This window comes from Streptomyces sp. NPDC005752 (assembly GCF_040630715.1).
Lineage (GTDB): Bacteria > Actinomycetota > Actinomycetes > Streptomycetales > Streptomycetaceae > Streptomyces.
In genome coordinates, this window is the sequence record NZ_JBEXYB010000009.1 from 1 (window position 1) to 57,671 (window position 57,671).

The 57,671-nt window shown below is 72.7% G+C and carries 32 protein-coding genes and 3 pseudogenes (1 of these 35 running past the window's edge); 13 read left to right on the top strand and 22 right to left on the bottom strand.

Annotated elements, in window-relative coordinates:
• Window positions 1-107 precede the first annotated feature (107 nt).
• From ABZ441_RS09725 to ABZ441_RS09735, 3 genes are all read right to left on the bottom strand, one after another.
• Entirely contained in the window at window positions 108-299 is a 192-nt protein-coding gene (locus ABZ441_RS09725; RefSeq protein WP_358970243.1) for a ferredoxin, read from the bottom strand.
• Between the two features lie 51 nt (window positions 300-350).
• Entirely contained in the window at window positions 351-1,574 is a 1,224-nt protein-coding gene (locus tag ABZ441_RS09730; protein WP_358970246.1) for a cytochrome P450, read from the bottom strand.
• A gap of 226 nt (window positions 1,575-1,800) precedes the next feature.
• Entirely contained in the window at window positions 1,801-2,448 is a 648-nt protein-coding gene (locus tag ABZ441_RS09735; protein WP_358970249.1) for a helix-turn-helix domain-containing protein, read from the bottom strand.
• Window positions 2,449-2,822: 374 nt separating this feature from the next.
• On the opposite strand from ABZ441_RS09735, the gene ABZ441_RS09740 reads away from it, so the two are divergent.
• From ABZ441_RS09740 to ABZ441_RS09750, 3 genes are read left to right on the top strand one after another with little or no spacing between them, the layout of a single operon-like run.
• Window positions 2,823-3,218, top strand: coding sequence for a helix-turn-helix transcriptional regulator (locus ABZ441_RS09740; RefSeq protein WP_358970252.1), 396 nt, complete (start codon window positions 2,823-2,825; stop codon window positions 3,216-3,218).
• A 47-nt stretch (window positions 3,219-3,265) separates the two neighbouring features.
• Window positions 3,266-4,039 (top strand): molybdate ABC transporter substrate-binding protein, encoded by a 774-nt coding sequence (gene modA / locus ABZ441_RS09745; RefSeq protein ID WP_358970255.1) that lies wholly within the window; start codon window positions 3,266-3,268, stop codon window positions 4,037-4,039.
• A 28-nt stretch (window positions 4,040-4,067) separates the two neighbouring features.
• Window positions 4,068-6,002 (top strand): ABC transporter permease, encoded by a 1,935-nt coding sequence (locus ABZ441_RS09750; protein WP_358970258.1) that lies wholly within the window; start codon window positions 4,068-4,070, stop codon window positions 6,000-6,002.
• Window positions 6,003-6,087: 85 nt separating this feature from the next.
• On the opposite strand, the gene ABZ441_RS09755 is transcribed toward ABZ441_RS09750, so the two are convergent.
• Window positions 6,088-6,540 (bottom strand): flavodoxin family protein, encoded by a 453-nt coding sequence (locus ABZ441_RS09755; protein WP_358970261.1) that lies wholly within the window; start codon window positions 6,538-6,540, stop codon window positions 6,088-6,090.
• Window positions 6,541-6,611: 71 nt separating this feature from the next.
• Window positions 6,612-8,885: a heavy metal translocating P-type ATPase gene (locus ABZ441_RS09760; RefSeq protein WP_358970264.1), complete on the bottom strand. Its 2,274-nt coding sequence runs from the start codon at window positions 8,883-8,885 to the stop codon at window positions 6,612-6,614.
• Window positions 8,886-9,071: 186 nt separating this feature from the next.
• On the opposite strand from ABZ441_RS09760, the gene ABZ441_RS09765 reads away from it, so the two are divergent.
• A complete protein-coding gene (locus ABZ441_RS09765; RefSeq protein WP_358970267.1) occupies window positions 9,072-10,052 on the top strand; it encodes a hypothetical protein in 981 nt (326 codons plus the stop codon).
• Between the two features lie 394 nt (window positions 10,053-10,446).
• Here the strand turns inward: ABZ441_RS09765 and ABZ441_RS09770 are convergent, their stop codons facing one another.
• The 4 genes from ABZ441_RS09770 to ABZ441_RS09785 form a co-directional block, all read right to left on the bottom strand.
• Window positions 10,447-10,842: a hypothetical protein gene (locus tag ABZ441_RS09770; protein WP_358970269.1), complete on the bottom strand. Its 396-nt coding sequence runs from the start codon at window positions 10,840-10,842 to the stop codon at window positions 10,447-10,449.
• 140 nt (window positions 10,843-10,982) lie between these two features.
• Window positions 10,983-12,311 (bottom strand): enolase C-terminal domain-like protein, encoded by a 1,329-nt coding sequence (locus ABZ441_RS09775; RefSeq protein WP_358970272.1) that lies wholly within the window; start codon window positions 12,309-12,311, stop codon window positions 10,983-10,985.
• A 50-nt stretch (window positions 12,312-12,361) separates the two neighbouring features.
• Window positions 12,362-13,699 carry a gluconate:H+ symporter gene (locus tag ABZ441_RS09780; protein WP_358970274.1) on the bottom strand — a complete coding sequence of 446 codons (1,338 nt, stop codon included), beginning with the start codon at window positions 13,697-13,699 and terminating at the stop codon, window positions 12,362-12,364.
• A 92-nt stretch (window positions 13,700-13,791) separates the two neighbouring features.
• Window positions 13,792-14,763, bottom strand: coding sequence for a 5-dehydro-4-deoxyglucarate dehydratase (locus ABZ441_RS09785; RefSeq protein ID WP_358970276.1), 972 nt, complete (start codon window positions 14,761-14,763; stop codon window positions 13,792-13,794).
• 97 nt (window positions 14,764-14,860) lie between these two features.
• Here ABZ441_RS09785 and ABZ441_RS09790 point away from each other — a divergent pair, with 97 nt between their 5' ends.
• Window positions 14,861-15,649 (top strand): IclR family transcriptional regulator, encoded by a 789-nt coding sequence (locus ABZ441_RS09790; protein WP_358970279.1) that lies wholly within the window; start codon window positions 14,861-14,863, stop codon window positions 15,647-15,649.
• Between the two features lie 263 nt (window positions 15,650-15,912).
• Here the strand turns inward: ABZ441_RS09790 and ABZ441_RS09795 are convergent, their stop codons facing one another.
• The 3 genes from ABZ441_RS09795 to ABZ441_RS09805 all read right to left on the bottom strand — a co-directional run bounded on the left by ABZ441_RS09795 (window position 15,913) and on the right by ABZ441_RS09805 (window position 19,195).
• Entirely contained in the window at window positions 15,913-17,481 is a 1,569-nt protein-coding gene (locus ABZ441_RS09795; RefSeq protein WP_358970282.1) for a pectate lyase, read from the bottom strand.
• Window positions 17,482-17,745: 264 nt separating this feature from the next.
• Window positions 17,746-18,087 (bottom strand): acyl-CoA dehydrogenase family protein, encoded by a 342-nt coding sequence (locus ABZ441_RS09800; protein WP_358970285.1) that lies wholly within the window; start codon window positions 18,085-18,087, stop codon window positions 17,746-17,748.
• The gene (locus ABZ441_RS09805; protein WP_358970288.1) at window positions 17,987-19,195 is read right to left on the bottom strand and encodes a CaiB/BaiF CoA-transferase family protein; all 1,209 of its coding nucleotides are present in this window, start codon (window positions 19,193-19,195) and stop codon (window positions 17,987-17,989) included. The genes ABZ441_RS09800 and ABZ441_RS09805 overlap by 101 nt, the downstream gene beginning before the upstream one ends.
• 467 nt (window positions 19,196-19,662) lie before the next feature.
• Between ABZ441_RS09805 and ABZ441_RS09810 the strand changes: the two genes are divergently transcribed.
• From ABZ441_RS09810 to ABZ441_RS09825, 4 genes and pseudogenes are all read left to right on the top strand, one after another.
• Window positions 19,663-20,733: a glycoside hydrolase family 43 protein gene (locus ABZ441_RS09810; RefSeq protein ID WP_358970291.1), complete on the top strand. Its 1,071-nt coding sequence runs from the start codon at window positions 19,663-19,665 to the stop codon at window positions 20,731-20,733.
• 266 nt (window positions 20,734-20,999) lie between these two features.
• Window positions 21,000-22,411: pseudogene (locus ABZ441_RS09815) on the top strand (hypothetical protein).
• A 136-nt stretch (window positions 22,412-22,547) separates the two neighbouring features.
• Window positions 22,548-23,846: a MoxR family ATPase gene (locus ABZ441_RS09820; protein ID WP_358970294.1), complete on the top strand. Its 1,299-nt coding sequence runs from the start codon at window positions 22,548-22,550 to the stop codon at window positions 23,844-23,846.
• Window positions 23,843-25,129 carry a VWA-like domain-containing protein gene (locus ABZ441_RS09825; RefSeq protein WP_358970296.1) on the top strand — a complete coding sequence of 429 codons (1,287 nt, stop codon included), beginning with the start codon at window positions 23,843-23,845 and terminating at the stop codon, window positions 25,127-25,129. Before ABZ441_RS09820 ends, ABZ441_RS09825 begins: the two co-directional genes overlap by 4 nt.
• Before the next feature lie 37 nt (window positions 25,130-25,166).
• Here ABZ441_RS09825 and ABZ441_RS09830 read toward each other — a convergent pair whose 3' ends face one another.
• Entirely contained in the window at window positions 25,167-25,841 is a 675-nt protein-coding gene (locus ABZ441_RS09830) for a TOPRIM nucleotidyl transferase/hydrolase domain-containing protein (RefSeq protein ID WP_358970299.1), read from the bottom strand.
• 187 nt (window positions 25,842-26,028) lie between these two features.
• Entirely contained in the window at window positions 26,029-26,598 is a 570-nt protein-coding gene (locus ABZ441_RS09835; protein ID WP_358970301.1) for a DUF3291 domain-containing protein, read from the bottom strand.
• 410 nt (window positions 26,599-27,008) lie between these two features.
• Between ABZ441_RS09835 and ABZ441_RS09840 the strand changes: the two genes are divergently transcribed.
• Window positions 27,009-27,926 (top strand): universal stress protein, encoded by a 918-nt coding sequence (locus ABZ441_RS09840; RefSeq protein ID WP_358970304.1) that lies wholly within the window; start codon window positions 27,009-27,011, stop codon window positions 27,924-27,926.
• A gap of 73 nt (window positions 27,927-27,999) precedes the next feature.
• Here ABZ441_RS09840 and ABZ441_RS09845 read toward each other — a convergent pair whose 3' ends face one another.
• The 3 genes from ABZ441_RS09845 to ABZ441_RS09855 form a co-directional block, all read right to left on the bottom strand.
• The gene (locus tag ABZ441_RS09845; RefSeq protein ID WP_358970307.1) at window positions 28,000-29,175 is read right to left on the bottom strand and encodes a spore photoproduct lyase family protein; all 1,176 of its coding nucleotides are present in this window, start codon (window positions 29,173-29,175) and stop codon (window positions 28,000-28,002) included.
• A gap of 141 nt (window positions 29,176-29,316) precedes the next feature.
• Window positions 29,317-30,828, bottom strand: a complete 1,512-nt coding sequence (locus ABZ441_RS09850; RefSeq protein WP_358970310.1) for a cryptochrome/photolyase family protein — start codon at window positions 30,826-30,828, stop codon at window positions 29,317-29,319.
• 170 nt (window positions 30,829-30,998) lie between these two features.
• Window positions 30,999-31,229 (bottom strand): DUF2945 domain-containing protein, encoded by a 231-nt coding sequence (locus tag ABZ441_RS09855; protein ID WP_358970313.1) that lies wholly within the window; start codon window positions 31,227-31,229, stop codon window positions 30,999-31,001.
• 202 nt (window positions 31,230-31,431) lie between these two features.
• Between ABZ441_RS09855 and ABZ441_RS09860 the strand changes: the two genes are divergently transcribed.
• Window positions 31,432-32,076, top strand: coding sequence for a dihydrofolate reductase family protein (locus ABZ441_RS09860; RefSeq protein WP_358970316.1), 645 nt, complete (start codon window positions 31,432-31,434; stop codon window positions 32,074-32,076).
• A gap of 81 nt (window positions 32,077-32,157) precedes the next feature.
• Here ABZ441_RS09860 and ABZ441_RS09865 read toward each other — a convergent pair.
• Window positions 32,158-32,529 (bottom strand): annotated as a pseudogene (locus ABZ441_RS09865) (X-Pro dipeptidyl-peptidase); the annotation flags it as partial.
• Between the two features lie 15 nt (window positions 32,530-32,544).
• The gene (locus ABZ441_RS09870) at window positions 32,545-34,044 is read right to left on the bottom strand and encodes a SulP family inorganic anion transporter (protein WP_358970319.1); all 1,500 of its coding nucleotides are present in this window, start codon (window positions 34,042-34,044) and stop codon (window positions 32,545-32,547) included.
• Between the two features lie 416 nt (window positions 34,045-34,460).
• On the opposite strand from ABZ441_RS09870, the gene ABZ441_RS09875 reads away from it, so the two are divergent.
• Together ABZ441_RS09875 and ABZ441_RS09880 are read left to right on the top strand one after the other, a co-directional pair.
• Window positions 34,461-34,850, top strand: coding sequence for a MerR family transcriptional regulator (locus tag ABZ441_RS09875; protein ID WP_358970614.1), 390 nt, complete (start codon window positions 34,461-34,463; stop codon window positions 34,848-34,850).
• A 29-nt stretch (window positions 34,851-34,879) separates the two neighbouring features.
• Window positions 34,880-35,037: pseudogene (locus ABZ441_RS09880) on the top strand (tRNA-dihydrouridine synthase); the annotation flags it as partial.
• Window positions 35,038-35,139: 102 nt separating this feature from the next.
• Here ABZ441_RS09880 and ABZ441_RS09885 read toward each other — a convergent pair.
• From ABZ441_RS09885 to ABZ441_RS09895, 3 genes are all read right to left on the bottom strand, one after another.
• Window positions 35,140-35,859, bottom strand: coding sequence for a type VII secretion system-associated protein (locus ABZ441_RS09885; protein WP_358970321.1), 720 nt, complete (start codon window positions 35,857-35,859; stop codon window positions 35,140-35,142).
• On the bottom strand, window positions 35,852-36,652 hold the full coding sequence (locus tag ABZ441_RS09890; RefSeq protein ID WP_358970324.1) for a type VII secretion system-associated protein: 801 nt from the start codon (window positions 36,650-36,652) through the stop codon (window positions 35,852-35,854). Before ABZ441_RS09890 ends, ABZ441_RS09885 begins: the two co-directional genes overlap by 8 nt.
• A gap of 67 nt (window positions 36,653-36,719) precedes the next feature.
• Window positions 36,720-57,671: part of a lonely Cys domain-containing protein coding region (locus ABZ441_RS09895; RefSeq protein ID WP_358970327.1), annotated on the bottom strand (this coding region is incomplete at its 5' end). The annotated region continues 9,999 nt past the right edge of the window; the window shows 20,952 of its 30,951 annotated nt.

Consider the following 57,671-nt stretch of genomic DNA (forward strand, 5'->3'; position numbering starts at 1 on the left):
TTTCAACTACAAATCCGCGCCCCCCAGGGGGGGGGGGGCCGGGCGGGGCGCCGGCCGCGTCGCCCCCCGCCCCCCCCGCGGCGCGGTCCGGGCGCGACGCTTCCGCGTCAGTCCTGGATACGGATGGCGAGTGCCGGGCAGACGGCCGCGGCCTGCTGGACGTCGTCGGCCCGGGCCGCGGGCGGCGCGGGGTCGAGCAGTACGGCGATGCCGTCGTCGTCCTGGTCGAACACGTCGTCGGCTGCGACCACACACTGCCCGGACGCCACGCACTTGTCCTGGTCGAGGATCACCTTCATATGCACTCCTTGGTCGGTGGTGTCACGGTGGGTCGGGTGCGTGAGAAGCGATCACCAGGCCACGGGCAGTTCGTGAACGCCGTAGACGGACCCGTCGTGCTTGAACGACAGTTCCTCCACGGCCGCGTCCAGCCGCAGGGTCGGGATGCGACGGTAGAGGGTGCTGTAGACGACCTGCAGCTCCATACGTGCCAGCGGCTGTCCGAGGCACTGGTGCACGCCGAATCCGAACGCGACATGGCGCCGCGCGTCGCGCCGGAGGTCGAGCCGGTCCGGGTCGGCGAAGACCGCTGGGTCACGGTTGCCGATGTCATTGGGCACGATGATTCCCTCGCCCGCCCGGATGACCTCGCCCGCGATCTCGATGTCCTCGAGAGCGACGCGACGGCGCCCGCTGTGGGTGATGTTGAGGTAGCGCAGCAGTTCCTCGACGGCGCCGGAGACCTCCTTGGGGTCCTCGGTCCCCCGCAGCAGGGCGAGCTGGTCGGGGTGTTCGAGCAGGGCAAGGGTGCCCAGCGCGATCATGTTCGCGGTTGTCTCGTGTCCGGCGAGCAGCAGGAGCACGCCCATCTCGGCCGCCTCCCGGCGGGACAGCTCGCCCGCCTCGACCCGGGTGCCGAGCCCCGACAGGAGGTCGCCCGCATGCCGGGCCATCTTGTGGCCCATGAGTTCGTCCAGATAGCCGATCAGATTGCCGTGGGCCCCGGCGCGTACCTCAGGAGCCGCGCTGCGGCTGATCAGGGTCCTGCTGTTCTCCTGGAAGAAGTCGTGGTCGGTGTACGGCACCCCGAGCAGTTCGCAGATCACGAGCGAGGGAACAGGGAGGGCGAACGCCGGGACGAGGTCGGCCCGCGGCGGCCCGGACAGCATCTCGTCGATCAGCCCGTCCACGATCTTCTTGACGGCCGGGCGCATCGCCTCGACCCGCTTGATCGTGAAGGGGGCGGTGACCATCCTTCGCTGGCGGGCGTGTTCGGGGTCGTCCATGAGGATGAAGCTGAAGCTCGTTCCCCTCAAGGGCGCGGGGCTGGGGTAGCCGGCCCGTGTGACGTCGGCGCTGATCCTCGGGTCGGCGAGGAGGGTGCGCTGATCGGCGTATCGGGTCACCAGCCAGGGGGTGCTCCCGTCCCACAGGCCGACCTTCCTCAGGGCCCCCTGTTCCTGTTCGGTCCTCAGCGCGGGCGGCGGGTCGAACGGGCAGCCTTTCGCGCGGGACATCGGGAACTCCGGGGCCGGAGGCGTGTGCGCTTCTTCCGGACGTACGGTGCTGGTCATCGCTTCCTCACTTCGTCGTGCGGGTGCCCTGCCGTCTTCGTCGTGCGGGTGACCTGCCGTCGGCCGCTGTCCCGGCGCGGACGGTTCGAGTGACCGGACCGCCGGAGTCCTGGCGGCTCGGGCACGTCGGCTCGGGAGCACTCCGGCCGAGGCCATGGCTGTGCCGTCGCGCTCGCGACAGGACACGAACCGTGGGCGCCGCAGGAGCACAGGGGGACGGACGCCGTCAGCGGCAGGACGTGACCGGCGCCGTCCAGAGGCCGACGACGGCGTCGATCAGCCCGGTGGCCGTCTCGTGCCAGTTGCTGCGGGGCGTGGAGGTGTTCCCGGCGAGCGCGCGTTCACGCTCGGCACAGGTGTGAAGGATCAGGATGCGTGACATGGCGGCCCGCTCGACGTGGACGTCGGCCGGCAGGTCCGGCAGGCAGCGGTTCAGCCCTTCGAGGGTTCTCAGCGTCGGCGGACAGGCGAGCGACTCCTCGGTCACGATGTCCTGCAGGGCCGGATCGGTCATGGCCTGGGCGCAGAACCGCGCGAACCAGGTGGGGCTCCCCAGCGCGGCCAGGTGCTCGGTGGTGGGGCGCACCAGACAGGCCACCCACTCCCCTATGTCCGTGGGGTCCTGGATACCGGCGAGCAGACGGGCACGGGCTTCCTCGATCTGTCTGCTGTGCTTCCGGGTGATCGCCCGCACCAGGTCTGCCTTCGTCCCGAAGTGATAGCCGACCGCGGCGTTGTTGCCCTGCTGCGCGGCTTCGCTGACCCGGCGGTTGGACACCGCGTAGACACCGCGCTCGGCGAACAGCCGCTCCGCGGCGTGCAGGATCCGCTCCCTGGTCTCGCTGACCTGCCCGGCCCGCACCGTCCGTTCCATGCGCCGTCTCCTCGGTCGAGGGCGTCTCGGAGTGTCCAGGCAATCCGGGACCGCCTCACCGGTCAAGCGACTGATTTAAAAATGGCCGAGATGGTCACGCGCCCGGCACCGGAGGGTCTGTGGCAGCCTTCGGTACCCCCGCCACCTGCGGCGACGAGCGCATGAATGGGGTGGTTCCGCTTCTGGCCCCGGCGAGCCGAGCTCGGCCGGTGGCCTGCGTGGGGCCGGGAGCGCACAGCTCGGCGGGCCCCGTGATTGGCGCAAAGCGACCGCGGCGCCGACGCGACTTTCGCAACCCCGAGGAACACGCATCTGCAAGGGCTGAACGGTATGTGCTTTGTAAATGCGAGCATGCTCGACATATTGTTTCGCACATGCAGTCCTACACCATCGGGCAGGCGGCACGCCTTCTCGGCGTGAGCCCGGACACCGCCCGCCGCTGGGCGGACGCCGGCCGGGTCGCGACCCATCGCGACGAGAGCGGGCGTCGCCTCATCGACGGCCGTGATCTGGCCGCGTTCTCCGTCGAGGTCGCCCAGGCGGGCCCCGGCGAGGAAGAGGTCCCCTACACCTCGGCGCGCAATGCCTTCCCCGGCATCGTCACCGCGGTGAAGCTCGGTGACGTCGCGGCCCAGGTCGAGATCCAGGCCGGTCCGCACCGCCTCGTCTCGCTCCTGACCCGGGAAGCCGTGGAGGAGCTGGGACTCGAGGTCGGCATGCAGGCCACGGCCCGCGTGAAGTCGACCAGCGTGCACATCGACCGCACCTGACGCGGCACCAGCCGCCGCGCGGTGGCCCTGACCGAGGAGTTCTCCCTATGTCCTTCACCCTCACCGGCCGCCGGGGCGGCGCCGTGGTCCTGTCCTCGGTGCTGCTCACCACCCTCAGCGCGTGCGGCAGCGACGACGACAGCGCCTCCGGCGAGGCGAGGACCAGGCTGACCGTGCTGGCCGCCTCGTCCCTGACCGACGTCTTCGCGACCGCCGGCGCCGCGTACGAGAAGGAGCACCCCGGTACGGAGGTGACGTTCTCCTTCGCGGGGTCGCAGGAGCTCGCCGCCCAGGTCGGGCAGGGCGCGCCCGCGGACGCGCTGGTCACCGCCGACACCAGGACGATGGACAGCCTGACGGCGGACACCGGCAGATCCACGGTCATCGCGAAGAACCGTCTGGTCATCGCCACCGGCGAAGGGAACCCCGGCAGAGTCGAGAGTCTCGCGGACCTCGCGGATCCCGCACTGAAGGTGGTCCTGGCCGCACCCGAGGTACCGGTCGGCCGCTACGGCCGGCAGATCCTCGACGCCCAGAAGATCGACGTGAAGCCGGTCTCCGAGGAACCCAATGTCCGCGCCGTCCTCAGCAAGGTCGAGCTCGGTGAGGCGGACGCCGGTCTCGTCTACCGGACGGACGCCGCCGCCACCGACAAGGTCGACGCGATCGACATCCCCGACGCGCAGAACGCCATCGCCTCCTACCCGGCGGCGACACTCAAGTCGTCCGGGAACAGCGAGGCCGCGGCCGCGTTCGTGTCCTGGCTGTCCACGCCCGAGGCGCAGAAGATCCTCCGGGACGCGGGATTCCAGAAGCCGTGACGACCGGACGGACCCGTGGGGCAAGGCGATGAAACAGTTCCGCGGCCGCTCTTCGGGGCCCCGTACCCCGTTGACCCTGGCTATTCCCGCACTGCTCGCGGTCGTGTTCCTGATGCTGCCGCTGGCCGGCATCCTGGCGCGCACGGACTGGGGAGAGCTCGGCACGCATCTGACCGGTCCCGGCACCACCCAGGCCCTGAGGCTGTCGCTTCTCGTCTCGGGCTGGGCGCTCGGGCTCTCCCTCGTGCTGGGCGTGCCCCTGGCCTGGCTGCTGGCCCGCGTCGACTTCCCGGGCAAGGCCCTCGTGCGCTCGCTCGTCCTCCTGCCGATGGTGCTTCCGCCGACCGTCGGCGGTGTGGCCCTGCTGCTCGCGTTCGGGCGACGGGGGCTGCTCGGGCCCTGGCTGGAGGACACGTTCGGCGTCACGCTGCCGTTCCACACCTCCGGGGCGGTCCTCGCCGCGGCCTTCGTCGCGATGCCGTTCCTCGTGATCAGCCTCGAAGGGGCCCTGAGCGGCCTGCATCCGCGCTACGAGGAGACGGCCGCGTCCCTGGGCGCCTCACCGGTGCGCGTGTTCTTCACGGTGACCCTGCCCATGGTGGCTCCGGGCCTCGCCGCGGGCGCGGCACTGACCTGGGCACGGGCGCTGGGTGAGTTCGGCGCGACCATCACCTTCGCGGGCAATCTGCCGGGTACCACGCAGACCCTGCCCCTGCAGGTGTATCTGCTGCTCCAGGACTCCCCGGAGGCGGCCACCTCCGTCTCGCTGCTCCTGCTGGTCATCGCGATGGCGGTGCTCTTCGCCCTGCGCGGACGATGGGCCGGGACGCCCCGCGCCGCAGCGCCGCCGCGCCGCCCCTCGGAGCCGGATCCGGGGCAGCCCGCGAACGAACCGGCTCCCCCCATCGCTCCCCCGGGGTCCCGCGAGAGCTGGCCGTTGCGCGCCGAGGTCACCGGTTTCAACCGGCTCACCCTCGAGGCCGAGCCGGGTACGACGATCGCCGTCGTCGGCCCGAACGGCGCGGGCAAGACGACCCTGTTGCGCGCCCTGCTCGGCCTGACGCCGCGTGCCCACGCCGCACTGCGCCTCGGGGACACCGACACCGGCAGCCTGCCCCCGCACCGGCGGGGCGTCGCGTGGGTCCCGCAGGACGGCGCCCTCTTCCCGCACCTCTCCGCACTGGCCAACACCGCCTACGGGCTCCGCGCCCACGGCGTTTCGCGCGCGGAGGCCAGGGACACTGCCCGTCAGTGGCTCGGCCGCCTCGGCGTCGGGCACCTCGCCGCCCGCAGGCCCGCACAGCTCTCCGGCGGCCAGGCACAGCGCGTCGCGCTCGCCCGCGCGCTCGCCGCGCGTCCCCGACTGCTGCTTTTGGACGAACCGCTCGCCGCCCTCGACCAGACGACCCGCGCCCATGTGCGCCATACCCTGCGCACCCACCTCGACGGCTTCGGGGGCGTCTGCCTGATCGTCACGCACGATCCGGTCGAGGCCGTCTCGCTGGCCGACCGCGTCCTCGTACTCGACGAGGGACGGGCCCTTCAGGACGCGCCGCCCGGTGAGGTCACCCGTCATCCGCGCTCCCCCTGGGTCGCCAGGATGCTCGGGCGTAACGCCTGGCCGGGGACGGCCACGGCGGAGGGCCTCGGGCTCCGCGGCGGGGGCCATCTGGTCGCCGCGGAGCCACTGCCCGCCGGAACCCCCGCCCTCGCGGTCATCGGTCCCGAAGCCGTCTCCGTGCACCGCGAGCGGCCGAGTGGCAGCCCGCGTAACGTCTGGCCGGGTACGGTCCGCGAGATCACCGCCAGCGGCAGCCGGCTGCGTGTCCTGGTCTCCTCCACGGAGGCGCCCGACCTCGTCGCGGAGATCACCCCGCAGGCCGCCGCCGAACTCGGCCTGGCCGAAGGGGTGTCGGTCTGGACCAGCGTGAAGGCGACCGAGGCGACCCTCGTCCCCCGGTAGGGGCCGTCGGACCACCGGCGCGGCCGGGGCTCTCGAGCCACCCGTCCGCCGGCGGCCGTGAGACCACCGCCCGGCCGGGGACCCGTCAGGCCATCAGTCCGGCGGCGACTGTGGCACCCAGTTCCCAGCACGCCTCGGTGTCGGCCCTGACCGGCTCACCGGTGACCGTCACCGCATCGGCCGCACGGCGCCAGCCGAGGCCGGTTGTGATCGTCTCGATGCCCCGTACGGCGCCGGTGACGTCGTTGCCGCCGTGCACGTAGTAGCCGAAGGGCCGGCCCTTCGTCGTGTCCAGGCAGGGGTAGTAGACCTGGTCGAAGAAGTGCTTCAGGGCGCCGGACATGTAGCCGAGGTTCGCGGGGGTACCGAGCAGATAGCCGTCGGCGGCGAGCACGTCGGACGGCGTCGCGGAGAGCGCGGCCCGCCGCACGACCCGTACGCCTTCGATGTCCTCCGTCGTCGCACCGGCGACCACCGCCTCGAACAGCGCCTGGCAGTTCGGCGAGGGCGTGTGATGCACGATCAGCAGAGTGGCCACAGTGCCGAACCTACCTGCTCACCGAGCCCCGTGGCCCGCCCGGAGGGGAGGCGCGGGGCACGTGGGCCGGCTCAGCCGTCGGCACGGAAGCCCCGCAGGCGCAGGCTGTTGCCGACGACGAAGACCGAGGAGAAGGCCATGGCCGCTCCCGCGATCATCGGGTTGAGCAGTCCGGCCGCGGCGAGCGGGAGGGCCGCCACGTTGTAGGCGAAGGCCCAGAACAGATTCGAGCGAATCGTTCCCAGCGTCCTGCGGGCGAGCCGGATCGCGTCGGCCGCCACCCGCAGGTCCCCGCGTACGAGCGTCAGGTCCCCCGCCTCGATGGCGGCGTCCGTGCCGGTCCCCATCGACAGGCCCAGGTCCGCCTGGGCGAGGGCGGCGGCGTCGTTGACGCCGTCGCCCACCATGGCGACGCTGCGCCCTTCGGCCTGGAGCTTCCTGACGACCTCGGCCTTGTCCTGCGGCATGACCTCGGCGATGACCTCGTCGATGCCCACCTGGGCCGCGACGGATTCGGCGACCGCCTTGTTGTCACCGGTCAGCAGGACCGGCGTCAGCCCCAGGCCGCGCAGCCGCCCGACCGCCTCGGCGCTGGTGTCCTTGACCGCGTCGGCGACCTCCAGGACCGCACGCGCCTCGCCGTCCCAGGCGACCGCGATGACGGTCTTCCCTTCCCTCTCGGCCGCGTCCTTGGCGGTCCTGAGCTCCTGGGGGAGCTCGACGGCCCACTCTGCCAGCAGCTTCTCGCGGCCGACGAGCACGGCACGGCCCTCGACGACGCCCTGGACGCCGAGACCGGGGACGTTGGCGAAGTCCTCGGGAACGGGCAGCGTGCCCACCGTCCCCGCGGCGCCCTCGGCGACGGCCCGGGCGACCGGGTGTTCGGAGGAGTGCTCCAACGCACCTGCGAGACGGAGCACTTCGGTCTCGTCCGTGGCCCCGGCGGTGTGGACCTTCAGCAGCGTCATGCGCCCCGTGGTGACGGTGCCCGTCTTGTCGAGGAGGATCGTGTCGGCCCTGCGGGTGGTCTCCAGGACCTCCGGCCCCTTGATCAGGATGCCGAGCTGGGCCCCGCGACCGGTGCCGACGAGCAGGGCGGTGGGCGTGGCCAGGCCCAGTGCGCAGGGACAGGCGATGATCAGCACGGCGACGGCCGCGGTGAACGCGGCGGTGAGTCCGGCGCCCGAGCCGAGCCAGAAACCGAGCGTCGCGAGGGCCAGCCCGATGACGACCGGTACGAAGACGGCGGAGATCCGGTCCGCGAGGCGCTGTGCGGCGGCCTTGCCGTTCTGCGCCTCCTCCACGAGCGCGGCCATCCGGGCCAGCTGGGTGTCTGCGCCGACCCTGGTGGCCTCGACGACCAGACGGCCGCCGGCGTTGAGGGTCGCACCCGTGACAGCGTCACCGGCGGCGACCTCGATGGGCACCGACTCGCCGGTGAGCATCGAGACGTCGACGGCGGAGGAGCCCTCCACCACCGTCCCGTCCGTGGCGATCTTCTCGCCGGGGCGGACCAGGAAGCGGTCCCCGACCCGCAGAGCCGCCGTGGGCAGGGTGGTCTCCCCGCCCTCGCGCAGCACGGTGACCTCCTTGGCCCCCAGCTCCATGAGCGCTCTGAGCGCCGCGCCCGCCTTGCGCTTCGAGCGGGCCTCGAAGTACCGGCCGGCCAGGATGAAGGCCGTCACACCGGCAGCGGCCTCCAGGTAGATGTTTCCCGCCCCGTCGCTTCGGCTGATCGTGAATTCGAACGGATGCGTCATGCCCGGAATGCCGGCCGTTCCGAAGAAGAGTGCCCACAACGACCACAGGAACGCGGCCGACGTACCGACCGAGATCAGGGTGTCCATGGTGGCCGCGCCGTGCCGGGCGTTGGTCCAGGCGGCACGGTGGAAGGGCCAGGCGGCGTACGTGATGACCGGCGCGGCGAGCGTGAGTGAGAGCCACTGCCAGTACTCGAACTGCAGGGCCGGGACCATCGCCATCGCGATGACCGGCGCGGCGAGCAGCGCCGCGGTGACGAGCCGCTGACGCAAGGGCCTCAACTCGGCGTCGGCCCGCTCCTCCTCGCTCGGGCCACCGGCGGGTGTATCGGCGCCTGCGGGCCCGGGGCGGGGCGGGGCGGGCTGCCTGGCGGTGTAGCCGGTGGCCTCGACCGTGGCGATGAGGTCGTCCACCGAGACGCCGTCGGCGAAGGCGACTCCGGCCTTCTCCGTGGCGTAGTTGACGGTGGCCTCGACCCCCTCCATGCGGTTGAGCTTCTTCTCGATCCGGGCCGCGCACGAGGCACAGGTCATCCCGCCGATGGCGAGCTCGACCCGGGCGGCGCCGGGGGTCGTGGGAGTCATTGCCTGCTCCTCCTCCGAACGGGGCCAGTATACCCCTGATGGGTATGCATTACGATGCCCAACATATACCCCCCACCCGTATCTGCCGCAAGTCCGGTGCAGCCTGGTTGCATATACCCCTGGTGGGTATACGCTCATGACGTCGGACCATCGCGGGCCCTCCGCGCAGAGAGCACAGGAGCAGTCATGAACCCCGCCGCGAAGATCACCGCTTTCACCGCCGCACTCGCGGCCTCCTTCGGAGCCGCCTACGGCATAGGGGCCGCCGTCGACCCCGGGACGGGTTCCGCCGACCCCGCCGGGACCACCGGTCACGCGGAGAGCACCGGCCCCGGGAGCGGCGACTCTGCAGCCGGGGGTCTCCAGATCTCCGACGGCGGGTACACGCTCGACCTCAGGACCCCCCGCCTGGAGGCGGAGCAGCCGAGCGAGCTGCGTTTCGCCGTCCGGGACCGGGCGGGCCGGCAGGTCACGGCGTTTCAACGCGAGCACGACAAGGAACTCCACCTGATCCTCGCCTCACGCGATCTGACCACCTACCGCCACCTGCATCCCACCCGGGCGGACGACGGCATGTGGAGCACCCCGGTCAAGCTGCCCGCGGCGGGTGACTACCGGGTCTTCGCCGACTTCACACCGGCCGGCGGGAACGCCGCCGACCTGACACTGGGCGCGGACCTGGCCGTATCCGGGCCGTACAAGGCCGCGGAGCTCCCGAAGCCTGCCCGGACGGCCTCGGTCGACGGGTACACGGTCTCCTTGAACGGCACCCTGCGCCCCGAGGCACCGGAGAACGTGACCTTCACCGTGCGGAAGGACGGCCGGCCCGTCACCGACCTGCAGCCCTATCTGGGTGCGTACGGCCACCTCGTCGCCCTGCGCGCAGGCGACCTCGCCTACCTCCACGTCCACCCTGACGGCGAACCCGGCGACGGCTCCACGAAGCCGGGGCCGGACGTCTCCTTCACCGCGACCGCGCCCAGCCCAGCCACCTACCGGCTGTTCCTGGACTTCAAGCACAACGGCACCGTCCGGACGGTGGCCTTCACCGTTCCGTCCGGAGCGGCGCCGGAGACCCCCCACCCGACGGCACCCTCGGAGGGACGCGAGGACGGACATGAGGACGGGTCGTCGGACGGGGGCGAGAGCGGAGGGCACGGGCACTGACGGCACGACGAGGTCCGGGATCACGGGCCGATCGGGCCCGCGACGACGCGCTCGAGTCGCTTCGGAGGGTTGACGGCCGGTCGACACCGTTCATAGCGGGCTCGCTTGGGCTGCGGTCCGCCAAGCCGCTACGGACCGGATGCCGTGTTGCCGCTTCACCGACCCGTCCGGTCGTCAACAGCCGGCACGAGCGGGCACCAACGGGCCTGCGGCGGCGGTACTTTCACCAGGGAACGGATCCTTGGCGACAGGGCACCGGGGAGCTCGCGGCAGTGGGAACGCGCGCGGACCGAGCCCGTCCCATGGCGCGACCGCCCGCACAGGAGGGCCTGCACGGAAAACGGCTCCCCGCACCCGAGGGCGCGGGGAGCCGTCCTGGTCGGCCGACGGAAGGTCAGCCGTTGTTCTTCCAGTTCTGCCGGTTGCAGTACCCGTCATCCGTGGAAGTGTGCAGGCACACCAGGAACTCGTGCGTCCCACCCTCGGGAATGTCGTAGTCCCCGCCCATGCTGGCCCGCTTGGTCACGCACTTCCCGTTACCACCGGCCTGCAGGCTGTAGCGCGTGCCGCCACCGGCTTCCTTGACCCAGCCCTTGGCGGCCATGCCGTCGGCATCGGTGTCGCACACCTTGACGATGTCGCCGTACTTGGTGAACTCCATCGTCCCGCCCGGGACGACGAAGTGCCCCAATGTGGTCATCTTGTAGTCAGCAGCGACGGCGGCGTTGGCCCCGAGGAACGAGAACGCGGCGGCTGCGGCAAGCACGGTGACTACCTTGCGAGTCTTCATGAGAACCCCCCTGGTCGAAATGAACACCAGCGGACGGTACCAAGAGAATCGAATGCACGTTTTAATTTAATAGCGACACAGAAGGACGGAGCAGGGCAAATGAAGCCTCAGTTCGCGGCTCCCCCCGCGCCCCGAACTGCCTACCGCACCAGGCAGGGCCGCTTGGCGTCGTAGGTCCAGCCGGGTACGAGGTACTGCATGGCGTCGGCGTCGTTCCGCGCGCCCAACGCCTCCTCCAGGTAGAGCTCGTGGGCGGCGTGGAGGCGGTCCGTGTCCAGCTCGACGCCCAGGCCCGGGGCGTCGGGAACGGCGATCTCGCCGTCGGTGATGCGGGGCGGGTCGACGGTGAGCCGCTCGAGGCCCTCCTGCCAGATCCAGTGCGTGTCCAGAGCGTTGTACTCACCCGGTGCGGCGGCACCGCAGTGCGTGATCATGGCGAGTGAGATGTCGAAGTGGTTGTTGGAGTGGCAGCCCCAGGTGAGGCCCATCGCGTTGCACAGCTGGGCCACGCGCACCGAGCCCTGCATCGTCCAGAAGTGCGGGTCGGCCAGCGGGATGGAGACCGACTGCAGGGCCAGGGCGTGGGTCAGCTGCCGCCAGTCGGTGGCGATCATGTTGGTCGCGGTGGGCAGGCCCGTCGCACGGCGGAACTCGGCGAGGACCTCGCGCCCCGAATAGCCGTCCTCCGCCCCGCAGGGGTCCTCGGCGTAGGCCAGTGTGCCCACCAGCGGGGAGCAGAGCTCGATGGCCTCGCGCAGTGACCAGGCGCCGTTCGGGTCCAGGGTGATCCGCGCCGAGGGGAAGCGGTCCTTGAGCGCGCGAACGGCCTTGACCTCCTCCGCGCCCGCGAGGACCCCGCCCTTCAGCTTGAAGTCCTTGAAGCCGTACAGGTCGTAGGCGGCCTCGGCCTGACGCACGATCGCCGCGGGGGTGAGGGCCTCCTCGTGCCGGATGCGGTACCAGTCGACGTCGGACGCGGGTTCACGAACGTACGGCAGGTCGGTGCGGCCGGGGTCACCGACGTAGAAGAGATAGCCGAGCACCCGTACGGAGTCCCGCTGCCGGCCGTCGCCGAGCAGCGCAGCCACCGGAACGTCGAGGTGCTGGCCCAGCAGGTCGAGCAGGGCCGACTCGACGGCCGTGACGGCGTGGACGGTGGTCCGCAGGTCGAAGGTCTGAGCGCCCCGTCCGCCCGAGTCGCGGTCCGCGAACCGGCTCCCGATCTCGCGCAGGACGCGCTTGTGGTCGCCCACCTTCGAGCCGACGACCAGCGGCTCGGCGTCCCGCAGGGTCTGGGTGATCTTCTCGCCCCCGGGCACCTCGCCCAGTCCGGTACGGCCCTCGGAGTCCTTCAGGACGACGACATTACGGGTGAAGAAGGGGCCGTGGGCGCCGGAGAGGTTCAGCTCCATGCAGTCGCGGCCCGCGACGGGATAGACGGCGAAGTGGGTGATGGTCGGCTGGTTCATGCTGGTCGGTTCCTTATGTACGAGAGGGTGGCCCGGCCGGGACCGGCGGTTCAGACGCCGATGACGTCGAGGGCCCATTCGGCCGCCAGGACTCCACCGAGACCGAGGACCGCGAGCACCGTCGTATAGCCGGTGCGGACCTTGATCGCCTGGATGACCGAGAGGTTGAAGTACTCCTTGAACAACCAGAATCCCGGGTCGTTGACGTGGGAGAAGGCGATCGATCCGCACGAGACGGCGAGCACCATCATCTCGGGGTGGACGCCGCTGCCCGCCAGGAGCGGCAGCACCACGCCGGACGCGGTGACCACGGCGACGGTCGCCGAACCCAGTGCGATACGGAGGATGGCCGCGATGAGCCAGGCCAGGATGATCGGCGAGACCGCCCAGTGCTCCGTGACGTCCTTGATGTAGTCGGATATCCCGCCCTCGACGAGGACGTTCTTGAAGGCCCCACCCGCGCCGATGACCAGGAGGATCATCGCCATCGCCTTGGCGGCCGAGGTGCAGGAGGCGCTGACGTCGGCCAGGCTGCGGCCGATGCGCGGTCCGAACGCCCAGGCAGCCAGGAGGAGGGCCAGCAGGAGCGCGATCGGCGCCGAGCCGATGAAGGCGACGCCGTGCAGGAAGGGGCTCTCGCCGGACGTGAGCATGTCGGTCACGGCGGCGCCGGCGATCAGGACCACCGGGAAGAGCGCCACGAACAGCGACCAGCCCATGCCGGGCATCTCCTCGTCGGTGAACTCCCGCTCACTGACCAGGCCGTTGGGTATGGAGGGGTTCATCGCCCTGACGAACGGCAGCCGCGGCCACAGGAGCGCCACGGCCGCGCCGGCCGGTACGGCGATGAAGAGGCCGTAGAAGAGGGTGTGGCCGACGGAGGCGTGGAAGGTCGCGGCCACGGCGGTGGGACCGGGGTGCGGCGGCAGGAAGCTGTGCATCGTGGACAGGGAGATCGACATCGGCAGACCCACCCACAGCAGGTTCACCCCGGTGACCCTGACGAGCGTGAACGCGATGGGGACGATGATGATGAAGGCGACCTCGTAGAACATGGTCACGCCGATGAGCATGGACGTGACCACCATGGCCAGCTGGACCCCACGCGGCCCGAAGGCGTCGAGCAGCTTGCCCGCGATCCGCTGGGCGGCTCCCGAATCGCCCATGACCCGGCCGACCATGGCGCCGAGGCCGATGGTGAGCATGGTGTCGCCGATCTGGTCCCCGATGCCCGCCGAGAGGACGTCCGGGATCTCGATCGCGGGGATCCCCTGGACGAGTGCGACGCCGACGGCCACGAGCAGCAGTGCGGCGAAGCCGTTGAGCTTCATACGGGTCATCAGGAGCAGCAGCACCAGAACGCTGATCCCGACTACGACGAGCGGCATGTCAGTTCCCCTTTGAACTGTCGGTCTGTCGAACCGCCGGCCCGCGACGGCTCCGCGGCGGGAGCGGCGTACCGGGGTGGTGGGGGCACGGCTCAGGCGGTACCGCGGCGGGTGGCGCCGGCCAGGTCCAGCCCGGCGTCGAGGATTTTCTCCAGGTCGGCGAGGTCGGCCGGGCCGGGATCGACGAGCGGGGCGCGCACGGGGCCGACCGGCAGCCCTCGCAGCCGGGCTGCGGCCTTGACCAGGGACACGGCGTAGCCCGGGACCCGGTCGCGCAACTCGACCAGTGGGATGTAGAAGTCGCGCAGCAATGTCCGCGTCACCGCCTCGTCGCCGTCACGCAGAGCGGCGAAGAAGGCGTTCGCGATCTCGGGCGCGAACGCGTGGACCGCCGAGGAGTAGGCGGGGACGCCCACGGTGGCGTACGCGCGCGCCTGGATCTCGGCCGTGGCGGCGCCGTTGAAGCAGAGGAAACCGTCGGGGGCCGCGAGGGTGAGGCGCTGGAGCCGGTCGAGATCGCTGTGCCCGTCCTTGAGACCGATGACCGTGGGGATCTCGGCGACCCGGCGCACGCTGCCGGCGGTGAAGGTGACCTGGCCGCGCTGGTAGGCGATCAGCGGCAGCCGGGTGCCGCCCGCGATCCGGCGCAACTGCTCGACCAGACCGTCCTGCGGGGCCGCGACGAGGTAGTGGGGCATGACCAGGAGGGCGTCGGCTCCGGCCTCCTCCGCGATGCGGGCGAAGCGCAGCGCCTGCGCCCACCCGTAACCGGTACCCGCCACGACGGGCAGCCGGCCGTCGGCGACCTCGACGGCGGCCCGCACGACCTCGCGGTACTCGTCCTCGTCCAGTGCGCTGAACTCGCCGGTCCCGCACGCCGGGAACAGCGCGCCGGGTGCGGCGGCCACCTGGGCGGTCAGATACGCCCGGTACGACTCCGGATCGAGACCACCGTCCTCCCGGAAGCTGGTGAGGGGGAACGCCAGCACCCCGCCCGCCATGCCGTCCCGCAGCCGCTGGACGACGCCTTCGGTGTCCGCACTGATCCGCTCCACAAGCTTCATCTCCATATGCAGATGGCGTACATGTATGGGAACGGAGGTTAGGCGGGTGAACGCAACGCGGTCAATGGGTGTGACGGAGCGGATTTACGATGGAGGCATGCCGGAGAACAGCGGGGTACGCGGGGTGAAGTCGGCGTCCCGCACCGTCGCGCTGCTCGAACTCCTCGCCGCCAGGGGCGACCGCCCGACGCGCCTGGACGAGCTCGCCGAGGAGCTGGATGTACCGCGCAGCAGCATGTACCAGCTGCTGCGCACGCTCGTCGACTGCGGCTGGGTGCGGACCGACACGACCGGGTCCCTCTACGGCATCGGCATCCGCGCCCTGCACACGGGGACGAGCTACCTGGACAGCGATCCTCGTGTGCGCGCCGCCCGCCCCTTTCTCGACGAGGCGTCGGAGGCGCTCGGCGAGACCATCCATCTGGCCCGGCTCGACGGCTCCAACGTCGTCTATCTCGCGACGCGCGAGTCCCATGAGTACCTGCGCACCATCAGCCGGGTCGGCCGCCGCATCCCGGCCCACGCCGGAGCGCTCGGCAAGGCACTGCTCGCCGAGCGCCCGGACGGTCGACTGCCGATCCCCGCGGGCCCCCTGACGCCCCGTACGGCAAACACGCACACCGAGCACACGACACTGCTCGCCGACCTCGCCGGGGTGCGCGAGCGCGGCTACTCCATCGACCGCGAGGAGACGGTGACGGGCATCGCGGGCTTCGGCTTCGCCCTGCGGTACGACTCACCGGCCGTCGACGCCATCAGCTGCTCGGTGCCGGTGGCGCGGCTCAGTGAGGGGCACGAGGCCCGGGTCGTGGCGGTCATGCGAGAGATCCGGACGAAGATCGAGGGTGTCCTGCCCCCTGCGTCCGGCGCCCCCGACTGGCGCTGATCCGCCCCGGCGCACGACCGCCCCGAGGCCCGCGACCGACATCGCCGGAGACATCCGGGCAGGGGAGGCACGTAAAAGGGCGGCGAACCGGGCGCGACCGGGTGGCCGGACCGCACGCGAACGGGGGCCGTCGCACTCGACGGCCCCCGTGACGGGCGATCAGCGGCAGAGCCGGGTTCCGGCGTGACCGGCCCGCGCTTCCGGCACTCCGGACGTCCCGGAGCGCCGGTGCCCGGCCCCGGACGGACGCCGGGACCGTGCCGTCATCCGGCGTACGTCTCGAACTCGGCGATCTTCGGCGTCCCGGAGGAGCCGGTGATCTCGAAGGTGATCTTCTTCAGCGAGGTCCTGGGGACGGTGATGACGCCCACCCCGCTGCCCGAGGTCAGGACGGCGCCGGTGTCGCCGTTGAGGACCCTCCACGAGCCGATGCTGCCGGTGGAGCCCGATGCCTCACGGATGTTGATCTTCGCGACGGAGGTGGCGGTTCCCCACTTGACCGAGATGGAACCGGTCGATCCGGCCGGCGACCAGGAGGTGCTCATGTCACCGTCCCGCACGTTGCCGTAGCTCGAACCGGTGGCCTTGCTGGAGCCGTCGGAGCCGGCGCCGATGCTGAGGTTGGTCCCGCCGGGCTGGGTGGGGTCCGTCGGGTCCGGTGTCGGGTCCGTCGGGTCCGGCGTGGGGTCCGTCGGGTCCGGCGTGGGGGTCGGCGTCTGCGGCGAGCAGCTGCCGTCCGACACCTTGAGGCCCTTGTTGGCACCGGCCGTCGCGCCCACGATCGCCGGGACGCAGCTCGCGTTGTCCAGGGTGTAGGAGTAGGGGATGCTGACGGTGGTGTTGGACTTCGGGTCGGGCCCGGCGGGGTTGTTCTCGCTGCCCCGGGCCGACCAGGTGACGTTGTCGAAGGTGTTGCCGCTGACCTGCCAGTACCCGGCCGCGTCGGTGTAGAACGTACCCAGGACGTCCTTGGAGTCCTTGAAGTAGTTGTTGTCCACCTTGGCACGCGCGCCGGCCCGGGAGTTGATCCCGGACTCGTTCAGCTTCACGTAGTAGTTGTTGTAGATGTGGGCGATGCCGCCCCGCAGCAGGGGTGCGCGCGAGTCGATGTTCTCGTACAGGTTGTGGTGGTAGGTGATGTAGCCGTTCGAGAGTTCGGTCTCGCTGGACCCCACCAGACCACCGCGTCCGGAGTTGCGCAGGGTGCTGTAGGAGAGCGTGACGTACTGGGTGTTGTCCTTCATGTCGAAGAGGCCGTCGAACCCCTCCGACTCACCACCCGACGCCTCGAGAGTGGTGTGGTCGACCCAGACGTTGCGGACGTCGCTCTCCATACCGATGGCGTCACCGCCGTTGGACGTGGGAGAGCCCGACTTCTTGACGTTCTTCACGGTGACGTTCTGGATGATGATGTTGCTGGACTGGCGGATGTGGATGCCCAGCTGATCGAACACGGCACCGCTGCCGACGCCGACGAGCGTGACGTTGCTGATCTGCTTGAGCTCGATCACACCGGCGGCGGTGTTGCAGCTGTCGCCCGACACCTTGGTGGTGTTGCCGTGGTTGATCGTGCCCTCGACCTCGATGGTGATCGGGGTGCTGCTGCTGGCCCTGTTGCACAGGGCCGTGTGGATCGCGGTACCCGTGGTGGCCCGCACCGTCGTCCCGCCGGCGCCGCCGGTGGTCCCGCCGTTCTGGGTCGCGTACCCGGTGGCACTCCCGGTCGCGGCCGCCGACGCCGCCTCGGGCATCGACAGCACCACACCGGTCGCGGCCGCCACGGCCAGCGTGGCCAGAGCGGCGTTGAGTCGCAGCGCGACTGGTCGTCTCATGTTGGTGTCCCCATTCGTCTTCACGTGCTGGTGTTGCTGCTCCATGCCGCGGTCGCAACGGCGAACCGGCGGAGCTGACGGAACATCACCGTGCAGCTGACGTCGGTGGGTTGTGCGTGTCGAAGCCCTGCGCCCGGCCGGTGGCGGCTCATGCGCGTCCGTCGCGACGGCCGTCGCGACGGACGCTTCCACCGGCCTGGACGCAGGAGGGGAAAGCGCTTTCTGTCCGCGACAATAGAGCGCCTGCCGTGGAGCTGACAAGGTTCATGACACTTGTGAAATCCAACGCCGCCGTGCGGCGGGTATCGACAACGGCGTTACACACAGGCGTAGTTCAGCCATGACGCTCATCCAGCCGCGGGCCGGTTCCTCGGCGACGAGGACGTAGCAGGACGTCGAAACCGGTGTGCCGCCGTACTCCTCGGGGACGGCGAGGCCGAAGATGCCGAGTTCCCTCATCTGCTCGATGAGGGCTTGCCGCGGGCACTGCCCGCGTGCCGGGTGGTCAGACGGCGCCGTTGGCCCGCAGGGCGGCGATCCGGTCAGGCGTGTATCCGAGCTGGGCCAGGATCGGTTCGGTGTGCTCGCCGACGGCGGGGACCGCACCCATGCACGGCGTGATACCGGCCAGGTCGACGGGCGGCAGCAGGGCCGTCATCGCCTTCCCGCCGGGTACGGTCACCTCCCGCCACCGGTCCCGGCCGCTGAGCACGGGATGCTCCAGGAACTGCTTCACGTCGTTGACCGGGGCGTTGGCGATGCCGATGGCGTCCAGCAACTCCATCACCTCGCCGCTGTCGGACGCGGCGATCCGGGCGGCCAGGAGCGCGTCGACCTCCTCGCGGTGGCTCACCCGGGCGGACCCGGTGGCGAAGCGGGGGTCGTCGGTGAGGCCGGGAGCCACGAGGAAGCGTTCGCACAGGGCCGCCCATTCGCGTTCGTTCTGCACGGAGAGCAGTACGTCCTTCCCGTCGGCCGCCGTGTAGGTGCCGTACGGGGCGATGGTGGCGTGCCGGGTGCCGACCCTGGGTGGCTGCGCGCCGCTGTACGCCGTGTAGTAGGCGGGCTGACTCATCCATTCGGCCAGGGCCTCGAACAGCGAGACCTCCACGGCGCGCACGGAACCGCGGGTCGCCCGGGTGAACAGCGCGGTGAGGATGCCGCTGAAGGCGTACATACCGGCGGCGATGTCGGCGACCGAAACCCCGACCCGGGCGGCCTCCCGTGCGCTGCCGGTCAGGGAGACCAGGCCGGTCTGGCACTGCACCAGCAGGTCGTAGGCCTTGCGGTCCGCCCAGGGGCCGCTCGATCCGTAGCCGGTGACCGAGCACGGGATGAGCGTCGGGAAGCGCTCGGCCAGGTCGTCGGTGCCCAGGCCCATGCGTGCGGCGGCACCGGGCGCCAGGTTCTGAACGAACACGTCGGCCTGCGCGAGGAGTTCCTCGAGGATCTCCCGGCCCTGTTCCGATTTGAGGTCCAGGGTCACCGACTCCTTGGAGCGGTTCAGCCACACGAAGTAGCTGGACTGACCGTGCACCGTGGTGTCGTACGCCCGGGCGAAGTCGCCGCCGCCCGGACGCTCCACCTTGATCACCCGTGCGCCGAGATCGGCGAGCTGCCGGGTGGCGAAGGGAGCCGCCACCGCCTGTTCGATGCTCACGACCGTGATGCCGGACAGCGGCAGTTCGTCGGCGGGCGCTGCGTTCTCGGCCATGCGTCGTCCTCCGGAGGTGTCGGTGAACCGAGCGGGAGTGCCCTCATGTGCATTCGATGTGAGGGCTGAAGAGATAACAGTTCGTGATGGTGCCATGAGGTCCACGGACCGGGCGGCACCGAGCTCCTCCTCGTCGGTCGGGCTCCGGGTCCCCGCCCTCCTGGTCCTTGCCCGGCCGGCCCAGGGCCTCTCGGTGGGCGGCGAGTTCGGTCGGCCCCGGGATGCCTGCTTCCCGCGGTGACGTGGTCGTCGACCACACCTCCTTATTGACATGCGCAGACCCAGTCGTGATGCTGTGGGAGCGCTCTTTTCATCGATGTACATGTCGGTGCGGAGGCGGGGGACATGACTGCTCGTCATCCCCGCGTGCCTCTCCGGCGTGGTCCTGACCAGCCCCTGCCCGCGTGCCGGCAACCGCTCCCCCGGTTGCTGCGGCGCGGCGCGGAGGCCGACCATGGAGCGGGATGATGAAGCTTCCTCGTCACCTTTCCGGTATCGCCGCGTTCGCTCTCTCCGCCCTGCTCGCAGCCGCGATGTGCCTCGCCTCCGCCGAACCGGCGCGGGCGGACCGGACCGGCCTGCGGGCCGCGGACCCCAGCGTTCTCCGTGTCGGCGGCACGTACATCTCGGTGCAGTCGACCGGTGGCGGCATCGCCGTCCGGCAGGCTTCGTCGACGGCGGCTCTGGCCTCTGCGCCGGCCCGCCAGGTCTGGTCGGACACCCGTGACCTCGGCGAGGTCTGGGCTCCGGAGATCGTGCGGGACGGCGGCCGCTACTACATCTACTTCTCGGCAGGACGAGGCGCGGCCCACCGTATGTACGTCATCGGCTCGGCCGCACCCGACAGCGGATACACCGGCGAGACGAAACTGGCTCTGCCCGACGACAAGTGGGCGATCGACGGCACGCTGTTCACCTTCAACGGGCAGCGCTGGTTCGTCTGGTCGGGCTGGGCGGGCGACACCAACGTCGAACAGAACCTCTACATCAGCCGGATGAGCAGTCCGACCGCGCCGACCGGCGCTCGGTACGTCATCTCGCAGCCCCGTGAGAGCTGGGAGCGGGTGGTCGGCAACCCGTTCATCAACGAGGCGCCCGAGGCGATCAAGGACCCGAACGGGCAACTGCACATCGTGTACTCCGCCAACGGCAGTTGGAGCAACCAGTACTGCCTGGCCGACCTGCGGCTCCGGGCCGGCGGCGACCCCACGTACGTATGGGACTGGTACAAGTCGAACGGCTGCCTCTTCGGCTCCTCCCGCGCGACGATGATGTCCGGCTGGGACCCCACCCTGAACGTCGACGGCCCCGGCCACCACAGCTTCGTCCTGCTCGACGGCGACATCAACACGAGCCCGCCGGCCGGCCCGCGGTTCCCCCTCATGTTCCACGCGGTCGCGAAGGGGACTCCGTACTCGTGGGCGAACCGGTACTGGTACACGGGTACGTTCGCCTGGTGGGGCGACATCACCTACAGCAGGGCCAACGTCCCCGGGTCGAACACCAGCACCGGCTGGAGCCTCAAGTTCTTCGAGTGACGGAGCCTGCGGCCGCCGGGCCGGAACGCGCGACGAGCGGGCCTGCGGAAGAGGACCCGTGGCGGGCGGGGGCACGCCGCCGCCTGCCCGCCCCGGCGTCCCGCGCGGTCCCGCACCCGTTCCGGGCCGTCCCGCGCCCGTTCCGGGCCGTCCCGCACCGTCCCGAAAAAGAGATCGCCCTCCGCGCCCGTCCGGGCTAGGCTCCCGCCGATGACTACTCGACATGCCCGTGGATTGGGGGTCCTGACCGCGCAAGGTGAGTGCTGATGCTCACCGGAACCGCGTTCGAGGATTCCCGCTTTTCCTTCTGGCCGCGCGTGCGCGAAATCGCCGTGCCGCCCTCCATGATCAAGACCGCGACGGCCCGGCGCACCGCCGGCGACTGGGCGGGGGCGTGCGCCGCCGCCGGATTCGACGTCGATCTCGACCTGCGTACCGTCACACGTGTCCACGGCAGCGGCATGGCCGCCCGGCTCCGGGCGGACCTGCGCCGGCTGGCGCCCGACCTGTTGCGGTGGCACATGCCCAGGACCGCGCCCGACGGACTGCTGCGCACGGGTACGACCGTCACGCTCGCGCGGTACGACGAGCCGGGGCGTTCTCGGCCCGTGTGTCTCGTGGTGCGTACCGCGCCTGCGTGGGCGGAGGCCGGGCAGCGGATCAGCCTCACGGTGTGGGACGGCCTCACCCCGCAGGGCCCCGGGTACGGGCCTCGCGGCTACCGGCCCCCCGACCGGCGGTTCCGTCTGGACCTGCACCGGCATGTCTGGGATGCGGACCGCAGCGACGAACTGCGCCCGCGTGCGGGGGCGGACCGGGCCGGCCCCTCCGAGGGACCGGTACCTCGCTGGGCCTCGCCGGTGCCCGGACCGGAGCGGTTCGCGCTCGGCCGGTGGGCGGACGAGGCGGCGCTGCTCCTGGCGGCCGAGGGGCGCCCCGCCGGCGGCGAGGTCACGGTGCGTCTCGGCGGCGGGCACCGGCTGCTGCTGGACGTGCGGGTCTCCCCCGGCCCGCCGGGGCAGGGCGCCGGAACGTCCGAGGTGCTGTCCGCCCGGTTCGTACGGGCGGGTGCCTGCGCCGGGCTGCCGGTCCTCCCCGACGCCGCGACGTGGGTGTTGCCCGATCTGGAGCTGTTGCGCTCCGGTCTCGTCACGCCGCAACGGCTGCACCCCCTGGTCGCGGCTGCTCTGGCTCCGGGAGCACCGCAGTCCGGCTGCCCCGACGCGGACGGCCACGGGGCACCGCGCTTGGTGGACTGCCGGGGCTCCCGGCACCGGATCGGCCTGGTCGGCGGTGTGCTGGTCCCCCTGGACCACGACCCCGCCGAGATCCGGCGGGAGGAGCTGCTCGCCGCGCTGACCGGCACCCCCTCCCCTGCCTGCAGGCCATCGACGTGGCGCACCGGCGGCCGGACTGCCTCGACGACGTCCGTGACCGGCTGGCGCACGGGGACTCGGCCGGTGCGCTGGCCGGGATCGAGAACATGCTCGGGGCCGCGGCGCTGCTCAGGGACGGGGACCTGCGCGACCTGCTCACCGACGCGGCCCGGCAGCGGGTACGGCATGGCCTGTTCAGGGCAGGTCTCGCCGATCCCGGACCCAGGGAGCCCGTGACCCCGCGGGAGCGTTTCCGCGATGGCGTCCACCGCTCCCGCCCCCGGAACGCCGCCCACCACTGACCGCACCGGGTGCTGATCCGGACCTCGACATCCGGCGCCCCTGCCGCCCCTCCTTCCTGCCTTACCGCCCTTGTCCCCTCCCTACGCCGGCCGCCCGGCTCGCGGCCCCCTTCGACGAACCCACAGGTGATGCCTCATGTCCACGTACGCCCCGCTCGACGCCGCCCCCGCCACCGGTCTCCCGGACGCCTCGGCCCCGTCCGGTGCCCCGGTTCCCTCCGCGCGGGCCTCCCGGCTCGATGTGTCCGGCGCCTTGCTGGCCCTGCTCCGCGACACGACCACCACCCCGCGCCCCGACCCGCAGCTGGAAGCGCTGACCCTGGCCGTGTCGGCCGACCTGCCGGTGCTGCTGTGGGGTGAGCCCGGCATCGGCAAGACGGCCGCGCTCACCCAGCTCGCAGCCACCCTGGACCTGCCGCTGACCACGGTGATCGCCAGCGTTCACGAACCGTCGGACTTCTCCGGTCTTCCCGTCATCGGGGACGACCCTGCGGACAACGGCATCCCGATGGCGCCGCCGGACTGGGCGGTGAGGCTGGTGCGGGCGGGCCGCGGACTGCTGTTCCTCGACGAACTGTCCACCGCCCCGCCCGCCGTGCAGGCGGCGCTCCTGCGCCTCGTGCTGGAGCGGCGGGTCGGCGCGCTGCGCCTGCCGCCGGGTGTCCGGATCGTGGCCGCCGCCAATCCCCGGTCCTCCGCCGCCGACGGCTGGGAGCTGAGCCCGCCACTCGCCAACCGGTTCGTCCATCTGCAGTGGGCGCACGACGCCGATGTGGTGGTGAAGGGCCTGGGCGGTGTCTGGCCCCGGGCCGTGCTGCCGACGCTCGACGCCGAACGGCTCCCGGAAGCCGTGGCGTTCGCACGCCGCGCGGTGTGCGGTCTGCTGGGCGCGCGGCCCGCCCTGGTGCACCGGCTGCCCTCGGGCGAGGCGAAGCGGGGCGGGGCGTGGCCGTCACCGCGCAGCTGGGACATGGCACTGTGCCTGACCGCGTTCGCGACCGCCGCCGGTGCGTCGCGCGACGTCCTGTCCATGCTGGTGAGGGGGACGGTGGGCGACGGCCCCGGGCTGGAGTTCCTGGCCTACCTGGACAGGATGGACCTGCCCGACCCGGAGGACCTGCTGGCGGACCCCGGGGGTGCGCAGCTGCCCGAGCGGGGCGATCTGCGCCAGGCCGCGCTGGACGCGGTGGTCGCCGCGGTCCGTGCGCGCCCCGAGAGGTCCAGGTGGGACGCGGCCTGGGCCCTCCTGGTGAGGGCGGCGGAGACCGGGGCTCCGGACCTGCTGGTCGTACCGGCGACGACGCTGGCCGCCCTGCGCCGTGACGACTGGGAGGTGCCCGGGGCGATCGAGGGGCTCACCGGGGTGGTGTCCGTGTCCCGGCGGGCCGACCGGGCGCAGGTCCGGGCCCTGACCGTGACGCGGGCGGGCCGATGAGCGCATCCACCCCCGGCCCGCCCGCCGCATCCCGGCCCGCGCGCCCCCGCGCCCTCCCTGCGAGCACCCTGGACACCGGGAAGCTCTTCGCCGCCCGCCTCCAGGCAGCACGGGTGCGGCCGTACCTGGCGACCGCACTGTTCGCCCTGCATCCGGTGGAGTCCCGCAGCGTGCCGACGATGGCGGTCGATCCGTACTGGCGGTGCTACGTGTCGCCCGCCTTCGTGGACCGTACGGCTGTGGAGGAACTGGCAGGCGTCTGGGTGCATGAGGTGTCCCACCTGCTGCGGGACCACCACGGGCGCGGCGACCGCTACGCGCACCGGCACGAACTGACCGGACCGGCCGAGCGGTTGCGGATGAACATCGCGGCCGACTGCGAGATCAACGACGACATCTTCGGTGACGGCCTGGTGGCACCCGAGGGAGCCGTACGCCCGGGATCCCTGGGGCTGGAGGACGGCGAGCTGATGGAGGACTACCTCCGCCAGTTCCGGCTCGGTCCGCACACCGCGCACCTGGCATGGCTGGAGTGCGGCAGTGGCGCGGACGGCCTCCCGCGCCCGTGGGACCTCGGCCCGGACGGGGCGCACGGACTCAGCACGCAGGAACGGGACACGGTCCTGTTCCGGGTGGCACAGGGCATCGTCGGCCGTCCGGGGAACGCACCCGCCGGATGGCGGCGGTGGGCGGAGGAGGCGCTCCACCCGCCGCAGCCCTGGCGGCAGTTGCTGGGAGCCGCCGTGCGGGCGGCGGCGTCCGCGCCGGGCACGGGCGAGGACTACGTGTACGGCAGACCGGCACGTCGCTCGGCGGCTGTCCCCGGCGCGGTTCTGCCGAGTCTGCGGCGCAGGCCGACACGTGTGGTCGTGGTGATCGACACCTCGGGCTCGGTCAGCGACGCGGAGCTCGGCAGCGCGCTTCTGGAGGTGGCGGCGATCTCACGGGCCGTGGGCGGGCGCCGGGACCTGGTCGGTGTGCTGCCGTGCGACGCGGCGGCCGACCAGGTCCGCCCCCTGTGCGGCGGCACGGAGGGGGTCGAGCTGCTCGGCGGCGGGGGCACGGACATGCGTGCGGGCTTCGCGCGTGCCCTGGAGTCCCGCCCCCGCCCTGACGTGCTGGTGATGCTGACCGACGGCCAGACACCGTGGCCGTCCCGGCGCCCGCCCTGCCGGACGGTGGTGGGACTGTTCGGCAGGCTGCGCTCGTCCTACGACGAGTCCGACCCCGAGTACGTCCCGGACGGGCCACCCGCCTGGGCACGGGTGGTGACCATCGGGTGAGCGGGCCCACCCGGCCGCGACGCGTTCGACCCGGCGTTCACCGCGCCCGGCCGCCTCTGCCCGCCGGACCCCGGCCCGCCGGTCCGGCCGGCGGTCGGAGTCCGGCGAGCAGGCCGTCGAGCGGGGCGGGTACGCGGCCGGGATCGAGGGCCTCGACGAGGACGCGGCCGTAGCGGATCTTGCGCCCCTTCTTCGTGCCGAGGAAGCGCCGCAACTGCTGCTGCGCGCCGCGCCCCCGCTGGGCGGGCTGGTGCAGGAAGGTCCGCAGGGCGCGCAGATCGCCCTCCGCCCGGACGAGTTCCTCCACCCGTGCCACGCCCAGTGCGCGGATCAGCTCGTCCTCGAGATCCGCCTCGCAGACGAAGAACTCCTGCTGCGCCGCTCCGGCCAGCTCCAGCCCTCGGGCGTAGTAGCCACGCTCCGCCTCGTCGACCAGTCCCACGAGGCGAAGGCCAAGGCCGGGTGGGCCGAGGAGCCGTGCGAAGCGCCCGACGCTCATCGCGCCGCCCATCGCCAGTACACAGACCCCTTCGGCCGCCAGATCCCGGCCGCGGCTCTCGGCGAGCGCGCCGACCGCCGCGACGTCACTCAGCCCTTCGAGCAGGACGACGGTCCGCACGGGCAGCCGCGCGGCCAGCTCGCGCGCGGGACGGTCGGGGCCACCTGCCGCCCACGCGGTGACCGCCTCCTGGAACGCCCCCATGTCAGCCATGGGCAGAGTCTCCTCCGTTCCCGGCCACCCGCGACAGGCATTTTCTTCCCGGGGGCACACCGCCGACCGGCCCCCTCCGCTCAGGAAGGGCTCCGCACCGGGCACCTGCTCGGCGGATCCCACACGCGTAAGCGGCTGCAGGCGCCCCGGACTCACGGGCACTGCTGCCACAGACCGGAGTGACCGTTCAGGCTTCCTCTCGGCGAACCTGGCCGCTCGCCGGCCCGACGCCTTCGGTCCGGGTCGGAGTTCCGTCCGGGGTGAACGAGTGGGGGAAGGTGAAGGCGTGCGGCGCGGGGCCGTGGTCGTGGAGGTGTTCCATCCTGGAAACCCCGTCCTGCCAGGTCGGTGTCACTCCGTCGGAGACCCACCAGAACACGTGACTCGGGTGTCCGGTCCTCTCGAACCAGTCGTAACGCCTGTTCAGCGCCTCACGGTGCAGACCGGTGTAGATGGCGTCGAAGGCGGGGCGCAGGTCGGTCCAGAGTGAGAGGGTCGTGGCCAGGGCGGTGGTCTCCACCGTACGGCCCTTGCCGTACCAGGCCGGTACGGCGAACTCTCCCCATGCACCCCAGTCCGCCTCGAAGAGCTTGCCCGGGTCACCGTCTGCCGCTTCGGCACGAGCGAGGTACCCGGGGTGCTGACTGATCTTCCCGTAGACGGCCCCACCGATGTCGTAGAACTCGCGCGTGAGAGGTGCGGGATCGGCGAGAGGTGACTTCAGGACGCCGAATGTGTACAGAGCAAGATGGGGCATGCGTCTCTCCCTGTCGAGGGTGTGTGGACACGGTCCGGTGGCTTGCGCACGGGGGCGAGGACTCGTGGGGCGTGGCCGGCTCGTCCCGTCGCGGGTGGGTCGGTCCGAACGAACTCCCCCACGCCCGAGGGCGATTGCCGAGGACCAGGTGAAGGTAGCTGCCTCTGCGGGCGGTGTCGAAGTTGCGTTTTCCCTGCCCGGGTGGCCTCTTGGACGAGTCGTTGCGGGGGCCCGGGGCGGTGGCCGGAGACGTCCGAGGAAGTGCTTCGGAACCAGTGCGGCTGAGCAGGCGTGATCGTGGTCGCAGGGTGTTCATCTCCCGTTCCGGGCCTCTCCCGCGCTGGCCGGATCACGTCAGGCGGTGACAGCATGAAGGTACGGACAGAAGACGGCCGGCACGAGGAGTAGCCATGCGTACCCCGATGTCCGGCGCCAGGGAGCGGCCGAGGACGGTCGTGGGCGTGGATGGGTCCGAGCAGGCCACGGCCGCGGCACTCTGGAGTGCGGCCGATGCCGCACGGCTGCACCACGGCCTGTTTCTCGTACACGCCACCAACCTGGACCGCCTGGACCGATTCGCCTCGTTCGAGACGTCCGAGCACGTCAAGGACAGGGGCAACGCCCTGCTGGCGGAGGCCGAGAAGGAGATACGGCGCCGATTCCCCTCGCTCGACCTCGCGGTGAAGATGAGTCGCAGGAACCCCGTCGCCGCGCTCCACGCGGCTGCCCGTCCGGGCGACACGATCGTCGTCGGCAGCAGGGGCAGCGGCGGGTTCGGCCCTCTGCTGCTGGGATCGACCGGACTCGAAGCCTCGGTCGGCAGCCCTGCTCCCGTGATCGTGGTGCGTGGTGAGACCGGCGGGAAGGACGGCGCGCCGGTCACCGCAGCGGTCCGGGACGAGCGGGACGCCGTGTGGCTGGCCAGGACCGCACAGGAAGCACAGGCACGCGGGCAGTCACTGCGTCTGCTGAACGTACGGAGACTGCTCGGCGGTATCGGTGGCCGTCCGGCCCCGTCGGACGACGCCGGAGGTCCGGGTGAGCGGCTCACGAACGACCTGGCCGCCCGGCTCCGCGCGGACCGTCCTGGTCTCACCGTGCGTGCGGAGGTGGTCACGGCCCGGTCCGTGGCGTCCGCCCTCGTCGAGGCGAGCCGGGAGACAGCGCTTCTCGTCATGGGGAGCCACGAGCGGCGCAGCGTCTCGGTCCTGGGGCTCGGCCATGTCGTCCACGCCGCGCTGCATCACTCCCACTGCCCCGTGCAGATCGTGCCGTACGCGCGCGACGCTCACGGGGTCAGCGAGGAGGGGCTCGGGAGCGACGACTGACGGCCCGGGGCCGCGGTCGGCACGTGGTCGTCCCCGTCGGCGCGGAGGCCGTGCGATTCCGCGTCGCGCCCGGTCAGAACGCGTACCTGATGCGCAGCCACGGCGCGTGCGACGCCACCAGCTGCTGGATCCGGGTCAGGGACTGCTGTTTGATCTCGCGGGCGTAGCGCACGTTGAGGGCACCGTTCTGTGAGCGCTTGGTCTCCTGGGCGGCCGGCTGCCACAGCACTTCCTCCGCGCGGGGGTGCCAGCCCAGGTTGACCTCGTGGAGCTGCTGGTTGTGGGTCAGCATGATGATCTCGGCCGCAGCCTGCTCCTTCACCCGGGCGGGCAGGACGTCGTCGAGGTGGATGAGCAGGTCGGCCCAGTCCCGCTGCCAGCCCGGGCGCAGGACCACGGGCGAGAGGTTGAAGTGGACCTCGTAGCCGGCATCGAGGAAATCGGCCGCTGCGGCGATCCGCTCGTCGACCGGGCTGGTGCGGATGTCCAGCAGCCGGGCGTCGTCGGCCGGCATGAGGGAGAAGCGCACCCGGGTGCGCCCCTGAGGGTCGAGTGCGAGCAGATCGGGATTGACGAACTTGGTCGCGAAGGACGCCTTCGCCGTCGGCAGACCGCGGAAGGCGGCGACGAGGTCTGCCGTGTTGTCGCAGACGAGGGCGTCGACGGAGCAGTCACCGTTCTCGCCGATGTCGTAGACCCATGCCTGCGGATCGCACTGGTTGGGTGTCGTCTTGGGGCCCTGCGCCCTGACGTGGCGCCGGACGTGGGCCACGATCGCCTCGATGTTGGTGAACAGGGTGATCGGGTTCGCGTAGCCCTTGCGGCGGGGGACGTAGCAGTAGGCGCAGGCCATCGCGCACCCGTTGGAGGGGCCGGGGGCGATCCAGTCGGCAGACCTGCCGTTGGGGCGCGTCGCCAGCGTGTGCTTGACCCCGAGGACGAGCGTCTCGGTCTTGATGCGTACCCACCGGGCGATGTTGCCGTCGTTTCCGTGGAGGGAGGGGATGCGCCAGTGGCTGTCGACCTCGGTCACGCGCGCTCCGGGCAGCCGGGCCATGATCTGCCGGCCGCGCGGGGAGTCGAGGGCCGCCGGCTCCGCGTAGACCTCCCGCACGTCGAGCATCCGGCGTGCCTGCGGGCTGTCCCGGAACGGCTGGTGAGGGGCCTGCGCCGGAGCGTCGTCCGGCCACCCGAAGAGCGCTTGCTGTCCGGACTCTCCCGGGGCGGGCTCCGACGCCGGTCGCTCCACGTACTTCTCCTCACCGCGTGCTGCGGCCTCTCGATCGGATTCCGGGGGACGGAGTACGCGCTCCGCGGACGGCCGGCCGGGGTCCGTCCGGCCCGGGACCCATCATGCCGCGCCGCGCGGGCCGCTTCCGACCGGAGGGTCTCAGCCCTGACGTTCGCGCTCCTGCTCGAGCAGCTCGTCCAGGTCGCGAAGCCGGTCCAGCCCCCGCACCGCCTGGGTCATCCGCGCGTTGCGTTCGAACCTGTCGCGGTGGCGGTGCAGAAGGTTCCAGTAACCGGCGGTGAAGGGGCAGGCGTCCTCACCCACGCGCACGGAAGGCTTGAACCTGCAGGGACCGCAGAGGTCGCTCATGCGGTCGATGTAGGCGCCTCCGGACGTGTAGGGCTTGGTCGTCATGCGGCCTCCGTCCGCGTACTGGGACATGCCCACCACGTTCGGGACCATGACCCAGTCGTAACCGTCGACGAAACTGCGGTGGAACCAGTCGGTGACGGCCTCCGGCTCCCATCCACGTTGCAGGGCGAAACTGCCCAGGATCATGAGACGTGGGATGTGGTGCGTCCACCCTGTCGTCCTGACCTGCTCCAGGACGTGGGACAGGCAGTTCGCCTCCGTCCCGTCCGAGGACAGTTCCGTGAACCAGTCGGGCAGACGCTGGTGGTGGCGCAGGGCGTTGCTCGCACGGTACTGCTCACCGAAGTACCAGTAGACGTGCCAGACGAACTCGCGCCACCCGGCGATCTGCCGCACGAATCCCTCGGCGCTGTTGAGCGGGACGTCGCCGGAACGACATCGTGCCTCGGCCCGCTCGACGCATTCCGCGGGGTCCAGCAGGCCGAGGTTGAGCGACGAGGAGAGCAGGCTGTGGCTCATCGTCGCGTCGCCGGCGAGAACCGCGTCCTCGTGCGCGCCGAACGTGGCGAGGCGGTGTTCGACGAAGCGGCGGAGCGCGGAGAGTGCCTCGCGGCGGGTGGCGGGGAACCTGCGGGGCGCGTCCTCGCCGACGAACTCGACGTCGCCGTCACGCGCCCAGCGGTCCAGGTCGGACCGCACCTCGGCGTCGATGTCGCTCTCCCGCGGCCGGTAGGGCGCCGGGAGGCCAAGGTCCGCGGCGCCCTTCGGAGGGGGCTGCCGGTTGTCGTGGTCCAGGTTCCACCGGCCGCCCACGGGGCGGTCGCCCTCCATGAGCAGGTCGTGCGTCTGGCGGACCCACCGGTAGAAGTCCTCCTGCCGGAGGTGTTTCGTGCGGCGGCCGTCCGCCCAGTTCCTGAACTCGTCGTGCGTCACCAGAAAGCCGCGCGCCGGAAGGACGCGTACGGAGGGCAGCGCGCGCACGAGGGCGAGGGCCGCGTGCGACGTGGGATGGTGCACGGTCACCGGACCGTCCCCCACCGCCTCGCGCAGCCCCTGCCGGTAGGTGTCGGCCTTGACGTACCGCACGCGGTCACCCAGCTCGGCGGCTCGATGGCGCATCGCGGACAGCACCAGATGGGCCTTGGCGCGGTGGAACCGCCGTCGTCCGAAGACGCTGCGGGCCTCGATCATCAGCAGCGTCGCGTCCCGGTGGGGGCCGCCCCGCGCCGGGTCGACGAAATGCGGGCCGAGCTGGTCGCCGAACAGCCAGTGGGGGGTGCCGGACTCTTCCTCAGCCATGCCGGGCGCTCCGATGACGATCTGTTGCCTGGCCGGCGCTCTGCGCGACGCGGCGCTGTCCTCCGCCGATCAAAGCGCACGACGGCGTGAGCCGTACCCCGCACACGCCGGTGATCCCGTTTCTCCCGGATGCGCGCGCACCGCGCCGTGCACGCCGGAGGTCCTCCGCTTCACGAGCCGGCGCCCTTCTTCTTGCGCAGGGACTGCGGCTTGTGGACGGCCCTGCGGCCGCTCCTGTCGCTCTCGACCTCGTACTGCGGTTCGTCCTCGGAGGCGTCGACGGTGCGTCCGGCCGCCTCCTCGCGTCCCGTGATCTTCTTCTTCACCTTGCCCGGGACGTTCTGCCCGTGACTGTTCCAGGAGACCTCGTCACCCTTGCCGAGCTTCTTTTCCTTCGCCATGCTCCGCACGCTCCCTCCTCGGCCCCCGCGGTGGACGACGTTGCTCACTCTCCCGCTCTTCGACGCGCGTCGCACTCCGGCGAGGAGCCGGATCCCGGCGGTGTCGGCAAGAATGGGGAGCACGGTCCCCCCCGGACGCAGCGATGAGTTCTTCCGGCGGGGAGCGTCCTACTGATGTTGTCGACAACGCAGGAGGAAACCGTTGACTCAGCTACTGCGAGTCCAGAACTTCAGCATCTCGAGTGATGGCATCGCCGCCGGCGAGAACCAAAGTCTCGAACATCCGTTCGGTAGCGTGGATCCCGGGCAACTGTTCGCCTGGGCCGGCGCCACCGCGAGCTGGCCCATGCGCACCGATCCCGGGGGGAGCCGCGGCCTCGACGACTACTTCACTCGGGACTACCCGCGCAACATCGGTGCCGAGATCATGGGCCGCAACAAGTTCGGCCCCCAGCGCGGGCCCTGGAGCGATCACGAGTGGCGTGGCTGGTGGGGGGACGAGCCTCCGTTCCGGACCCCGGTGTTCGTGATGACCCATCACGGGCGTCCGTCGTTCACGCTCTCCGACACCACGTTCCACTTCGTCGAAGGCGACCCGGCCGCGGTACTCGGACAGGCACGGGAGGCGGCACGGGGCAAGGACGTACGGCTCGGCGGTGGGGTGACGACCATCCGGCACTTCCTCGACGCCGGCCTCGTCGACACCATGCACGTGGCGGTCTCGCCGGTGAAGCTCGGGTCCGGGCTGCGGCTCTGGGAGTCACCCGACGAGCTGCTCGACCGGTTCCACCTGGAGGTCGTGCCCAGCGCGAGCGGCGTGACGCATCACCTGTTCTGGCGGAAGTGACGCCCAGGACACGCGCGGGCCGAGGAGGCATGACGCCTGGCGGAGGCTCGGCAGCCTCCGGCAGACGTCATGATCACCTTGTCAGGAACCGCTGACCCGGTCCCCTGCGCGGTCGCGCGCGGAGCCCGGCCTGGTCGCGTCCGTCCCGGCGGCCTTGGTGAACGGCAGCACGAGCCGGGAGGGGTGTGCGGCGTCACGGTAGATCTTGTGGGTGACGGGGCGGCCCACCGGCAGGTGGAAGGCGTCCGGAGGCAGCAGGGCGTTGTGCTCGTCGGCCAGAGGCTCGGCGTTGGACAGCTCCGCGACCAGCCGGTGTCCCGGCAGGAACGTCGCCCCGAACGGATAGACGCGCAGTACGTACTCCTCGATCTTCCCCGGCTCGACCGGCACGGCGCGTGTGTGCGGGTGGCGCGGGTCGCCCTCCGTGGTGCGCTCCTCGTCGAGCTCACGGTGTGACGCCCGACACGGTCAGTGGCCGCCGGTCAGTTCGCCGCTCAGCCGTGCGTGGATCCTGGCACTCGGCTCGTTGAGGCCGATGATCTCGACGGTCTTGCCGCGCTGGGCGTACTTGGTCTCGATGGCGTCGAGGGCGGCGACGGAGGAGGCGTCCCAGATGTGGGCGGCGGTCAGGTCGATGACGATCCTGTCGGCCTCGGTCGCGTAGTCGAACCGGCCGACGATGTCGTTGGACGAGGCGAAGAACAGCTCGCCGGTGACGGTGTAGACCACGCTGTCGCCGTCGGGGCCGGTCACCGCGGTGACGTCGGCGAGGTGGGCCACGCGCCTGGCGAAGATCACCATGGCCGTGACGGAGCCGACGACGACACCGACGGCGAGGTTGTCCGTGGCGACCACGCAGGCCACGGTGACGGCCATGACGGCGATCTCGCCGGCAGGCATCCGCCTCAGCGTCCCGGGGGCGACGGAGTGCCAGTCGAAGGTCGCGAAGGAGACCATCACCATCACCGCGACCAGGGCCGCCATGGGGATGTCGGAGACGACCGGACCGAAGACGATGCAGAGCACCATCAGGAACGAGCCCGCCAGGAAGGTGGAGAGGCGGGTTCGGGCACCGGACACCTTCACGTTGATCATGGTCTGGCCGATCATGGCGCAGCCGCCCATGCCACCGAAGAATCCGGTGACGATGTTGGCGATGCCCTGACCGACGGATTCGCGGGTCTTCGAGGAATGGGTGTCGGTGATGTCGTCGACGAGCTTGGCCGTCATCAGGGACTCCATCAGGCCGACCAGCGCCATGGCGAGCGCGTAGGGGGCGATGGTGGTCAGGGTGTCCGTCGTGAACGGCACGTCCGGCAGGCCGGGCACCGGAAGGGAGGACGGCAGGTCTCCCTTGTCGCCGACGGTCGGGACCGCGATGCCGGCGGCGACGGTGATCACGGTGAGGACGACGATGGAGACCAGCGGGGCCGGGACCACCCTGGTGATCTTCGGGAAGAAGACCATGAGCATGAGGCCACCGATGATCAGCGGGTAGACCGGCCAGGGCACGTCGTGCATCTCGGGGACCTGCGCCATGAAGATCAGGATGGCGAGGGAGTTCACGAAGCCGACCATGACGCTGCGGGGTACGAACCGCATGAGCTTGGCGACGCCGAGTGCGCCGAGGACGATCTGGAAGACGCCCGCCAGAATCACGGCGGCGACCAGGTACCCGAAGCCGTGTTCTCGGTTCAGGGGTGCGATCACCAGCGCCACGGCGCCGGTCGCCGCGGAGATCATCGCGCGGCGCCCACCGACGACGGAGATGGTCACCGCCATCGTGAACGACGCGAACAGGCCGATCGCGGGATCGACGCCGGCGATGATCGAGAACGAGATCGCCTCAGGGATCAGGGCGAGCGCGACCACGAGTCCCGCCAGGACCTCGGTACGCCAGACCTTCGGGTCGCGCAGCCAGTCGGGACGCAGACCGCGCAACCGTGCGGCCGGGGACAGTACGGACATGGACAAGAGGGGCTACCTGTCGTAGTCGGGCACACCCGGCGGCATCAGGGCGTGCGGGGAGGAACGGGAGGGACCGGAGCGGTCCTTTGTGGAGGCGGCGTACGGCGGGCCGAAGTCACAGGGATGGCGGACACGGGTGAGCGGGACCCGGAACTACCTGGGGCGGAGGATCACGGCGGGCAGGCGGAGACGCCGGGTGTCATGGACATGCGTGCGCTCAACTCCTGCGGGACGGTCTTCGCCGGGAGCGTCATCGGCCCCGGCGCGGGTTACGGAACCGGGGCCGTCCCGCGCGGGCGACCGGAACCGCCCCCGAGGGCTCCGCAACTCTAACCTAACGTTACAGTAGAGATCGACGCCGGCCGCCCCGGGGCCCGGCGGAAGAAGAGGAAAGGCACCGCGTGAGCAGCCGGCACATGCAGATCGGTGAGGTCGCCGCACGGACCGAGCTGTCGCTGCGCACCATCCGGCACTACGAGGAGACGGGCCTTGTCATCCCTTCCGCCCGCTCACAGGGAGGGTTCCGCCTCTACACCGAGGCCGACGTCGCACGCCTGATGGTCATCCGGCGCATGAAGCCGCTCGGCTTCACCCTGGACGAGATGCGCGACCTCCTGGAAGCCACGGACCGCCTCGACACCGGTGAGGCACCGGCGGCCGAGGAGAGGGACCGACTCCTGGAGCGCGTCAGGGCGTACGAAGTCACCGCCGCCCGGAAGATCGAGGATCTCCGGATCCAGTTGGCCCGCGCCGAGGACTTCGCCGCCACGCTCCGCACGCGCCTGGAGCGCTCCGCGCGACCCTGACCGGCCCGATGCATCACCCCCGGCCTCATCCGGTGGTGGCCGTCGGCGGGATCACCGACACGGAACAGGCCGAGAAGATCCTCGCGAACGGCGAGGCGGACGCGGTCCTCGTCGGCCGGCAGCTGCTGCGCGAGCCCACCTGGGCCCCCGGGCCGCCCACGCGCTGGGCGACCAGGTGCGCATCCCCCGCAGTACGGCCGGCGCCCCTGAACCGGAGGCGAGCGGGGTGGCCCGAAGCGTGCGTCGGGCACAAGTACCCGAGGATTCCCCGGAATTCGGTGAACGCCTGTCAGCGCGCAGCAGGCGGACCTGAGTGAGGGGAACCCTCCGCAGCGGGAGGAGCCGCCGGCTCGCCGTCCGCGGAACCCCGCAGCTCTCCCCTCTCCGGCCCGTCGGCCTCGGACCCGGCGGCCCCGGGATCCCCCGCCTCGCGCAGCACCTCCGCGAGCCCGTCCGTGGTCAGCACCATGCTGACCGGGGCCGAGCTGTTGAGGCAGAGGCTGTGACCGGAAGGGATCCGGCCGAGCAGGTCCACGACCGGCAGCCGTTCGAACCCCAGCTGCCCGGCGGCCTGGAGATAGCGGGGGGAGGTGAAGACCGGGACCACCGCCGTGCCGTCGGCCGCCGACGCGCGCACCGGCTCGCCGTCCGCCGTGACCAGCACCGCCACGTCAGTCCTGGCCAGGGCCGAGGTGACGTCCTCCACCGGGCCGTACCCGGTGGTGGCGAGCTGGATCGCGCGGTCCACGTCGTCGGCGGGTTCGGGCCATCCCATCGCCTCGGGTGACGGCCTGTAGTCCTCGTTGTCCTCCCACTCGACGATCTCGCCCTCGGAGTCGGAGCGCCACTGGCCGACGACGGCCCACTCGGGCGGCGGGCCGTCCCCCTGCCAGGCGGGATCGGACAGGTAGAGCCAGTGGTCAGGTGCCAGTCGGGCGGCCTGGACGAACTCCTCGGGCGGCACGGGATCCTTGGGGGCGGCGGGGGTCTCGGCGCCGGACTCACTCATCTTGGCCTCGCTTGCTGGGGGTACCTGATTCGGGGCGGGGGTGCCCGGTGGTCCGGGCCCGGTGCACTTCGCCGGACGTTTCGTCCCACCGTGCGCGCAGCTCGTCCGCCGGGACGAGCAGGGAGGCGGGGGCCGACGAGCTGAGGAACATCACGTCCCGGCCGGACGGCAGCCGGTCGAGGAGATCGGGAAGCGTCATCGTCACGTACGCGGGCAGTCGGTCCTCCGACGCCTCCGGCGGCAACGTGAAGACGGCCACCGCGTGTGCGCCGCCGGGTGCCCGTGTCCACGCCGGCTCTCCGTCCCCGGCCACGCACACGGCCACGGCGCCGGCCTCCGCGATCGCCTCGGCGACATCCTCGTCGGGACCGTATCCGGTGGCCGCCAGGTGCAGGGCGGCGTCGGCGTCGTCGACCGGCGGGGCCCAGCCGAGCGCGGCGGGCGAGGGCCGGTAGTCCGGGTTCGCCTCCCAGGAGACGATCCGGCCCTGCGTGTTGCTGCGCCAGCGGCCGAGCACGGCCCACGGGGGCGCGGGCTCGTCGTCCGTCATGCCCAGCCAGTGCCGGTCCGTCACGGACAGCCAGTGATCGGGGGCGGTACGGGCCGCGGCGACGATCTCCTCGGGCGGGACGGGGAAGTCCGGCTCGCCGCGCGCGACGGTCACGCGTGGCGGGGCAGGCGCCTCGAAGGCGGATACCGCTGCGGGCTCGGATGCCGTACCGGAGGCGGGCGTCGTTCCGGGAGCGGTGGTCGGCCCGGGGGCGCCGTCCGGCTGTCCGCTGGTGGTCGGCATGGGGTCACTCCAGACAGTCACGCCGCGCGGAGGCCCGGCTCGCGGAGGAAGACACGAGGACATCTCATCACCCGTGCACACGGCCGGAGCCCCCCGCCCCCGGTCCGCCGGTCTCCCCGTCCCCGACGGACGCCCCGCCGTTCCCGCCGGGCTGCGCGGCGGGCGCGAAGTGCGGGTTGGCGACGTACGGTCCGAGCGGCATGCCGTACTCCATCGGCTGCGCGCCGCGGACGTACCGGCGGTCGATGCCTCCGGGGAAGAGCACTTCTTCCTGGTCGGGGAAGGGCGAGGCCAGGCCCAGGGTGGCGTTCACGTCGATGCCTCCGGGGACCTGGATGTCGTAGCGCCAGCGGTAGCGGTGGTACAGGGCGGGGGCGCCCATCGGGTTCGCGCGGGCGCTGTCGCGCACGTAGTGGCGGTTCGCGGTCGTGCTCGCGAAGACGGTGGTCGGGACCAGGGAGCTGCCGCCGTAGACGTGGTCGATCAGGTGCACCATGTCGGGGCCGTACGGCCTGAGACCCTCACCGAAGACCCGCTCGGGCCCGTCGGGGCTGAAGCGGAACAGGGGGCCGTCGTGGTCGCGCCACAGCGCGTCGGGGAGCGTGCCGCCTGCCAGCGCGGCCGGGTCGGCGGCGACGGTGGCCGGGTCGACGGGCGGGGTGGGGCTCACCGGCCCGGTGGCGGGCCAGATGACCGGCACGGGCGGAGGGCCGTCCTCGGTCGCGGTGTGCGGCTCCGTCAGCAGGCGGGAGGAGGCGACGAGTCCGCGGCCGGGCAGGTACCAGTCCCAGGCCGGGCCGTCGGAGTACACCTTCCCGGCCATGTCGGTGACACCACCGGCGGACGGGCCGTCGGAGGTGTACTCGCCGCGCAGTCCGAGCGACGGTATCTCGGCCACGAACACGTGGAAGTCCGCGTCTTCCTGGCCGTAACCCCACACCGTGTGACGGTCGGTGGAGGCGGCCACGGGGAAGGCCTCGAGGGTCTCCGCGAACCGCTCGTCGAACCGGCCGTCCGCCGAGTAGGGCAGGGCCTGCCCGGCCGGGGCCGCACCGGCCGCACCGGCGTCCGGATCGGTGGCGGGGCTCGCGTTCCACTCCGGGTTACGCACCGCGTCCGCCGTGGCGGGCGGCCCGGCGGACGGCAACTGCGGCACGGTCCTGCGCCAGACGCCCGGGCCCGGTGCCTCCGGCTGCGTCGCGCTGCCCTCGGAGACGGCCGGAGCACCGTCGTGGCTCCACACGGTCCGGTCGTTCGTGAGGGAGAAGTGCTGCTGGTCGCGCAGCTCTCCCGAGCCGAGACCGGGCACGAGGAGGACCACGGGGCGGTGCCCGCCGATCAGCGGCAGCTCCGGGTCCGACTCCAGCAGCGCGAAGAACTCCCGCACCGTGACCTGCGCGGTGCCACCCGGCAGGTGCAGGACCACGGCACCGGCGGTGTCCGTCTCCGCGTGCACGAAGTACGGGGCGACGGCGCCCTCCTGGGCCCACGGGGCGGACTCGGGCGAGCCGGTGTCCGGGGCGGTACCGTTCCCGGCTGTGAACAGACGCGCGGGCTCCGGCCCGCCGGGGGGCGTAGGGCCCCAGTCGCGGCCCTGGAGGGGGCCGTCGGGCGTACGCATCCGGCTCCCGTCGGCGAACGCCCCCATCGTCTCCAGGTGGAAGACGGCCAGTTCGTCCTGGTGGCCGGAGTCCCGTCCGGTGGCGAAGGCCTGCTCGGCCAGCTCCTTCAGCCGGGCATCCGCCGCCGCGTCCCACGCGGCGCCGGCGGACAGATGGAGCACCGCACGCCCCATCTCCTCGCGCTCCGCAGGGGATTTGGCGTCAAGCAGCCGTGCGGCGCCGGTCATCGCCCACAGCGCGCGGGCGTACGCGCGCTGCGTGAGCGGTCCGGTGGGCATCCGCAGCACCGGCCGGACCGCTCCGTCGCCACCGGCGGTGAGCCGGTCGGACGCGGCCCGCAGGGCGGGCACGTCCCATACGGCGGTGAGCGCGGCGTCCCTCGGCGCGGCCAGGGCCCGGTCGAGCACCGCCTCGAAGTCGGCGGGCCGGGGGGCGGGCCCGTCGGGCGTCGGCGCGAGGAGCTGCCACAGCTCCATGCGCAGCGGGGTGAGCCCGCTCAGTGCCGGGTCGTTCGCGCGCAGCGTCTCCAGCGCGCCGATCCCGCGCAGCAGCCGTTCGTGACGGCCGCCCGGCACGCCGCGATCGGCCTCGACCTCGTTGCCGAAGACCAGCCGCAGCGCCCGTACCAGCCGGAGGGCGCGCGGCGCCTCGTCGTCCCAGGCGGGAAGACCCGTGGGGCGCGGGAGGGGGCGCAGGCCGGCCGCCTCGGCCAACTCGGCGATCGCGTCGACCGGTTCGGGCAGGAAGGTCTCCATGCGCGCAAAGGTGCCTTCGGGCGTCGCCGCGAGCAGCCGCACGGTGTCGTTGTAGCCGGTCCTGCCCGTGGCGGCAGTGGTGGTGCGCCCGCTGTGGTTGGCGGCGTGCTGCGCGAGCGCGACCTCCTCCAGGGGGTCCTCGACGAGCGGCGCGGGCCTGATGAGGGACTGCCGGCGCAGCGGGTCGCCTGCTACGGCGCCGTAGCAGCTCGCGACGTGCAGTTCGTCGCCGGCAGCCCGCGTGACCACCTCGGGCAGCCCGCCGATGTAGCGCCCGCCGTCCGCGGAGCCGAGCAGCAGCACCCGGCCGTCCTTGCCGGCCAGCTTCAGGCCTCCGGGGACTCCGTGGGCGTGGAAGGTGTAGACGGACGCCTCGGGGTCCGGGGCGGTCTCCTCCGCGCCGACCGTGTGGAAGGCGTCGCCGAGGCGGACCACGTGTGTGCGCTCCCGCATGCCCCGGTACAGCCTCAGCCGCCGTTCCCGCAGCCGCCTGCGGCCGTCGTCCGGCATCGACTCGCGGCCCTCGAAGCGGTGGTCCGCCCCGACCAGCGGCCTGGTCTCCACGTCGCTGTCCCGGAACCGGACGCCGTCCACCGTGACCCACTCGCGGTCCTCGGCCCGAGCGGACCCGTCCGACGGGGGGTCGAACGGCACCCAGTCGCCGTACGCGTCGTCGGGGTCGGAGTCGACGAGCGAGGGTACGGAGGCGACCGGCCCGGTGGCCGTGGCACCGGGATCGCCCTCGGCGCCGGTGACACGACCGTCGCCGCTGGGGGCCCAGACCCTGCGGCCCAGCCGCTCCGCCACGGCCCGTGCCAACGGCCCGTACTGCGCTCCCGCGTACGGACTCACCAGCACCACCGGAACGTCGCGGGGCAGCGAGGCCAGCACGGGATCGGCGGCCAGGAGGTCTGCGAGCGCCTGCGGGCCGAGCTCCCGGCCGTCGGCGAACAGGGCCTCGTCGTAACCGGCCTCGGCCGCCACCACGTACGCCGCCTCGCCCCAGGGTGACGCCTCTTCGGAGACCGTCCGCAGCTCGCCGCCCCGCTGTTCCTGGAGCCGGATCCGCGCGGTGTCGATACTGCTGATGCCGGTGCCGGTCCAGTCGCGCCCGCGCGGAGCGCCCTGGGCGTCGGTCATCAGCGTGGCTTCGGACAGCAGCGGGCCCGAGACGGTGTCGACGGACGCAAGCGAGGAGGCGGACGGCGACTCGGAAGCGGCCGGGCTCGCGGTGCCCCGTCCGGTGGACCGGGGCACCGGCGCGGGGAGCGTACGGGGCGCGTCCCCGGGTGCGGCGTACCGGAACGGGCGCGTCTCGTGCCAGATGCCGGTCCCCGGCACGCTCCCGGCGACGGCCGAGTCGTGCAGGGTCAGCACCGGCTGTCCGGAGTCGCCGGCCGCCGACAGGTCCGCCGGGAAGTCGGTCCACCAGACGGAGCGGCCGAGCCGCTGGGCGAGCCGGTGGGCGACGTCCCCGGCGTCGGCGGGCGGTCCCGAGAACGCCAGGACCAGGGGGGTGGTCAGTTCCTGGCGCATCAGCCTCAGGTCGTTCGCCAGCATTTCCGCGAACTCGCCGGTGGGCACGCCGGCCGTCTCGCCGTCGTAGGACAGTTGGAGGAGGTCCGGGTCGTGCGCGTCCGGCGCGATGCGCACCAGGTACGGGACCGGTGTGTCCGTTTCCTGCTTCCACGGTGCGTCCACCACTCCGGCGGGGGTGCGGAACTGCGCCAGGTCGACGTGCGAGGGCATCGGTCCGCCGGTGAAGTCGCGGCCGCCCCCGGGGACTCCGTCCTGCACCGTGCGCAGACCGGTGGTGGTGTACGCGCCGGACTCCTCCAGGGCGTACGCCGCCGCCACGTCCGGGTCGGACGCGGCGCGGCCCACCGCGAAGGCGCGGGTGATCAGGTCCAGCGTCTCCTCGCGCTCCGCGTGCCCCGCCCGGGCGCCCGGGGGCAGGTGGAGGACCTGCGCGATGAAGTCGTGCTGGTCAGGGTCGGTTTCGAGCAGCGTCTCCTCGGCCTTGACCCGGGCCCAGAAGATGCGTGACCGCTCGGTCCCGCCGACCTCGTCGGGTTCGATGTCCAGAGCGGTCGCCGCCTCGTCCACGGGGTCGCCGTCCCGCATCCACCGGGCGGCGGCCTCCACCGCCGGCAGATCCACGAAGCCGACCAGCACGTCGCCGGGCCACATCGACCACTGCTCGGCGGCGGCGGTCAACGCACGACGGGTGGCCTCCTGGTTCACGCCGGAGCCGGCCCCCGCGTGCGCCTCGACCACCCTGCGCAGCAGGTCCAGCGTGAACGGGCCGGCCGCGTCGAAGTCGGAGTCGCTGCTCCACATGTGGTCCACCGCCGCCGCACCGCGGAGCAGATCGCCGAAGTCGGTCGCGTCGTCCACGTCGTGTCCGAACGTGAGCCGCAGCGCCCGCACCAGCCGCAGCGTCCTCTCCCGCGTCTCGTCCGTGATCGGTCCGGCCTGCGCCCGGTATCCGGCGACCTCGGCCAGGCGGTCCAGTCCGGGGCCCGCGGGCTCCGGCCGGAACAGGTCCCATGCCCGGTGGCGCCCCTGCGCGTCCGCGTACAGGGTGCGCATGTAGCGGCCGTCGGCCGACCGCGTCCCCTGCGAGCTGTACGCCAGGCGAACGGTGCGTCCCGTGCTGTTCGCCAGGTGCTGCCCCATGGACACGTCGCGCAGCGGGTCGGGGACGAACGGGCCGGGGAAGGCGTCGCTCACGGTGCCGGGGGCCGGCACCGCGCTGTCCCTGGGCGCCCCGCTCCAGCAGACCACGAGGTCGATCCAGTGGTCCGCAGGCAGGCTCGCCAGGCTCTTGCGGCGCTTGAGCCACGAACCGGCCTCCCGCTCGTCGGCAAGCCGGACGCCGCCGTCCCGCAGCGCCAGCTGGAGGACACCCGGCTCACCGTGCATGTCCAGGCGGTAGGCGGTGTCCTCGGGGCCCGGGCGCGGCAGGTCGTGTTCCTGGGACATCTCGCCCGTGGCCGGGTAGTGGTGCACGTACGTCGTCATCCGGTCGAAGTGGCGGCCCTCGTCCTCGAAGTGCTTGGCGTACTCGGCGGGGTGGTGCGAGGCGCGGCCGATCTGCTTCCCGGTCAGGGCACTGACGACGGGCCGCGTCACCACTTCGCGGTGCCAGTCCGGTGCGTCGTCGTCGGGGTCGGGCGCCAGGCCGGGCTGGCTCGCGATCCAGTCGCCCTGCGGGACCTCCGGGCGCCGGACGACGTCGACGGTGCTCGCCGCGCCGGGCGCCGAACTGAGCGTCGCCTCGCCGCTGTGCGCCCACACCGTGAGACCGGTACGGTCCGCGAGTTTGCGCGGCAGATCGAGGTAGGCGTCCGCCGCGAAGGGGATGGCCAGCACGATCGGGGTGTCGTGCGACAGTCCCTCACCCGCCACGTCCGCGGCCACCAGCTCCACGAACTCGTCGACGCCCAGCTCGCGCGTCGAGCCGTCCGGCAGCCGTGCGCCCACCCGGTCGTGCGCTCCGTCGGCGGCCACGACGTACGGGGTGACGCCGTGCGGCCAAGGCGTCCGCACCGTGTCGAGGATGTCGTACGTACCGGACGGGGTGTCCTCCAGCACGTCGCCGTTGGTGGTGTCCAGCTCCGCGACGGCGTCGTCATCCCAGTTGAGACCCGGCACCCGGCGGCCCTGGACGGTGAAGTGGCGCGCGCGGCCGGGCGCCCTCACACCCAGCTCGGTGAGGTGGAAGGCGCCCAGTGCCGCGAGACTCGTGGCCGTTCCGGCGGCCGTGGACCGCTCCACCAGGGCGAACAGTTCCGACCGCCGGGCCTGCCCGACGTCGGCACCGGAGTCCAGATGCAGGAGGCGGCGGGCGAGAGCGTCGACGTCCAGCGGGCGGTCGCGCAGGGAGGGGTCCCGGCGACGCAGGGTGTCCAGGTTCTGCACCGCTGCCGCGTCGGGCGGCTGCGTGATGCCGATCGTGGCCTGCCGGCCAAGCTCTGCGCGGGTCACGCCGTCGAGGGCACCCGTGCCCACCCAGCCCTCGGGGGCCCGGCTCACGCTCCGCGCCCCGACCGTGAAGTCCTCGACGGTCAGGCGCGGTTCGCCGGCGGGCCGGTCCTGCTGTAGGTCGTCGAGGGCGCGGGCCAGCAGCCGCCGGAACAGGGTCCGCGTGGTCTGTGCGCGCCGCCTGGCCGCAACGGCCTGCTCGTCACGGCGCGCGTCGGCGCCGTAGCCGGTGACGGCGACGCGCGGCAGCGACACACCCGCCCGCTGGTTGCGCAGACCCGCGGCGGCCACCTGGGACGCCAGCCGGCGCAGGGTCTCCGTGCCGTCCGCGGACGGTGTCGTGGCGCCGTGCGCGTACGCCACCAGGCTGCTCGTGGGCAGCGCGGGCGGCGGCGGGGCGGCCGGGGCCGCGTGGACGGGCGCGGTGATCACGGATGCCGAGGTCGGTTCCACCCCCTGCATGGAGTCCGAGTCGGTCTCCACACCCTGCATGGAGTCCGAGTCCGTCTCCACACCCTGCATGGGGTCCCCGGTCGAGGAGCGGGCCCTCCCCAGGGAGGCCGCCGGGCCCTGCGTGCCGGACGGCGGTGCCGCGGGCAGGGGAGAACCGACCGGGCGGCGGCCCTCCTGGGCACCGCCCCGGTCGACGGGCCGGGCCTCGCGCCAGTCGGCGGCCGTCGGGCTGGTCAGGGTGCTCAGCGAGCTGACGAGCGTGGGCACCGTGACACCCTCGTCGTCCGTTCCGGAGAGCTCCACCGGGAACGGGCTCCACCACACGCCCCGGCCCAGCCGCCGGGCCACCAGGTCCGCGACGCCGGGTGCGGGCCCGTCGAATCCGTCGAGTACCAGGAGGACGGGGGTCGTGAGGTCCTTGCGTCGCAACTCCAGGTCGGAGGCGAGCAGTTCCGCGAACTCTGCTGCCCGCACCTCGTAGGGGGCGCCGCCGAGGGACAGATGCAGGAGGTTGCTGTCCTGGAGATCCACGGACGCCCGTACCAGGTAGGGGACGGGCTTGTCCTTGCCCCCGGCGTCCTGCCCGGCCCACGGGGCGTCGACGACGCCGCTCGGCACCCGGAACCGGTCCAGTCCGGGCAGGAGGGCGGCGGAGCCGTCCTTCCAGTCGCGGCCGTCGCCGAGGGAGAGCCCCATGACCGTGGCCGCCGAGGAGTGGCCGAAGGCGCCACGTGTCTCCAGGTCGTACGCGGCCGCCGTGTCCGCGTCCGTCATGTCCCGGCCCGCCGCGAACCCTCTGGTGAGCAGCGTCAGCGCCTCGCCGCGCAACGCCTCGTCCACCTCGACGGCGGGGTCGAGGTGCAGCACCCGCGTCGTGAACGCGTCGGCGTCCTGGGCAGCGAGCAGCGCCTCCTCGGCCTTGACCCGCGCCCAGAACATGCGTGCCCGCTCGGCCCCGCCCACCGCGTCAGGGCCGGCGAGTTCCAGCGCGGTGACGGCCGCCCCGTCCACCGCCGCGGTGTCCGTGAGCCAGCGGGCGGCCGAGTCGAGCACCGGCAGATCCACGAACCGGCTCACCGGCAGGGACGGTCCGGACTGCCATGCCTGTGCCGCCGAGGCCAGGACACGGTGGGTGACGTCCCGGTCCACCCCGGACGCGGCCTCGGGATGGGCGGCGATCACCCTGCGCAGCAGGTCGTGCGAGAACGGTCCTGTCGGGCCGAGCTCCGGGTCGGCGTGCCACATGTTGACGACCGCGGCGGCTCCGCGGATCAGGGTCGTGAAGTCGTCCGCGTCCTCCACGTCGGGCCCGAAGACCAGTCGCATGGCCCGCACCAGGCGCAGCAGTGCGGCCCGGCTCCCCGGCGACGCCTCACCCTGGAATCCGGCCAGTTCCGCGAGCCGGTCGAGCTCTGCCTCGTCGGGCTCCGGACGGCGGGTCTCCCACCACCACTGACGGCCGCTCGCGTCGGTGAACAGCACCCGCACGGGGTCGTCCTGGTAGGTGAACGCGCCCTGCAGGGCGTAGGAGAGGCGCACCGTGCGCCGTGTCTCGTTCGCGAGGTGCTGCCCCAGGGAGAGGGCGTCGTCCCCGAGCGGATCGGCGGCGAACGGCACGGTGAAGGAGTGGCCGGCCTGGGAGAGTTCCTGTGTGGTCCCGTCCAGGGGGGTCGAGGAATAGCAGACCACCATGTCGATCCAGTGGTCGGCGGGCCGGCTCGACAGGCTCTTGCGCCGACGCAGCCACTCGCCCGTCTCGTGCCGGTCCGCCGTCCTCGACCCGCCGCCGGCCAGCGGCAGCACCAGCTGCCCCGGCAGGCCGTGGCCCGCCAGGTGGTACGCCTTGTCCTTCGGTCCTGGGTCGTCCAGCGGCAGTTTGGCGGAGTACGTGCCCGTGGCGGGATCGAAGTGGACGTACAGCGTCATCTGGTCGAGGCGGCTGAAGCTGTGCTCGCGCATCCCGGCCAGCTCACCGGGCTCGTGCAGGCTGCGGCCGATCTGCTCGCCGGTCAGGGCGCTGACGACGGGCTGGGTCAGCACGTCGCGGTGCCAGTCCGGTGCGCCGTCGTCGCCTTCGGGTGCGAGGCCGGGCCGGACCGGGAACCAGGAGCCGTGCGGCAGGCCGTCCTGCCGGATCACGGCGATGGTGCTCTGCCCGGCCGGACCGGGGTGGCGCCGTGCCTGGCCGCTGTGGACCCACACGGTGCGGCCGGTGCGCTCGGCGAGCGTGCGCGGCAGGTCCAGGTACCGGTCGCCGGCGGAGGGGACGGCCAGCACGATCGGGATCTCGGCCGGGAGGCCCTGCAACGCCGGGTCGGCGCTGACCAGTTCGGCGAACTCGGCGGCGTCGAGGTCCCGGGTCGTCCCGTCGGGCAGCCGCGCCGTCACCGTGTCGTGGCGCCCGTCGGCCAGCACGGCGTACGGCGTCTCACTCCACGTCCAGGGGGCGAAGTCCGTGATGCCCATCGACTCGAAGCCGCCGGACCCGTCGGGCCGGAGGCCCTCGATGAACATGCTGTCCAGTTCGACGACGTCCGCTCCGGCCCAGTTCAGACCCGCCACCCGGACCCCGCCCACGGTGACGTGCCGGGCGCGGTCCGCGGCGAGGATCCCGTCCTCCTCGAGGGAGAACGCCGTGAGGGCCGCCAGGCCGTCCGCCCGCCCGGCCGCGAGCGCCCGCTCGACCATCGTGTAGAGGTCCCTGCGCATCTCCGGATCGACGAGGACGGACGGGGCGAGGTGGAGGATGCGCCGGGCGACCGCGTCCACGTCGAACCGCCCGGTGCGCAGCTCCCGGTCCTCGCGGCGCGACGCGTCCAGGGCCTCGACGGCCGCCGCGTGACCCGGTGACGTGAGGGCGATGGTGGCCTGGCGGCCCAGGTCCGCGCGGCTCACCGACTCGGGCATGCCGGCGGTGCCGCTCTGGCCGGGGAGGCGCGCCCGGCCACGCTGAGTGATCTTGAAGTCCTTCGACGTCAGGCGTGTCCGCCCCGCCGGCAGGTTCGCCTGGAGGGTGCGCAGCGCGTCGTCGAGCTTCCGGACGAACAGGTCGTGCGCGGTCCGGGCGCGCTGGTCGCCCCTCTGCCGGGCGGCCTGTTCCCGCTCCTGCGCGGTTCCGGCCCCGCGGGCGTCGGCGCCGAAGCCCGCGATGTCGATCCTCGGCAGCGGTACGCGGGTACGCAGGTTGCGCAGGCCGGCCCTGGCGACCTGGACCGCCAGCCGCTCGACGCCCTCCTGGGCGTCGTCCGAGGGGCGCGTCTCCCCCTGGGCGTACGTCACGAGGCTCAGCCGGGGCAGGCGGGCGAGCGACCGGGCCGGGGCGGCGGCCGTCGGCGCGGCGAACACCGGCTGTGTCCCGCCCGTTTCCAGCGCCGTCGGGTCCGGGCCGGTCGGTTCCGCGTCGGCCATATCCACGTCGGTCGCGTCGGTGGCGGTCAGGCCGTCGAGCGCCGTCCCGAGCAGGCCGAAGTCGAAGTCGAAGTCGAAGTCGCCGAGATCGAGGTCGTCCCATGCGGACATGTCGAGGTCGCCGGTTCCCAGGCCCAGTTCGTCCAGGATCGACATGTCGATGTCGGGCATGTCGGCGTCGGTGCCGGACTGCGCCACCGGGGTCGCTTCCACGTCGGCGTCGGTGTCCGTGGCGGACGCCGTCCGGCGCCGCCGCAGGCCCAGCTCGGAGCGGAGTGTGTCGGCCAGCTCCACGGCGGACACCGGTGCTGCCCCGGTGCCGGCCCAGGCGCCCAGCAGATGACCGGCGACGCGGCGTACCGCGTCGCGGAAGCCGTCACCGGCGTACCGGGAGTCGGCGAGGACCGGGTGCGTCTCGGCCGGCAGGACCAGGGAGACGGCGGCGTCCCAGGCGCGGACGGTCTCGCTCTCGCCCGTGCCCTCGGGCGCCGTTCCGGCGAAGTCGGCGTACGCCCCTGCCCACAGCCGCCGCGACGCGTGCGCGGCGGCCGTGTCCATCGTGTCCGACCAGGCGACGTCGCCCGCCATCCGCACCCGCATCAGGTCCAGCGGCGACAGCGCGCCCGCGGGCAGCCGGTCGTCGCCGCGCAGCATCATCTCGGTCCGCTGGCCGACGGAGAGCGAGATGCCCACGGCCTCGCGTTCCCGTGGGCCGAAGGTCTCGTCCTCGGCGGGTCGCACCGGGGCGGGCGGCAGGTCCCCCTCGGTCAACTGCCGCGCGATCCAAATGCGTTGGTCGGCGTTCCGCGGGACGACCGGGACCGCGTCACGGGCGTCGGAGGCGTCGTCCGGGTCGGCGTCCCGCGTCTCGGGTGCGACGCCCAGGGTCCACAGCCGCGCCTCGGCGTCCTCCAGCAGGCGGCGCGCCGCATCGACCCCGGCCCAGGCGTCGGCCACCACGGTCTCGTCACCGCCGGTGCGCTCCGTCGTCGCGGCCTCGACGGCGGCCTCAGCGAGTGCGCCCAGCGCGCGTGCGTGCGCGTCCCGGGCGGCAGCGAGGTCCGAGGCCGGTCCTGACGCCGCGCCCGTGCGGGGCGGCTTCGCGTTGGTGGCCACCGCCGTACCGGTGGTGCCGGGGCCGTCGCCCTCCGCGCTCGTGATCCGCCCCCAGGTGCCCGCCGTGGCCGGCTGCCCGTCGGGGTCCGGCAGTACCGCGACGGTGTACGTCCCGGTCGCCGGGTCGTGGTGGAGCGTGGTGGCACTGTGGGTGGCCCACCAGTTGCGGGCCGAGTTGCGGGCGCCCTCACCGGGAACGCTGCCCTCGACCGGCCGCGCGCCGGACGGCCTGCCGTGCGGCACCACGGCGATGACCTCGGCGTACCCGTCCTCGGAGAGCAGCTCCGGGTCGCGGAAGACGAGTTCGCCGAACTCGCCGGGCGGCACCGGTCCCTGCATCCGCAGACCGTCGGCGTCACCGTCGGCGACGTAGACGAAGGGCCGCGGGCGGTGCGGGTCGGCCGCCCAGGGCGCGGGCTCGGTGCCGACGGGCACGAGCGTGCCGTCGGGCGCGTATCCCAGCAGGGTGACGACGTCCGGGTCGAACGTGCCCTGCGGCCGGGACACGCCGTCCAGCGCCCGGCCCCAGGCCGTGCCGTCGTCGTCCGTGAGGAGCCGGTCCGACTCCAGCGCGCCCTGCTGTTCCAGGTGGTGTGCGGCGATCTCGCTCAGCTGCCACGGGTCGCGGCCGACGGCGGCGGCCCGCCGTGCCACGAGGACCGCTTCGCCGAACCGCGCCGGATCGGGCGCGGGCAGGTGCAGTACGGCGGCGGCGAACGCGCCCTGGTCCACCTGCCCGGTCATCAGGGCGACCTTGAACGATGCCCACACCAGCCGCGACCACTCGGCCTCGCCCACCGGCGCGGACACGTCGAGCCCCAGGACATCGCGGGCGATGTCCTCCCGGCGGGGCGTGGCGGCGAGATCGGTCAGCATGTGGACGAGGTGCGGCAGCGCGATCCATCGGGTGAGGGGTTCGAGCGGTCCCGTGTCCTGGCGCCTGGCCGCCTCCGTCAGCAGACTCCGGTGGGCGTCCGGTGTGAACTGCGGTGCCGGCCCCGTCGCGGGGCCTCCGGTGTGGTAGCCGGCCAGGAGCTGCTGGTAGAGGTCCAGGGTGAACGTGCGCGCGCCGTCCCGGTCCAGGTACGGATCGGCCTCGCGCATCAGGTCGAGCGCGCCGATGCCGCGGAGCAGCACCGGGTGGTCCGGGGCGTCGTCGACCGTGGGGCCGAAGATCTGGCGCAGCGCGCGTACCAGCCGCAGTGTCCGTTCCTGCACGGCCTCGGGGACCGGGCCGGGGCCGTGGTGCAGCCCCGCGTCGCGGGCCCGCTGCTCCAGTGCCGCCCCCGTGGGCTCCGGCCGGAACATGCTCCACGGGTAGGCGCGGCCGCGTGCGTCGGTGTGGAGGCTGAGATATGCCTCCTGCGCGCCGTGCCGCGACTGGACGGCGGCGTTCATGAGGGTGGTCGCGAACACCGTGCGGCCCGTCTCGTTGGCCGTGTGCTGGCCGACCGCGACGTCCGCGAGGGGGTCGGGTGTGAACGGCAGCGGGCCGTCGATGTGCTGCCCGTGCATCTCCCCGATACCGGGGGTCGCCGCCGCGTAGCAGACGAGCAGCACCACGGGGTGCTCGGGGGCGAGGGAGGCCAGGCTGCGGCGGCGGGCGAGCCTGCGGGCGAACTGCGGCCCGTCGTCGGTCTGCTCCCCCTGCGGGGTGTGCCACATGACGGAGCCCGGCAGGCCGTGGTTGTTGGGGAAGTACGGCGTGGGCAGGTTGAGTTCGACCCAGGGCACAGGTGTCGTGGGCTGGGTGGCGTCGTAGGAGGTGCGCTGGAAGGTGTACGAGGTGACCGTCCCCAGCCGGCTGTGGGTCAGCGTCCGCGACCAGCCGCCGTCGTCGGAGTCGGCGAGGTCCATGGAGATGTAGCCCGTGGACCGGTTCCCGCGGTGGGCGACGGACAGGGAGCTGATCTGGCCGTCCACCGCGTCGGTGGACGACGTGGGCTGTGTGGCAGGTGTGTTGGAGAACCACTGGCCCCGGGGCGCCTGCTTCTCCTCGTCCAGCAGCAGGACGACCGAGCGGTCCGGGGCTCCGGGGAGGCGCCCGATGGCCGACCGGCCGGTGGTGGCCCACACCTCTCTGCCGAGGCGGTCGGCGAGCCCGCGCGGCAGATCCAGGGAGGCGGCTCCGGACCGGGCGACGTGCAGCAGCAGCGGTCCCGGCCGGCCCGTGAGGCCCCGGTCGAGGGCCATGAGCTCGTGGAGGACCTCGGGCGGGACGGGACGCGCGAAGCCGCCGAGTCCCCGCACCACGGCCCCGTCCGGCCGGCCTCCGAGCAGCACGAGGTACGGGTCGGGGTGGCCCGGGGTGGGGAGCCACGGCGCGGTCTCGGGCCCGCTGTGGCCGGTCGTGCCGTCGGGGGCGCGCGAGACGCGGCCGGTGGTGCCCGGGTCGAAGTCGGCCGGCAGGGGCTGGCCCAGCCAGTTCCAGCCGCGCGGGCGGCCCTGGGCGTCGGTGAGCCGGAAGTCCGCGTGGAAGGCGCCGCGCCGGACGAGGTAGTGGGCGGACACCGCGCTCAGTGTGCGGGCGCCTGCGGTGGAGGGGTCCGTAACGAGCCGCATCAGGGCACCGCGGGCGGCGGCGTTCACCGTGTCGGAGGGGTCGAGGAGCAGCGTCCGGCGGACCAGGGCGTCCATGTCCAGGAAGCCACCGCGCAGCTCCGGGTCCAGGGCCCGCAGCCGGTCGAGCCGTTCCAGCCCCTCGGCGGCCCGCTCCCGGTCGACGCCGTTCAGGGCGCCGAGGCCGTACAGGGCGTCGAGGACCGCCTCGCGGTGCCGCTCCGCGTCGTCGGGCGACACCTGGGGCGGCGCGGCGGTGGTGCCCTGGTGCGGGGCGGGAGCGTCCGGCATCTGAGGAGCCGGGTGGTTCGGCTCGGAGGCGACGGGGCGGGTGTGCACCGGACGGTGCGGAAGCGTCGCGTGGGTGCGCGCGCCGTCCTGCCGTACGACGCCGCCGACGGGCTTCGGTTCCAGCTCGTCCAGGAGGGCCTGCGCGTGCTCGTCGGGGAAGAGCCCGTCCCGCGCGACGTTCTCCCTCAGGTCCCGCTCCCGGAAGGGATGGACGTTCCAGTACCGGCCCCAGTTGTCCGTGTAGTCGAGGGCCGGGTCGTGGCCGGGGACGCCGTCCAGTGCCAGCTGGGCGCCGCGCATCACCTCATGGGCGGTGTGGTGGCCCACGGTGAGCGAGATGGCCAGCATCCCGGCCCGGATCAGACCGAGGTCCAGGTCGAGGCCCCACTGGTCCCGCATCCGTGCGGCGTGCAGCACGAAGCGGTACGTGGACCCGGCGGTGCCGGTCGCCACCAGGCCGCCGGAGTCCTCGGACCGGCCCTGGAAGTCGGCGCTCATCGCGAGGTCGTACACCGCGGTCGCCGGCATCCAGGTCAGTCCGGCCTCGTCGACCGCGATCCGGCGCTCCGCCGCGCTCAGCGGCGGGCGCGCGGTGTCCGGGTGCGGCGGATCGGCCACGGGCCGCGGCAGTTCCCTGACGGCGGCCTCCTTCTCCTCGAGGGTCATGGCCGACTGCTGGATCTCGATGGCGCGCCGCATGTACTCGGCGTAGGCCTCACGCTGCCGGCGGCTCGGCCGCTCGGCGGCGATCTCCGGGTGCTGCTCCTCCACGCCGCCGAGCATCTCCGGCACGAGGTTCTCGGAGATCCCCTCGTACAGGAACGCCACGAGCTCCCGCAGGTTTCCGCTCCTGAGCACACGCTGGAGGGCGTCGCGGGACGTGCCGACGACGCCCGCCTTGAACTTGCTGGTGTCTCCGAACGTCGCCAGCGCGCGCGGATGCCTCATGCGCGCGGCCGCCCACGCGGCACTCGCCATCTTCCGGAACTCGGCCGTCACCGCCTCGTGTTCGGCCAGGTACTCGCCGAGCCGGCGGTCGAAGGCTGCGGACTCCTCGGCGTAGCGGATGCGCGCCAGGACCCACGGGGGCGCGTCGCTGTTCCTGCGCTCCGGGCTGGGCATCGCGGAACGGCCCCGGGAGCGGGACCTGCCGCGCTCGGGGGTGGGGACCGTCAAGGGCTCGGCGGTCTCCTCGGGCCCGGCGGACGGGGATTCACCGGTCTCCTGCCCGGTGACCGGGGATCCGGAGGTCCGGTCGGGTGCGGGCCGTTCGGACGCGGCGCTCTCCCTGACGGGCGTGCTGGTTCCCGACGGCTGCGAACCCGGCGGGACGAGCCGCTGGTCGTCGATCTCGATCGTCACCACGCGCCCCTGGGCCGGGTCGGTGGCCCTGCGCACCCGCTTGGCGGCCTTGGTGAGACCGAAGTTCCTCACGCCGACCCGCGTTCCGCCCGTGCCCGCCTGAAGGGTGGTCAGGATCTGGCCCAGCCTGGCCGCGAGCGCCTTCGCGACGGCGTCCGCCCGGTCCTGGCCGCTGGCCTGCGAGCGGTTGCCGTGCCCGGTGAGGGTGATCTTGGGCATGGCCAGTCCGTGGGCGCGGTTCCACAGTCCCGCGCGCGCCAGTGACTGCGCCAGGCCGTCGATCGTGCCGTCCGCGTCGGCGGGGACGCCGTGGTCCCCTTCGTCGAAGTGGATCGCCTGCTGGTGCCAGCGCGGCGCGTGGCCGTGCAGCACCACCGTCGTCAGCGGATTGGCCACTGCGGGCGGGGCGTCCGACAGCAGTGCCGCGTTGACCTCGTGCGCGGACTCACCGGGCCGCTTGCTGTACGCACGGAAGGACCAGAGGTCCTTGTCGTCCATCACCGGGGCGGCGTCCCGGATCGCTTCCCTCGCGCGGGAGCGGGCCCGTTCCACCTCGCCCAGGGCCAGCGCGTGCTCGGGCCGGTCCTCGTCGAAGAAGGGCGGCAGTTGCTCGGCGTCGTGGACGGCGGCCAGGGCCCTGGCCACCCGGGCGAAGCCCTCCGGACCGTCGGTCTGCGACCGGTCCGCGCCGTGTTCCCGCGCCTCGGCGACGTGCCGTTCGGCGCCGCGGGCCAGCTGGAGGAGCTGGTGCTCCCCGTAGCGGTCGAGGTTCTCGTCGATGACGTCGTCGAGGACCTCGGGGGAGATCGCGGTCCGGGAGTGGGTCTCGTTCTCCAGCGTGATCTGGTGGGTGCCGTTCTCGCTCTCCAGGACGACCTGCGCGAAGTGGTACGGGGCGTGGGGGCCCACCCGGTCGCCGGGCTTGGCGTGGTTGTGCGTGAACAGCTGGGCGCCGCCGTCGTTCGTGGTGCTGACCGACTGGATCAGATAGCCCTCTCCGACCCCCGCCCACGCGTACTCGTTGACACCGATGCGCCGCGCGGCCGACGCCAGCGGGGTGCGCAGCGCGTTGTCCGGCTCGTAGCTCAGGGCCCGGCCGTAGCGCTCGCCCGGCGTGGGCGCGCCCACCACGCCACCGGTGTAGCGCTTGTCCCGGCCCGCCTGGCGGGCGGCCCACCGGGGGGTCACCTCGGTGGCGGGGCGCGAGCCCTCGGCGACCTCCGTCAGCGCCTGGGCCAGGTGGTGCGTCCCGGTGACCTCACGGCTGTGCTGTCCGTTCACCGGGGCGGTGGAGACGACGGCGCCGGTAGGCCCGCGGAAGGCGATGTGGGACAGGGGGGCGTTCGTGGAGCCGGCCACCATCTGGGCGAAGCTCCGGGTGAAGGCGTGTTCCGAGCCGCCGGAAGCCGTCAGGAACTCCGGCTCCACGCGGTAGAGCGGTTCGCCGTACGAACCGTCCTCCTTCGGCAGCAGTACGCCGGCCGACTCGTCGGCCTTCAGCCTGACGCCTGCCCCTGCCGCGGTCAGCCGCGCCGAGGAGCGTTCGACCGCCGCGCGGGTGGCGTACACCTGGCGGCTGCGGCCGGTGGTGTCGCCGTCGCCCGCGAGTATCGCCAGCGTCCGGTCCTCGGAGATGTGCAGCGGCGGCCGGTCGGCCATGGGGAGGGTCCCCTGGTCCTGGCGCGGCAGGACCAGCCCGTCGGAGCCGGTGCCCGCCCGGACCTCGCCGACGGCGGGCGGGAGCGGCCGGGTGAACAGGACCCCGGTACCGCGCTTGTCGATGACGCCGTAGTCACGCGTCGTCAGCGGCCGGGGGCGGAGTCCCTCGATCTGCCGTTCGAGGACCGCCTGGTCGGCCAGCCGGTCGAACTCCGCGTCCCCGTCGGAGCTGGACGGTTCGTCGTCGCTGTCCGGGCCGGACCTGCCGCCGGTGTCGAGGTCGCGGGCTCCGGGCAGGCCGTCGCCCTCGGACGGGTCGCTCGATGCCCAGCCCGCACCGGTGTTGCCGTCGTTCAGGTCCAGCATGAGGTGGCGGGTCCCGGCGGTGGGGTGTGTGGCCACGTGGACCGGTGCCTCGGGATACCAGGCGCGGCGGCCCGTCGTTCCGGTGACCAGGAGGGCGACGGTCGCGGCGTACGCCGGGGGCAGCGCCAGCACGATGTCCGCGCCGCGGGGCCGCCGGGAATCGTACGAGATGAGCATGGCCAGCTCTTCGGCGCTGTCCACCCGGAAGGTACGCCCCGGCATGGCGACCTCGACGGCGTGGCCGGCCGCCCTGGCCACGACCAGGTACGGGTTCTGCCACGGAGCAGGCCGCGGGACGACCCTGCCCCGGCCCCGCACGGCGTAGGACCCCGTCTCGGGGGCCGGCAGTCCCTGCCCTGTGAAGTCACGCCCGACGGCGGTTCCTTCGCCGTCGCGCAGCAGTGTGCCCTCGTCCATGGCACCGCGGCCGGTCTCGATCTGCCGCTCGATGAAGTAGAGGGCGAGCTGCTCGGAGCTCGCCAGGTCGTCCGAGGAGGCGTCGAGCGCCAGCGAACCGAGCAGCAGGAAGTCCGCGGGTCCCGGCCGGGAGGCGCCGGCCATGTGCAGGACCTCGCGGGTCACGCGGTTCAGACCGTGGCGCGGCGTACGCGCCGTCGGGTGCGCGGCAGCCTCCGCACGGACGAGGTCCAGCAGCGCCTCGGAGGTCTCCCGGAGCCGGGCGCGCGGGATGCTTCCCCGGTCGGGGCCGAACACGGTGTTCAGCCAGCCCGGGTCGGCCGCCTCGTCGTCGGAGTCCGGGTCGTCGGAGTCCTCGGACTCCTCGGACTCCTCGGCGAGCGGGGACAGGTCGCGCCCGGAGGGAAGCGGGGGCGGCACGGCGCCGTCCGGGCCGGTTTGCGGGGAGGCGGCGGGGAGCGACACGGGGTCGACCCACACGGGCTCCCGGCTCTCCCTCGGCGCGCCCGTCCGCGCGTCGGCCCAGCTCGTCCCCTCCGGCGGGGTGTGCGCCTCGATGTCGCCGGCCACCGCCGCCCACAGCTGGAGGTGGCGCGGGCGCAGACCGGTCTGCGCGAGGCCTTCGGGGGCCTGCTCGCGGAACGGTCCGAGCAGGCTGCCCGGCGCGTGGAGCCGTCCGGGGTTGCTCGCGTCGTGCGTCTCGTCCCGCAGGAACAGCTGGTGTGCCAGCTCGTGCGCGAAGTCCGCCGGGTCGGCGTCGGCCCACCACGCCCGCTGGTTCATCCGCTGGTCACGGCCGACGAGATCGGCCGTCAGGTGCGGTTTCTCGTCCGGCCGGACCGGCTCGACGGTGACGTGCAGCCGGTCCCCGTTCGGCAGCTTGTGCTCCGGCCGGTTGTAGAACTCCTCCACACCCTGGAGCACCCGCGCCAGGACGGCGTCGGTGTCGGCCTGCCCGTCCCCCGGGTTCAGGGCGAGCCGCACGGTGAGGTCGGTGACGGTCTCCCCGCCGTGGGTGAAGCGCCGTACGTCGAAGGCCGACCGCACCACGATGCGCGGCCGGTCATCGAGGCGGGCACGCGGCGGCGTGGTGCCGAGGACCGTTACGGCGGAAGCGGCGTCCTCACTCAGCGGGATGCGCAGCGCCGTCCCGTCGTAGCCCTCCGGCACCAGGTAGAGGGCGGAGCGGTCCGCGACGGCCCGGAAGGGCGCGGACTCCTGGTCCAGGTCCGCCATCACGACCGAGAGGGTGTCCATGTTCGCCACCCGGCCGATCCAGCCGCTGTCGCCCCGCAGGATCGCGCCCGTCGTCCCGTGGACGAAGTCGTGGCCGAAGCGCGTCCACCCGTCGGGCGGGATCTCCTCCCCGTCGGGAAGCCTGATGTGTCCGGTGTCGGCGACCTCGTAACGGAAGGGCTCCGAGCGGGACTCGGCGGGACGCGTGTACGTGAACCACTGGTCCGGCCGGGGGTCCGCGGTGACCGGTGCGCCGTCCGTTTCCGGGACGGCGGGGGCCTTGCCCTTCCCGGTGGGCGCGGGGACGTCCGACGCGGGTGTACCGGTCGTGGGTGTACCGGTCGTGGGCACGTCGGCGGCGGACACCAGGGAGCCCGGGTCGACGCCGCCGAAGCGTGGCCGCATGACGGTGACCGGACGGCCGATCGGCCACTGCTCCGCCACCGGGTCGAGACCGTCGTCCGGCGAGCCTCCGCGGAGGCCGCCGCGGGTGGCGACGTGCCGCGGCCCGCCGCGGTGGTCGTCGACCGTGATGTCCACGGTCCCGGTGCCCGCGTCGCCGTTCGAGGGCCGGCCGCCACGCGTCGAGGCCGGCTCGACGGTGAGCATGTCGACGGTGAGGTGCGGCTGCGGGGTGCCGTCCTGGAGCGCGTCGAGCGCTGTGGCCAGCTCCTGCCGGAACGAGACTGCGACGGCCTCGGCGCGCGCCTTCGCGATGTCCCGGCCGGTCAGACGCCCGCTGCGCAGACCGGTGACCTTGATGCCCGGCAGCGGGAGTCCGTTGCCCGCGTTCCACATCGCCGTCCTGGCCACGACTTTGGCCAGGTACCGCAGGGAGTGCTTCGCGCCGTCGGGCGTCTGCTGGGCACCCTTGGCGAAGGATATGGACACCGGCAGGGCCTGCTGGCCGCGGAGCACGACGGCGGTGAGCGGATTGGCCTCGGCCGAGGGCTTGTCGTCCAGCAGTTCCGCATTGGTGTCGTGGGCCGACTCGCCCGGCCGCTGCGAATACATCCGCATGTACCACTGGTTCTTGCCCTGGATGACGCGTTCGAGCTGCCCGATGCGGGACGCGGCGGCGCGGGTGGCACCCTCCAGCGTCCGCTCGGCCGCGGCGTGTTCCGGCGAGCCGGCGGGCGCCTCGTGCATCTCCACCTGGGACTGCTTGGCCCTCACCAGCGCCAGAGCCAGGTCGAGGTGGCTGCGCAGCTCGGTGAGTTGCTCGACTGCGTCGCTCTCCTGCCGCCGCTCGATCTCCCCTCGCAGCTGCGAGACGATCTCCCTCAGGTCGTCCAGGTCGTGCTCGCTGAGGTTCGCCGCGACCGCCCTGCGCTGCCTGTTGTTGCGCTGCGAGGCCCTCGCGTGGTTCTCCAGAGAGATCTGGTGGCTGCCGTCCTCGCTGGCCAGGACGACGGTGGCGAAGTGGTAGCCGAAGTGCGAACGGCTGGCCGTGGTCTGCGGCTTGGCGTAGTTGTGCTCCAGGCTCGGCTGGCCCTGAGCACCCGTCGAAGCGACTGACTGGACGACGTAGCCCTCGCCGACGCCGGCCCACGCGTGTTCGTTGATGCCGATCCGGCTCGCCGCGTCGGACAGGGCGTCGCGGCGCGGGTCGATGGGCTGGGCGAGGCTCAGCGCGCTGCCGTACGCGCGGCCGGGCATCGGCCCGCTGTCGCCTCCGGTGGGCCGGTCGTCCTGACGGATGTACGAGGCCGCCCACGCCGGGTCCGCCGTGTCCGGCGGCACGTCGCCGTCCGCGACGTCGCCCAGGGCGTCGGCGAGGTGATGCGT

Coding starts and splice junctions, on each gene's coding strand:
- ABZ441_RS09725 (WP_358970243.1), bottom strand. CDS start 299: ATGAAGGTGATCCTCGACCAGGACAAGTGCGTGGCGTCCGGGCAGTGT.
- ABZ441_RS09730 (WP_358970246.1), bottom strand. CDS start 1,574: ATGACCAGCACCGTACGTCCGGAAGAAGCGCACACGCCTCCGGCCCCG.
- ABZ441_RS09735 (WP_358970249.1), bottom strand. CDS start 2,448: ATGGAACGGACGGTGCGGGCCGGGCAGGTCAGCGAGACCAGGGAGCGG.
- ABZ441_RS09740 (WP_358970252.1), top strand. CDS start 2,823: ATGCAGTCCTACACCATCGGGCAGGCGGCACGCCTTCTCGGCGTGAGC.
- modA (WP_358970255.1), top strand. CDS start 3,266: ATGTCCTTCACCCTCACCGGCCGCCGGGGCGGCGCCGTGGTCCTGTCC.
- ABZ441_RS09750 (WP_358970258.1), top strand. CDS start 4,068: ATGAAACAGTTCCGCGGCCGCTCTTCGGGGCCCCGTACCCCGTTGACC.
- ABZ441_RS09760 (WP_358970264.1), bottom strand. CDS start 8,885: ATGACTCCCACGACCCCCGGCGCCGCCCGGGTCGAGCTCGCCATCGGC.
- ABZ441_RS09765 (WP_358970267.1), top strand. CDS start 9,072: ATGAACCCCGCCGCGAAGATCACCGCTTTCACCGCCGCACTCGCGGCC.
- ABZ441_RS09770 (WP_358970269.1), bottom strand. CDS start 10,842: ATGAAGACTCGCAAGGTAGTCACCGTGCTTGCCGCAGCCGCCGCGTTC.
- ABZ441_RS09775 (WP_358970272.1), bottom strand. CDS start 12,311: ATGAACCAGCCGACCATCACCCACTTCGCCGTCTATCCCGTCGCGGGC.
- ABZ441_RS09780 (WP_358970274.1), bottom strand. CDS start 13,699: ATGCCGCTCGTCGTAGTCGGGATCAGCGTTCTGGTGCTGCTGCTCCTG.
- ABZ441_RS09785 (WP_358970276.1), bottom strand. CDS start 14,763: ATGAAGCTTGTGGAGCGGATCAGTGCGGACACCGAAGGCGTCGTCCAG.
- ABZ441_RS09790 (WP_358970279.1), top strand. CDS start 14,861: ATGCCGGAGAACAGCGGGGTACGCGGGGTGAAGTCGGCGTCCCGCACC.
- ABZ441_RS09795 (WP_358970282.1), bottom strand. CDS start 17,481: ATGAGACGACCAGTCGCGCTGCGACTCAACGCCGCTCTGGCCACGCTG.
- ABZ441_RS09805 (WP_358970288.1), bottom strand. CDS start 19,195: ATGGCCGAGAACGCAGCGCCCGCCGACGAACTGCCGCTGTCCGGCATC.
- ABZ441_RS09810 (WP_358970291.1), top strand. CDS start 19,663: ATGAAGCTTCCTCGTCACCTTTCCGGTATCGCCGCGTTCGCTCTCTCC.
- ABZ441_RS09820 (WP_358970294.1), top strand. CDS start 22,548: ATGTCCACGTACGCCCCGCTCGACGCCGCCCCCGCCACCGGTCTCCCG.
- ABZ441_RS09825 (WP_358970296.1), top strand. CDS start 23,843: ATGAGCGCATCCACCCCCGGCCCGCCCGCCGCATCCCGGCCCGCGCGC.
- ABZ441_RS09830 (WP_358970299.1), bottom strand. CDS start 25,841: ATGGCTGACATGGGGGCGTTCCAGGAGGCGGTCACCGCGTGGGCGGCA.
- ABZ441_RS09835 (WP_358970301.1), bottom strand. CDS start 26,598: ATGCCCCATCTTGCTCTGTACACATTCGGCGTCCTGAAGTCACCTCTC.
- ABZ441_RS09840 (WP_358970304.1), top strand. CDS start 27,009: ATGCGTACCCCGATGTCCGGCGCCAGGGAGCGGCCGAGGACGGTCGTG.
- ABZ441_RS09850 (WP_358970310.1), bottom strand. CDS start 30,828: ATGGCTGAGGAAGAGTCCGGCACCCCCCACTGGCTGTTCGGCGACCAG.
- ABZ441_RS09855 (WP_358970313.1), bottom strand. CDS start 31,229: ATGGCGAAGGAAAAGAAGCTCGGCAAGGGTGACGAGGTCTCCTGGAAC.
- ABZ441_RS09870 (WP_358970319.1), bottom strand. CDS start 34,044: ATGTCCGTACTGTCCCCGGCCGCACGGTTGCGCGGTCTGCGTCCCGAC.
- ABZ441_RS09875 (WP_358970614.1), top strand. CDS start 34,461: ATGCAGATCGGTGAGGTCGCCGCACGGACCGAGCTGTCGCTGCGCACC.
- ABZ441_RS09885 (WP_358970321.1), bottom strand. CDS start 35,859: ATGAGTGAGTCCGGCGCCGAGACCCCCGCCGCCCCCAAGGATCCCGTG.
- ABZ441_RS09890 (WP_358970324.1), bottom strand. CDS start 36,652: ATGCCGACCACCAGCGGACAGCCGGACGGCGCCCCCGGGCCGACCACC.